Consider the following 55,466-nt stretch of genomic DNA (forward strand, 5'->3'; position numbering starts at 1 on the left):
GTTCTCGGCTGCACCTGTGGTACCTGCCGCCTGCATTTTTCTCGCAGGCGGGCCGCAGGCGTCAGCCGACGCCTGGCCTTCCCTGCGCCCTCTGCATCTTCGAGGGACATGCCGATGCATCACTCGGGCGTTATCAGCCGCGAGGCTGCGTCCGCTTGTCCGGGCTGTTTGAGATGTGAAGCGGGACTGCTGCGATTAAAAATCGGTGTCGTCCCGGGCAAGCCATGGGCGCGCGACAGCGCGATCGTGGCGCCGACCCGGGACCCATACGCCGCAGCCGTCGTGACGGGCGAAAAGCCAATTGCCAGCGTGCCTCGAACCACTCCCTGGGGGGTCCCCGCTTTCGCGGGGACGACCGCGGAGAGTATCGATGCGACGCATCCACGCACAAGAATAGCGCTCAGCCGCGCGCGCCGGTGAACGGGAAGCTGCCCATGAAGCCGATGCCCATCTCGCCGGAGATGGTGTCGCCGGCGACCTTGCCCTTGAAGTCGAGCGTCAGCGGCATCGGGCTGGTGATGGAGACCTTCCAGGCGACGTCATCGCCGTTGACGGTGCCATCGAAGATCTCGGCGGAATCGCCCTCGGCGGCCTGGGTGCCGGTCAGCGTCGCGCCCGAGCTCTTCACGCTCAGGGTCGCGCTGCGCTCGCCCATCGGCGTGTTCAAGGTCAGATTCCAGTTGCCGTCCACAGCCATCGATCGTTCTCCTGGCGTTGCGCTTTGCGGACCTCGAGGCGGCGGCCTCGAGGATGCGTTCGGCCGCCCCTATAGCGCATCTTTGCGCGTAAGCCCATTGCGGCGATCGGATGCAGCGGTCAGGCCCGGGCCGCCCTGAGGCGGTTGGCGACCACGAAGCGGAAGGCGATGAACTGCAGCGCGAAGGCCGCGACCTTGGCGCCGCCCGCAACCACGGTGATGTAGAGCACCCACAGCTTGATGTCGCCGGTCATGGCGACCGCGATGGTGCCGAGGCCGAGCGCGAACATCAGCGCCGCCCAGGCATAGCCGGCGATGGTGACGTATTCCGGGATGGTCTCCGACACGATCGGCGGCACGTAGCGCAGCATCCAGCCGCGCTTCAGCATGATCAGCCCGATGGCGAAATGCCCGATCGCGGGCTTGGCGAACATGAAGCGGGGATCGTTGGTCAGGAGCGTCACGCCGCCGAGCACGATCACGAGGCCGACGCTGGCATAGGCCATGAAGCTGAGGTGCACGCCCTTGATGCGCGCCCAGACCACCTGCACCACGGCGACGGCCACCGCGACGGCGGTCGCCAGCACCACGTCGTCGGTCGCGATGTAAAGGAGGAAGAACACTGCGGCCGACAGGAAGTCGGCAATCAGCTTGGCAAACACGACTTTCACGCACGTCTCCTGCAGCAGACCCCGGTCACGAATCTTGGCCGGACATTGCGGCGGCAGTCTGCGCTGCCACGTCCTTTGTTCGGCGGTAGTCAGGATACCAGCGCGTGAAATAAAGTGCACTGTTGCGGGCGGCAAAGGCGATGGCGAGGCCGGTCCAATAGGGCAGGCCGGGCACGTAGAGCGTCATCAGATTGCCGACGATCATCAGCAGCGCGGAAACAGTCCAGGCGCCGGTGATGACGTAATTGGCGCGCAGGAAGCCCGGAATCGCCGCGGTTTCCGGAGGGACGGCCTCGAGCGCATATTGCAGCGTGAACGGCATGCGCAGCAGCATCGAGCCCAGCGACAGCGCGAAAATGCCGCAGTCGACCGCAAGACGCACCATAGAGGCGCTCGGCGTGGGATCGATGAGCTGGAGGTAGGCGGCTACGGCGGCGAACACGACGGCCGAGCCGAGGCCGAGGATCTTGATCGACCGGCCCTTGATCACATCCAGCGCCACCACCGCAAGGCACAGCGCGGCGCCGACGGCCAGGCTGAGCGTGGCCGAGACCACCATCATCAGCGCAGCATAGACGCCGTAGGGCGCAAGGATGAGGAAGATCGTCATAAGTTCGCCCGGCCAATCTTTACACTGCCAAGATACTTAGAGTCCGTACGGCGTCGGGTCAAGCAAATCTTGACAGTGTCAAAATCTTGTGACTTCGCAATTTACCCAAGGCTTTTCAATGCCTTGGATCGTCAGCCCCGACCCAATTGCCGTGGAAGCCGTCGGGCACGCGATGGCCGAGATGCACCAGTGCCACCGGCCCATTGCCGATGTCGGTGGCGTTGAACACCGCGAGGTCGGACGTGTTGCTCTCGGCGCGCCAGACCACCGTGAGCAGCCAGCCGTCGCCTTCGGCGGCATCGCGGCTGCGCGGCACGAACACCGGCTCGGACAGGGTGTCGCCAGCGGGCAGCAGGTGCGTCGCCCGGCGCGTGCCGGCGCCGTCGACATGGGCGAGCCCGGACAGCGCGCCGAACTGCGGCCCGTCGGGATTGGCGCAGGCGTACCAGCCATGTTGGCTGGCGAGACCGGCGCGGCGGTCGTCGATGCGGGGGAATTCGCCGGTGAGGTCGTCGAGATAGCTCTGCGAGAAGCGGTCGGTGTTGCCGGCGAGGTCGAAGCTCCAGCGGCACAGCCGCGCGACCGACTTGGCCGGATCGGTCGGGCGCCCGTCGGGATGCGGAAACAGCGGCGCTTCCTCGAACTGCATCACGTCGGCGACGATGCGGTTGCCGTCCTCCCAGGCGTTCATGATGTGGAAGACGTAGCAGGCGTCACCGCGAAACCAGACGATGTCCTTGATGTCGCCGCTGCGCTTCATCACACCGACATAGGCGCCCTTGTCGGGCTCCCAGGCATAAGGCGGCCTGCCGGACATTGCGCGCTCGATGCTGCCGGTGAGCGGCAGGATTGGAAACAGCACGTGGTTGGCCGTGACGATGAAGTCGTGCACCATGCTGGCATAGGGCGCCTCGAAACGATCGAGGCGCATCAGCCTGCCGGCCGCATCGACCGTGCCGTAGGACAGCGCCGGCGTCAGCGGTCCGGCGGCGTTGTAGCCGAAGAACAGCAATTCGCCGGTGACCGGATCGGTCTTCGGATGCGCGGTGAAGGCGCCGCGGAGGCGGCCGCCGAAATCATGATAGCCGCGCGTGGCGAGCGTGCCCGGCTCGATCTCGGTCGGCAGATGCGCCTCCTCGAGCGCGAGCAGGCGGCCGGCATGGGCGATGACGTTGGTGTTGGCGACGCCGCCATCGGTGACGTCGGCCGGCGCATCCGGCAGCCTGCGGCCGAAGCCGCCGAACAGGGCGCGGCCGGCCTTGCGCTCGGCCTCGAATTTCGGGGTGCGGATCCAGCGGTTGCGATAAGACGCGCGGCCGTTCTCCAGATGGAACGCGTGCAGCATGCCGTCGCCGACGAACCAGTGCGAGCCTGGCGAAGAGAATTGCGGGTTGGGGCCGTTGCGATAGAGCGTGCCGTTCAGCTCGCGCGGCAGCTCGCCGGTGATGGCGAGGAACGGCGCGTCGGCCTCGAACGGGATCGGCGCGATGTTGTCGCGCGGAGTGCGGCGCTGGACTGTTTCTTTCGACGGTCCATTCATGGCGTGTCCTTCCCCTCGATGCCAGCTTTATCTTTACGATGTAAAGATAAAGCTACCGGCCGAGAAGCCCGAGGTCAAGGCTAATCTTTACGCTGTCAAAATTGCTTGTATAAGGAGAAGCATGACGAAGATCGAACAGGCAAGACTGAGCAGGCACCGGACGACGACGGCGGCGGCCCGGACGCGATCGCGGCGCGCGGTGAGCGCGGGCGAGCCGGCCGCCCCCTATCATCACGGCGCGCTGCGCGATGCGCTGCTCGAAGCGGCCGAGCGCGTGCTGGAGCGCGACGGGCTGGCCGGACTGACCTTGCGCGCGGTGGCGCGCGAGGCCGGCGTGTCGCATGCGGCGCCGACGCATCATTTCGGCGATCTCACCGGGCTGGTCAGCGAGCTCGCGGCAATCGGATTCACGCGGTTCAATGCAGCGATGAAAGCGGCCGGCGAGCAGCCGGGCACGCCGATCGAGCGGGCGATGGCGCGGGCCCGCGCCTATGTCGCCTATGCGCAGGCCAATCCCGGCATGTATGGACTGATGTTCCGGACGGAGCGTCTGGATTATTCCCGCCCCGCGCTGCACGAGGCCGCGGAAGCCTCGTTTGCCGGACTCGCGGGCTCGGTCGCCGCGCGCAGCGAAGGTCCGGTCGGCGACGAGGAATTGTCGCTCGATCAGTCGGCAGCGATCGCCCGCGCCTGGTCGCTGGTGCACGGCTACACGATGCTGCTGCTCGACGGCCGCCTTGCCGACATCCTGCGCCGCTCGCCGCCGGGCACCACGGCCGAAAAGCTGCTGGAGGCGATGCTCAGGGCCACGGTGCCGAAGCTGCCGCCGGGCGCGTAGGTCGACGCACCGGAAACCGGGTGGGGGATCATGCGTTGGCAATGCATGGCACGAACCCCACGCGCTCCCTGGAGCAAGGCCAATCCGCGCAAGCGCGCCGGCAAGGCCTCCACCCATCTCACTCCGGCCGAGAAGGCGACGGCCAAGGCCCGCGCCCGGCGCGCCGGACGGCGCTATCCCAATCTGGTCGACAACATGCGCGTCTTGGCCAAGAAGGCGGCAAATACCAAGACCAGCGGCCGCAAGCGGGCGGCGAAATCGAAGACCGGGAAGAGCGCATCGAAGCCAGCGAGCAGGCGCACATCCGCCGTGCGCAAGACCGCGAAGTGACGTTCGCTGCGGCCGCCCGGCCGACGGACGCAGCCTAGAGCATCAGCGCGGCGCCGATTCGCGCCACGTCGCGATGTCGAAGGATTTCGAGCGGCAGGGCCCCTGATGAGCGGAACTGGTGCGGCGCAGGACGCTGCAAGTTGGGGACGGCGCGAAACGGCGGCGGGAAACACCTGACAGCGTCGCGAATTTATCCTAGAACGGCGGCCTCGCGAGGTCCAAGTCTTCTCATCACTCATGCCTGTCATCCCGCAATCCAAACCCTATCGCATCGGCCGCTCCAAGACGGGGCTCGGCCTGTTTGCCACCCAGCCGATCAAGAAGGGCACCAAGATCATCCGCTATTTCGGACCGCTCCTGGATTCGAAGAAGGCGGAGGAGGATGCGATCGAGAACAAATATCTGTTCGAGCTCGACAAGCGCTGGACCATCGACGGCTCGATCCGCGAGAACGTCGCCCGCTACATCAATCATTCCTGCAAGCCGAATGCCGAGTCCGACGTCAAGCCGCGCAAGAAGAAGATCTTCATCCGGGCCATCAAGAACATCGAGCCCGGCGAGGAGATCAACTACGACTACGGCACGGACTACTTCAAAGCCTATCTGAAGCCGATCGGCTGCAAATGCGATGCCTGCGAGAAGAAGCGGGCGAAGAAGAAGGCCGAGGCGCGCGCCGAGCGGGCGCGGGTGAAGGCGAAGGACGAGCGCAAGGCCGAGAAGAAGGCGAACAAAAAGGCCGAGAAGCTGGTCAAGGACAAGGCCAAGCAGCGGTCCAAGGCAAAAGCCCAATCGGGCGCGGCGGCTCGCGGCAAAGCCAAGTCCCGGCGGGCGGCTGCCGGCAGTCGCGGCAAGACCAAATCCACCCCCGCAAAGACGCTGACCAGCCGCGCCAAGGCGGCCTGATCTGGCGGGCCCGTTTCCGGGATCTCTCAGGACGGCTTGCCGAAGGCCAGCGTCGTCCAGGTGATTCCGGCCGCCCGGTTCTCGGCGCCGAGCGACTCGCCGAGGCGGTTGAGCCGGAGCGTCAGCCCGAGCTGGCGCGCCGGCTCGATGATCGTTTCGGCCGCGACCTCGAACATCCGCCGGCCCGGCGGCACCGGCCCATGCCGCAGCGTCATGATCAGCAGTCCGCCGGGGGCGACCCGTGCCGCGATGTTGGGCAGCGCGCGTCGCCGCTGCGCCTCGTCGAGATGCATCAGAACGGCGGTCAGCATCACCAGGTCGAACTGCTCGTCACGAGCGGCCAGTGCGGCCAGATCGGGAAGGCTGTCGTCGATCCAGGTGATGGCGGGGGAGGGATGCAGTTGCATGGCGCCGACGCGTAGTGCCTCGGTCGGCTCGACGGCCACCACCTGATGTCCAAGGCTCGCAAACCAGGCGGCGTCGCGGCCCGTGCCCGCACCGATGTCGAGCACGCGCGCTGGCGCGGCGGGCAGCAGGTGAAGCACGGCGGAATGGACCTGTTCCGACGGAATGCTCTCGTAGCGCACGAAGAGACTGTCGGCCTCGGTGGCGTAGCCTTCCGTTCCGATCACCTGCGGCTGCATCGCTGCGATCCCCTGTCGATCTCAGATTATGCAGAAGATGCATTCGCCGCGCATGTCAATCTCGGTTCGGTCGCGAGCGCCGGGCCGCTCGATCATGAAGCCCGGCGCTCACCACCGGTCAGGCCGTGACCGCGACGGTGCTCCGGCGCAAGCCCATATACTGCAATTCGGCGAAGACGCCGGTGCCCACCGCCTGCACCGCGACGAATATCTCGCCGAGCACGTTCGGTGTGACGACGCCCGCGAACAGCAACGCGATGCTGCCGACCGTCCACGCCGCATTGCCGGCGATGACCAGAAGGATCAGCGGCCTTGGAGCCATCTGCCGCCAGCCCAGCCAGCCGACGAAGCCCGCGTAGACGACCAGGAACAAGCCGGTCTCGCGCAGCAGCGCGTCAGGCAGTTGCAGCAGCGCCGCCAGCGGCGAGGCGCCGAAGGTGAGCGCGAGTCCGGCAACGCCGCTGAAGGCGGCATCGGCGAGCAGGGCGCGGCGGAGCAGGGCGGACGAGGTGATCATGTCGGGTCTCCTTGGGTTGGGGGGCGGTTCAACGGAACCAGGCCAGGAGCTGACGCCGCAGCCGCGCCGGGCGCAGCGAGCGCGCTGCTCTCGTCTCGATCGCGTAGACCTGCGCGAAGACGAGGCTGCCCGTGACGTGCAGCAGCGGTTCCGGCAGGTTGAGCGAGCGCGCCAGCAGCGATGTCGCGAGGCCCGCCAGCCAATGGCTGGCGGCGGTGAAAGGAAGGGTCTCGGGATCGCGCTGCCTGCTCATCGTCATCTCCTGTGGTGAGGACGATGACCTGCGCCGGGAGGCATTTCGATTACCTGGCAGATCATGGAGGCGCTGACGTCAGCGTGATAGGTCTCGGATCATGAATGCACAGCTTGCTTCGGCGCGCGCCGACCGCGCCAGACCCGCTCATGTCGGCGAGCACTTGCGGCAATGGCGGCAGCGCCGGCATCTGTCCCAGCTCGATCTCGCACTCGATGCCGAGATCTCGGCACGACATCTGAGCTTCGTGGAAACCGGCCGCTCCGCGCCGTCGCGCGACATGGTCCTCAAACTGGCGGAGCGACTGGACGTGCCATTGCGCGAACGCAACGTTTTGCTGGTGGCGGCCGGCTACGCGCCCGCCTTCCAGCAGCGCCCGCTCGATGATCCGGCGCTCAAGCCCGCGCGCGAGGCGATGAACCTCGTGCTCAAGGCGCACGAGCCCAACCCTGCGCTGGCGATCGACCGGCACTGGAACCTGGTCGCGGCGAACCGCATGATCGCGCCGCTGCTGACAGGGGTCTCCGAGCGGCTGCTTGCGCCGCCGCTCAACGTGCTGCGGGTGGCGCTGCATCCGGAGGGGCTCGCGGCGCGGACGGTGAACCTCGCCGAATGGACCGGCCATCTGCTGGAGCGATTGCACCGGCAATGCGAGGCCACCGCGGATGCGGATCTGCTGAAGCTCTATGAGGAGCTGAAGTCCTATCCATTCCCCGCGCGATCGGCGCCGCTCGCGGCCGACAGCGTCGCGATCCCATTGCGGCTTCGGGTCGGCGATGACGTGCTGAGCTTCTTCTCGACGACGATGGTGTTCGGCACGCCGGTCGACATCACGCTGTCGGAGCTGGCGTTGGAGACCTTCTTTCCCGCCGATGAGCTCACTGCGCTCAGGCTGAAGGAGATGGTTACCTCGCCGTGACCCCGCTTGTGTTGGCCGCGCGTGGGCTTATGTTGGGCGCAGCCATGGGAACTTGGAGGCACGCGCATGAGCACCTTGAAGCCGCTGATCATCGATGTCGTCTCCGATGTCGTCTGTCCCTGGTGCTACATCGGCAAGAAGCGCATCGAGGAGGCGCTGAAGCTCGTGCCTGACGTGCCGGTCGAGGTGAACTTCCGGCCGTTCTTCCTCAATCCCTGGGTGCCGCGCGAGGGCATCAGCCGCGAGCAGTACCTCACGACCAAGTTCGGATCGGTCGAAGCCTACAAGGGAATCGCAGGCCGCGTGGTCGCGGCCGCGGAGCAGGAGGGGCTGAGCTATCATCCCGATCGTGTCGCCCGTCAGCCCAACACGATCGATTGTCATCGCCTGATCCGCTGGGCCGGCGAGATCGGCAAGGCGCCGGAGATGAAGCAGCGGCTGATGGAGTTGTACTTCCGCGACGGCGGCGATCTGACCGACGTCGAGGTGCTGGTACAGGCCGCAGCGGATTGCGGGCTCGATGCCGAGGTGGTCCGCAAGATGCTGGCGACGGACGAGGATGCGGCGCTGGTCTCGGCCCAGGCGCAGGAGGCCGCAGAGAAGGGCATCTCCGGAGTGCCGACCTACGTCTTCGCGCAGAAATACGCCGTCTCCGGCGCGCAGGATCCGCAGATGCTGGCGCGCGCCATCCGGCAGGTGTCGGCGGAGGTCAACGCCGAGGCGGCTGAGTAGTCGGCCGGCGCTTTCGGAGGGCGCGGATCCCGTGCGCCGCTCGGCGCGCGATGGCCAGGCCTTCGCGTCGCGCAGTCAACGCGCCGTGAATAAGCTCGACGACCGGATCGCGCGCATAAAGCGGGATCATCACGTCGCCGATGGCGAGGCGTTCGCGCCAGATCGGGTTGATCATGGGATGGTCGGGACCGGCGGTGGAGTCGGCGGCGTTGATCTTCGGATCCGCGCAAAGGTGCCGCGTCAGGTCAAGTGTCAGCTGGACACCGGGCGAGTATTTCGCGAAGCGCTCGTCGACGCCGAGCTTGAAGAAGAAGGCGCGATCCTGATGCCGCAAGACGACGCCCGCCGCAACGGTGGTGTCGCCCGCCATGAGGCTGATGATCTCGCAGGCCTCGTGCCGCGCCAGCGCCGGTGCAGCGCGTCGGATGAACGTCGCGTCGCCGTCGTGCTGGATCAGCGCAGTGCCGCGATGTCCCTTCCAGCCGCTCGCCTCCAGCACCAGAAACGTCTCCAGCGCAGTGGAGACGTCGCCGGGAGAGCGCGCGACCTCGAAGCGAACCTCGCCATGCTCGGCCAGCCGATGACGCAGGCGGCGCAGCTCCTTCAGCTTCTTGGCGCCAAGCGCGTCATGCAGCATCTGGTCGCCCACGCCGGTCGCATCGAGAAAGGCTCTTTCATAGGATTGCAGCACACGCGGGCGCAGATCCCCGCGACGAAGCGCCGCCTCGAACGCTTGCATCACGGAGCCTGCCAGCGACATGTCGCGCAGCAGCAGGGCCCGAGCGCCCGTTCGTCGCGCAGCATCGAGCAGTTGCGCCGCAGCCCGCTCCGCGCGCCCGGCGTCGAGCAGCGGCGTGCACAGCGTGCCGTAGGGATGGCCGCTGGCGAGCGCAGGCAGGGGAAGCCTGCAGGCATGCCATAAAGAGGTCGTGGGCATCAGGCCGATGAGACGCGAGGGCTGATCGTCATCCCATGCGCACAGCGCCGATGTTCCGGTGCGGCCGCGCGCCGTTGCATTCACCGCGCGTTCCCAGCCGGGCAGGTAATAGCCGTTCGGCTCGCGCGCACGCTCCGCCAGATCCTGCCATGCCTGCGGTGAAACGGTCTCCAACGGCACCAGGTCGGCGGCGCGCTCGCGCGCGAGCGGACCGGCCTGCTGGTTCCCTGCCGTCGATGAAGCAGTCGCCATCGCGCGATCGATGATCTCGGCCACGTCCCGATAATCCCCTCGCGAGGCGGACAACCCGCACCGCGTGGGCGACACTAGCGCAAAGCTGACAAGAGACGCTTGCCGCCGGCCAACAATTCGAATCGATGCGTTAACGGCCGGTTCAGCATGTCGCTGGATGCGGTCAGCGGATCAGCGCGACCTCGCGGAAGGCGCCGATCAGCGGCTTCTCGAGCTTGCCCTCCATCCCCTGGAGGATCTCATAGGCCTTCTCGCGCGTCATCACCGGCTTGTAGCTGCGATATTCGATCAGCGCCGAGAAGATGTCGGAGATGGTGAGGATGCGCGTCAGGTCCGGGATGTTGTCGGCCATCAGCCCGTCGGGATAGCCGCTGCCGTCGAGAAATTCGTGATGGTTGCGTACCGCCTTCAGCACTTCGTCGGTGATCGCTGCGTTGTCCTTCAGTGCATCGTAGCCAGCCACGGGATGGGTTTCCACCAGCGTGCGTTCCTTGACGTCGAGCCGGCCCGGCTTGTCGAGAATGGTGAGCGGGATCTTGGCCTTGCCGATGTCGTGGAACATCGCGGCCATGTAGAGACGCTCCAGATCGGAGCTGTGGACGCCGAGGCTCAAGCCGAAATCCACGGTGATGCCGGTCACCAGCAGGCAGTGCTGATAGGTGCCTTCGTGATGGCGGCGAACGGTGGCGAGCCAGTCGGACAGACCGTTTTCCGCTATACAGTCGGCGATCCGCTTGCCCGCCCGCCGGGTCTCCTCGACGTCGATCGCAGTACCGCCCAGCACGGCTGCGAACATCGAGGCGATGCAGGACGCGCCCGCAAATGCAGCCTGGCGGTCGTCGGTCGCGATGCTCTTGGCTGCAGAACCGGGGCGCGCATCGAGCAGCTTTCCGAGCAACTGATTGCGGCTCGGCGTGCTCGACAGCACGCTCGTCGCACCGAGCGCATAGGCCTGGACCGTCGACAGACGGGATTTGTTGTTGGTCAGGAAGATCCGCCGCGGAATACGCGAGAGCCGGTCGGAGATTTCCTTCAATGCGGTGATGTTGTCGACGTGGCGCAGATCGGCGGCCACGACAATCGCGTCGATGTCGCCGCCTTTGAAGTCGGCATCACCGATCAGTTCAGATGTGAGCGAGCAGCGTTCGGCCAGCATGCCGCGAAGCATAGCGAGCTTGGCCGTGTCATCGCCGACGAGGTGAACGTTCATGGAAAACCAGGTCCAGGGTCATTCCGCGTTTGTGGGCCCCGATGTTCCGCAGGAATCGTTAAATTTGAGCCATTCGTTCGCTGTGCGGTTGCGGATTTGCGTTAGCTAAGAACTAACAATCTGCGAGCGGTGCGGTAGTCCGTTCCTGCACGCCCGCCGACAGGGCGAGTTCCAGTCGAGTTGGCGGATCCAGCTCGTCTTCGGAGGGAATTACTTCGTCGGCAGGACGGCTTTGTAATCTTCAGAAACACAGTCGTTGCTGGCCGCCGCGCGCCGCCGGTCGATGATCTCGTTGTGCCTGATCATGAGCCGATAGGTCTGGCGCCGAAGCGCGGTTCCACTGGCGGATGTGATCTGAGCCCGCACGCAGGCGGTCCATGTATCGCCGCCATCGGAATGTCGGGCGGATGTGGCCTCGAGATCGCGCGGCAGCGTCGTTGCGACGAAGATCATGTCGAGATTCTTGCGCACGAGAAGCGCGACGTCCGGCGCGGCTTCGGGCGGTGGCGGCTCGGGCGCCTTGGCCCGCATGAAGGCCGGCAGGCGCGCATTGCTGTCGGCGGCGCAGCCGGTCAGAAGCAGGGCCGAGAGCAGCCCCACGTGTGACGCAATCCGCCGCATGTCGCCTCGCCCCCCGTTTCGGCGCGGACGCTAGCGGGTGATCGCGGCATTGCTGCGGGGATCCCGTGAAGCAACGATGTCCGGTCGCGGCCGGAGGCCGTCATGCGCGCGAACGGCGCCTGCCGTGCGGCATCGTGCCCACCGGATTGTGCCCGTCGGCATGAACCGGGCCGTGAACCGGCTCGACCAACAGGGCACGCCATGAGCAGATTGGAGATCCCATGTTTCGGCACGCTCTCAGGGCTGCATTGCTCGCCGGCGGCCTGTTTGCCGGCCTTGCTCCCGCATTGGCCGAAGGCAGCAGGCTGGCGCTGGTGATCGGGCAGTCGGCCTATCGTTCGGTGACGCCGCTGCCGAACCCCGCCAACGACGCCAAGGCAATGGCGAAGATGCTGGGTGAAGCGGGGTTCGACGTGACGACCGCCGCCGATCTGTCGCAGCGGGACCTCAACAAGGAGGTGGGCGACTTTGCTGCCAAGATCGCGGCCAAGGGACCCGACACGGTGGCGCTGGTGTTCTATGCCGGCCACGGCTTGCAGATCGATGGCGAGAACTATCTCGTACCCGTCGACGTCGATCCGCGGCGTGAAGCCGACATTCCGCTGCAGGCCGTGCGTCTCAACGATCTCCTGAACACGCTCAATTCGGTACCGAGCCGGATGCGCATCCTGCTGCTCGACGCCTGCCGCAACAATCCGTTTCCCGCCATCAGCCAGAACGCGGGCCGCGGCCTTGCGCTGGTCGACACCAAGACCGGAGCGCCGGGCACCTTCCTGTCCTACTCGACCTCGCCCGGCGCGGAAGCCGAGGATGGCACCGGCGCCAACAGCCCCTACACCACGGCACTGCTGCAGGCGGCGCGGGAGCCGGGCCTCCCGATCGAGCAGGCATTCAAGCGCGTGCGCGTCGCGGTGAACAAGGTCACTGAGGGCCGGCAGACGCCGTGGGATTCGTCGTCCCTGACGGAGGATTTTCGCTTCGTCGGGTCGGCAGATGCGGGCGCTGCCAATGCCGGCCCGCGGCCGGTCGTCGCCAAGCGCAGCGTCGACGAATGGAAGCGCAGCCTGGAAGGCAAGCCGATCGAGGCCGCCAACGAACTTATCGTCGGCGACGGCAGCGTCGAGGCCTATGAGGCGTTCGTGGCGCTCTACACCGCGCCGCCCTATGGCCCGCAGGCGCGGGAATGGCTCGACCTCCACAACAGGATGGCCGCCTGGAACGAGGCGGTGCTGATCAATACGGTGGCGTCCTATCAGGGCTTTCTCGACCGCTATCCGACTAGCGACCTGACCCCGACCGCGCGCAAGCTGATCGAGCGCCTGCGCAACCGGCCCGTGGTGACGCCGGTCGTGGCGGCCGCCAATGCAGCGATCCCGGCCGCTTCGGCAGCCCCGCCGGTCGTGCCGGCCGTGGCTGCGGCAGGCCCGACCTGCCCATGCTCGCAGACGCCTCCGCCGGCCCGGAAGTCGGAGAAGCGGGTCGAGGAGAAGCCGGCGAGGAAGCGCGACGAGGACCCGCCCAAGCGCGCCGGCCGCACGCCCCGGCGCGACCCTGGCGACGATGTCGTCGTCTATGCGCCGCCGCCTCCGCCGCGCGTGTATTATGGACCGCCGGTGCGCGTGGCGCCGCCGGTGAGCATCGGGATCGGCGGCGGCTATGGCGGCGGCTATGGACGGGTGCCTCAGAACTATCCGGTACGGCGTGGTTACGGCTACTGAAGCTTGCTGACATCCGTGCATCGATGTGGCCGCCCGCAGGGGCGGCCATTGACGTTGGCGGGGGATGTTCGTTCGGGTCATCCTCTCGGTTCTGCCATTCGTCATCGCTCCTCACCACTCGTCCCGTGGATGCCGCCGTCCGTCCCATCCCGCTCGATCCGTCCGCGAAGGCTGCTTTCATCGTCCCGGTGCTCCGCTTCGGATGCAGTCTGAGGGAGGGAAGGGTCATGTCGTTGCGGCGAGCGGGTGTTTGTGCGGGCCTCGTCTGGAGCCAGCTGATGGTCGTGCCGGCCTTTGGCTGGCAGCACTGGGGCGGCGATGCCGGTGGAACGCGGTTCTCGCCGCTGGCGCAGATCACGCCTTCCAATGTCGATCGGCTGGTGCCCGCCTGGGACTATCACACCGGGGATCTGCAGAGCCGGCCGCCCGCAGCGGCCCTGCGCACCAAGTTCGAGGCGACGCCGATCCTGGTCGAGGACAGCGTGGTGTTCTGCACACCGTTCAATGAGGTGGTCGCACTCGATCCCGGCACCGGCGCGCAGCGCTGGCGTTTCGACCCCAAGGTCGGTGACGGGCGGCGCCCGGCCAATCGCTATGCCTGCCGCGGCGTTGCCTATTGGGTGGACCAGCGGGCGCCCGCCGGCACGGCATGCCGCAGCAGGCTGTTCATGGGTACGGTCGATGCGCGGCTGATCGCCCTCGACGCGCAAACGGGGCAGCCCTGCGCCGGCTTTGGAGCGGACGGCGAAGTGCGGATCGACATCGGCAAGGACCTGCTGTGGCCGGGCGAGTTCCAGATCACCTCGGCGCCAGTGGCGGGCAGGGACGTCGTCGTGGTCGGCTCATCGATCGGCGACAATGTGCGGGTCGATGCGCCCAGAGGCACGGTCCGCGGCTTCGATGCCCGCACCGGCGAGCTGCGCTGGAGCTTCGATCCGCTGATCCATGACGGCATCGCGGCGGGACATGCGAACGTCTGGGCGCCGATGTCGGTCGACGAGGCGCGCGGCCTCGTGTTCCTTCCGACGTCCTCGCCCAGTCCGGATTTCTTCGGTGGTGCGCGTCCGGGTGACAACCGGCACGCCGATTCCGTGGTCGCTTTGCGGATCGAAAGCGGTGCGCTGGCCTGGTCGTTTCAGACCACCCATCATGACGTCTGGGACTACGATCTGCCGGCGCAGCCGATGCTGGCGCGGATCGAGACCGGGCAGGGGGCGCGTGACGTCGTGATGCAGCCGACCAAGCAAGGCTTCGTGTTCGTGCTCGACCGCGACACCGGCGCGCCGGTCTGGCCGGTGGAGGAGCGCGCAGTGCCGCAAGGCGCGGTCGACGGTGACGTTCTGTCGCCGACGCAGCCGTTCCCGACCCATGTGCCGCCGCTGCTCGATCAGCGCTTCGGGGCGGGTGATATTTTCAGGGCCGTGCCGCGCGTCCTGGATTCCTCCTGCGACGATCAGCTCGCGCCGTTGCGCAATGAGGGTCTCTACACGCCACCGACGACTCAGGGCACGCTGCTGTTTCCGATGACCGGCGGCGGCGTGAACTGGGGCGGCGCGGCGTTCGATCCCGTCCACCAGATCCTCTACGCCAATGTCAGCCGCGCCATCCACATCGTCAGGCTGATCCCGCGCGCGGAAGCCGACCGGATGAAGGCGCCGCGCGGTGTTGATTTTGGACTGCAGCGCGGAGCGCCGTTCGCGGTGACACGGGCGGTCGCGATGTCCAGGCTCGGCCTGTTGTGCAACCGGCCGCCATGGGGCGAAATGGTTGCGGTCGACCTCAAGGCCGGAAAGATCCTGTGGCGCTCGACCGTCGGCACCACCGAGGATCGCGCTCCGCTCGGGCTGGCGTTCAAGTGGGGCACGCCGCTCGTCAACGGCGTCGTGGTCACAGCCGGCGGCCTCGTCTTCACCGGCGCGATGGACGCCTATCTGCGCGCCTTCGACGCTGTCTCAGGTCAGGAGCTCTGGCAGGGCCGGTTGCCCGCGCCGGGCGTCGCCAATCCGATGACCTATCAATGGAAGGGCGAGCAATTCGTGGTGATCGCAGCGGGGGGCCATTCGGAGGCGGGAACGTCGCTCGGGGACAGCGTCGTGGCGTTTCGGCTGGCGCGGGATGGCGAAGGGCCCTCGCTATGGTCACGGACGATTGATCGCCCCGGCGGACGGTTTGCCGCCGGTGTGCTGCTCGCGGCCATTGTGCTGATTGGTCTGTTGGGGGCGTGGTGGCGATGGCGCCTGCGGCGGGCCTAGCGCTCCCGTGCCGCGATCAGTCGAATGCGACGCCGATCCGCTTGTCGTGGCTCCAGACTGCGTGGCAGCGCCGCGTGAACTTGTCGGCAGGGATCACCAGCGTGAAGGCCTCGGGCAGACCGACCGGGCTGACCACCTCGACCCTGGCGCCGGTGTCCGACAAGTTGCGGACCATGCAATCGACGGCGCCGCCGCCGTCGAAGGCCAGCCTGCCCTGCTTCAGCACCCGATGTCTCGGTGCAATGCGCTTGTCACTCGTCTCGCTCATGGCCTGTAACCCGGTGCCGAATGGCGTCACCTTTCGCGTCAAAAGCACCTAAAATAAATCAGGCTCGCGTTTCGATCAGATGAATCCGGCCCGCGAAGCCGGGACCGTCGCCTTCACGTTTCGTTAACCCCGGCCAAGCCGCGGATCAGAGCATCGCGAAGGCGCTCGACACCATGGCCACCGGTTTGCCATCGCCGGCGCTGGTCAGTGTGACCCGGCCGAAGCTCATGGTACGGCCCATCCGCACCACGCGCGCATCCGCCAGCACGTCGGCGGAAGCAATGGCGCGCATGAAATGCGTGGTCTGGTCGACAGTGGTCATCGGCCGGTAGCCGCCGCTGGCGGTGACCATCCCGATCACCATCGCGGTATCGGCAAAAGCCATCAGCGCCTGGCCGCAGACAACGCCATTGTCGCGGCAGAGCCGCGGCGAGAACGGCATGCGCAGGATGGCGCCGGCTTCGCCCTGCGGGGACGGCGCGATGTCCTCGACGATCAAGCCAAGATCCTTGATCCAGGGAGCGAACACGTCATCGAGGATTCGCCTCGCTTCCTCGATGGTGAAATTCGGGGTCTCATTCGGCACGCGCGGAGGTCCTCCCATGGTCTCGTCTATTTGTCTCGTCGACTCTTGTCGCCGCGATCGGCGGAGCCGCCGGAATGTTGCCGCAGAGCGGCGGCTTGAAAAGGCCGGAGTTGGAAAACTATGATGATGGCACACCGTGGAACACACGGCAGGTGCGCGCAGACGGTGCGGCCGCGAACATTCCGACCTGCGGTCCACTGTTCCGGCCCAGTGCCGCGGCCTTGGCGCATGGCGAGGCGATGGTATAAGGCGCCTCTACCGGGGAGTAACCAATGAAGAAGCTGATCGTGACGATGGCGGTCGCCGTGCTGGCAGGCTGGGCGGTTCCCGCGATGGCGCAAATGCCCAATATCAACCTTCTCGCCGACGGTCCCTCGAAGACGCCCGAGGAAAAGGAAGCCGAAGCGGCGCGGGAGCAGGCCTACAAGGACACCATGCGCAAGATTCCGGACGCCAAGACGAGCGCCGATCCCTGGGGCAACGTCCGCGCGGCGGAGCAGCCCAAGGCGGCGCCTGCCATGAAGACCACCGCGGCCAAGAAGCCGAAGGCTGTCGGCAGCACCAATTGAGATTTATCGCGTTCGGGTCGGGCGGGCTCTGACCCTCCGGGCCAATTGCGGACTCGGATTCCTCGCGGCCCCGTCTATATTGACGGTGTGGCAGCGCGTTGGAGTTCGTCGATGGGGATGCGGCCCCGGGACATTGCCAGCCGGATGGCGGCCCGGCGCCAGAAGGGCGCCGCACAGGCTCGCGACGGCTACGTTCGCGACACGTTCACGCTGCCGCGCGAGCAAGCGCGCGCCAAGGCCCGCGACTATCTGACCCGCTATCCCAAGGCTGGCTACATGAGCGCCGTCGAAAGCTGGCGCGAGCTTCCCGACGGGGCGATCGAGTTCACGATGCGGCGGCTTCCCAGCGCCGATTGAACGATTCCGGCAAGCGCCTCATTCCTTTTCGCCAAGAAGCTTGCGTGTGTCGCGATTGATGAAATGAAGCCGCGTGCAGGCCTTGCAGACCACGGTTTCATAGGAGCACGTGGGATCGCCTGGCTTCGGCTCTTCCAGCCAATGCTGCACGTTCATCCCCGTTCGCGGACATTTGAAGATCAGATTACCCATACAAATTTAAATGTCTGCCAGGATGCAGACAGGCATTTTGATCTCGATCAAGCTCGGCTGCCGAAATGACGCGCAGTCGACCTCGCCGGCCACAGGCTGAGGTTGTTGTTCTCGTCGGTGACAATCCACAAGAGGTCTGGCGAGCCGTCAGGCCTGATCCAGCGACTCGGCGACGATCCGGATGCGGAAGACCGGCTGCCGTGCCTCGTCGAGCAGCTCCATCTGCCATTCGGAGTTTTCGGCGAGCTTGCGCGAGATGCTGCTGGCCATGTCGGCACAGACGGTGGTCATCTCTTTCCAGGCTGCGTTGCGGTCGGCGCACTCGGTCCCATACTCGGACGCGCCTGAGAAGTGGCCGTTGCGGATACGAAAGAAATAGAGCGGCATTGCCAAAACCGGTGAGCCCTGACCGCCCCAGGCCGCTGGGTTTGATGTACGCACCACAAATGGAAGCGCAAAACCCACTCGGATCAATTCCGGTAAAATACGGTCGGTCGCGCTGTTCGCTTCCGTTAGGCCGATTGCCGTTGGTGATGTGCGGCGCAACCGGACGGATCGCGAGCCGACGAATGAGCCTCGGACCGCCGCGGTCCGAGGCTCGGCGTCAACGTCGTAGCTTCCCAGCAAGGGCAGTTCGGCAATGACAAGATTAAATTAGTACGAACCTGTCGGCGTGCCTTGCGTCAGATCAAGGTTGCAATCTCGATCAACCGCCGTGGGACGAACTTGGCTGCGGTCGAAGATCCGTTCCGGCACGACTGTCAGCCGGTAGGCAATCTGCGTCGCGCCGTCGACCATCTCCACGAGTTCATCGCAGGCCGGACAACGTCTCTCTCCCGCAGCGCCTTGCCGCGAGTGAAGCTCGATCCTTTGAAGGCCGGCCCTGCAGGACGGGCACGTCACGTCATTTCTTGTCATCGCCGATATGAAGCGCAACGCCCGCGATCCGTTCCCCGACATCACGACAATGACGGCGGGAGATGTATCCCGAGCGGAGCTATCAACGTCGAAAGCCCCGGACGTCGTCCGGGGCTTTCTTTCGGCGCGGATGGTTTCAGGGCCGTGCGCCTACGGGTGACGGAGCCTGCAAATGTTGGAGCCGGCAGGCTGCAAGGGATCGGTCGACGCCGCATCACTGACAATACATCACGGACAATACGGGTCAGCCATCATCGCAACGAACAAACAAATCCGGGGCTGATCAAAAATTTGCTCAGACGTACGACAACCACGATTATATAACGCAACCCAAAGTTTATGACAATGGTTTGTGGCTTGAAGATGTCGTGGGCGCGGGGGCGCCGCGTGATGCGGGTCACGCGGGTCTCGTCCAGGCCGTTCCTCAGGCCGGCATCAGGAGCTTGCGCGAATGGCACGCTAACCCATCCCTCGGGCGTGGTCCGACACGAAGTTGTCCGAGGTTCGTCGTTTCATCTGTCGCTCGTCATATGGCGGCCGCCGAGCTGGTCGGATCCGCGTGCTGCGGAACTTCGCGGCCGGACGCCGCGTGCAGGGCGGCTGCACGTCTGCATCGAAATCGTGCGTCTGCACGCACGGTGAGCCGAACAAAAGCAGAAGAGGCGAGGGAACTTCGTTCTTCTCAGGAGAACCACGGACCGTGCGATCTACGCACGCGTGTAGGAGTTTGGTAGTTTCAAGGAAAAGTCTTGACGAGCTCGATCGGCCCGACGATCGCGGCATTGAAGTCGGCGAGGTCTTCGCTGGGAATCCAGTACTCGAGATGCTCTCGGCCGCCGGCCTCATGCACTTCGTACGCGTCGATGAAGCGTCGCAGGATCGCGAAGCGCAGCACATGGCCGCAGCCGCTCGCCGGTACGTTCCAGTCCCTCGCGATCTTCACGGCATAGGCCTCGGTCAGCACCGGGTAGAAGATCGGCTGCTCCGGAAGGCGCGGCGGAAACGCCCGCATGCCCGAGGCTGCGATCAAGGCGAACTCCTTTGGGCCGACCGGGCGCCACAGCGTGAGGGTCTGTTCCTTGTTGGATCCGGTCATGCTGGTCCCGAAAATTGGAAGCGGTAGGGGGCTCACAGAGAAGGACCAGCAGGATGATAGGGCACGGTCGAGACCACAATAACAACTTATAATTGAAGTGGCGTCTGTCACTGGCGCGAGAGGCGAGGTTGGAGCGCTCGGACAGGCCGGTCGTAATTCGCATGATCGCCGGTCGGCGGCTGCGCCGCTCGCGCGCATGGCCTCCGCCTTCAGCCGAGCCAGGATCCTCTCGCGGTCGCCGTCATCGGCGTCCGACTTCGCTTCCGGGCGCGCTCGTCGGGCAGCGCTTCCTCGGCGGTGCTCGGTGCACTGGGCGCCGGCCCCTCGAGCGGCAGGCGTATCCCCGCGGTTGTCAGGGGTTTGCGAAGAGAAGAGGCGTGATTGTCGAGAAGAACATATTGCGAACAAAGAACGGATGGAGTACATTCACCTCAAGATTGCTGGCCGACCTCGTTAACCGTTTGTCCATCTCGCGAATCCCCGCCATAAGGAGCGCCAATGTCCGCCACCGCCCTGCGTATCGTCGAAGGTTCCTCAATGGATAAGAGTAAGGCGCTCTCTGCTGCGCTGTCCCAGATCGAACGTCAGTTCGGCAAGGGCTCGGTGATGAAGCTGGGCAAGAACGACCGCTCGATGGATGTCGAGACGGTGTCGACCGGCTCGCTCGGGCTCGACATCGCGTTGGGGATCGGTGGGCTGCCGAAAGGGCGCATCGTCGAGATCTACGGTCCGGAATCCTCGGGCAAGACCACGCTGGCGCTGCACACGGTGGCGGAAGCGCAGAAGAAGGGCGGCATCTGTGCCTTCATCGATGCCGAGCATGCGCTCGATCCGGTCTATGCGCGCAAGCTGGGCGTCAACATCGATGAGCTCCTGATCTCACAGCCGGATACGGGTGAGCAGGCGCTGGAGATCTGCGACACCCTGGTGCGTTCCGGTGCGGTCGACGTGCTGGTGGTCGACTCGGTGGCGGCGCTGGTGCCGAAGGCCGAGCTCGAAGGCGAGATGGGCGAGTCGCTGCCGGGCCTGCAGGCCCGCCTGATGAGCCAGGCTCTGCGCAAGCTGACGGCCTCGATCAACAAGTCCAACACGATGGTGATCTTCATCAACCAGATCCGCATGAAGATCGGTGTGATGTACGGCTCGCCGGAGACCACCACCGGCGGCAATGCGCTGAAATTCTATGCCTCGGTCCGCCTCGACATCCGCCGCATCGGCGCGATCAAGGAGCGCGACGAGGTGATCGGCAATTCCACCCGTGTGAAGGTGGTGAAGAACAAGCTGGCGCCGCCGTTCAAGCAGGTCGAGTTCGACATCATGTATGGCGAGGGCGTCTCCAAGATGGGCGAGATCCTCGATCTCGGCGTCAAGGCCGGCATCGTTGAGAAGTCCGGCGCCTGGTTCTCTTACGATAGCCAGCGTCTCGGGCAGGGACGTGAGAATTCGAAATCGTTCCTCAAGACCAATCCGGACATGACCGCCAAGATCGAAGCCGCGATCCGCCAGAACTCCGGCCTGATCGCCGAGCAGATCCTGGCCGGCAATGCCGAGCGCGACGCCGACGGCGAGGAGCCGGCGGAGGAGTAGAGCTACGACGGCGGCGGGTGCCATGGACGTCGTGTTGCCGACGTTCCGGCGCCCGTTTGCAGATGTGTAGTGTTCTGCCGAAATCTGCGTTGCTGCATGACCAATGCAGTGAGCCCGGGTTTCTGAGCGCCGGATACGATCTTCAGCGCGAATAATCGAAAGCGTGCGAGGCGCACCGGATCCGCGCGGCGGCACCGACGTTTCCGGCGCCGGTCCTGGGCGCCGGGAGCCGATTGCGAACGTGTTGATAGCGCCTTGAGCCAATCAGGTCGTGCCGGAGCCAACAGCATGACACGTTTGATTTTAGCGGCCGATGATCCCAGCGCCGGAGCGCTTCGGAGGGGCGGCTTTGCCGACCTGGTGGTGCCAATTCTCCATCGTTTCGTGTGGGGACCGCTGCCATCCGATGTCGAATTATCGGCTTATCTCGTCCAGCGCACCGTGCGACGGAGGCGGGGGCATTGGTTGGATTTCGCCTCGCGCGTCGACTTCATGGCGGTCGGCGGGCGGAGTCAGAGTTTTCTCGAACTTGTCGACCGTTGCGATAGCGTCGAACTGTGGATGGGGACCCGTCCGAACGATCAGTTGGTGCTGATCTGGCTCTTGGATTATCTGCGCGATTACGCCGAGATCGCGACGAAGATCGTGTTGCGACACCTCGATGCGCCAGTCTTCGACGCCTTGGCCAGACAACCCGCCGGCCGGACCATTGCCGGCGTGGCGCTCGCGCGTGAGCATCTCGACCTGGGCCATCTGGCATGGCAGGCGTTTCGGACGCCGACGCCGCAAGCCTGGTTCGATCTGTTGAAGCAGGATCTCAGTGCACTGCCGCAGCTTCGCCGCTGCGTGCAGGAGATGCTCGATGAGCTTCCCGGTGTTGCCACGGGCCTGGGAGCATCGGAACTGCGAATCCTCGAATTGCTGTCAGCCGGCTATCAGCACCCCTTCGACCTGTTGCCGCATCATCGGGATCGCTTTCAACGCCGCGTCTATGACTATTGGGAAGGAGGCACGTTGCTTGACGGTCTGGCACTCGCGCCGGTGCCGGCAATTTCGGGCCTCGACGAATGGCCGTTCTCGGTCGAGATGCACGACAGCCGTGAACGCCTCGAGCGCTACAGGGCCAGCACGCTGTCGCTGACGCCGCTCGGCAAGGCAATCCTCGCCGGCGAGGAGGATTTCAGCAGCCATAATCCGATCCGGCGCTGGTGGGGCGGCACCGAATTGATCAACGCCAATCTCTGGCGTTGGCATGCGGTGCTCATCGCTCCGGATCCGGGCACGTCTGACGTCATTGTTTGCCGCGAGCCGTGGCGCCCGATCGCTCGGAACATGCGTGAGGAAGCTTACTCCGCCGCCTGGGCGTAGTCCGCCACCGGCGGGCAGGAGCACACCAGATTGCGGTCGCCGTAGACGTTGTCGACGCGGCCGACCGGGCACCAGTACTTGTCGGTGCGCGAGGTGCCCGCGGGGAAGCAGCCCTCGCTGCGGCGGTAGGCCCTGTTCCAATCGTCGTCGGCGATGTCGTGCACCGTGTGCGGCGCGTGGCGCAGCGGCGAGGCCTCGATTCCGAAGCGGCCCTGTTCGACCTCGGCGATCTCCTTGCGGATCGCGATCATGGCGTCGCAGAAGCGGTCGAGCTCAGCCTTGGACTCCGATTCCGTCGGCTCGATCATCAGGGTGCCCGCCACCGGGAAGCTCATGGTCGGCGCGTGGAAGCCGTAGTCGATTAGCCGCTTGGCGATGTCGTCGACGGTGACGCCGCTGCTCTGCTTGAGCGGCCGCGGGTCGATGATGCATTCATGCGCGACGCGGCCGCGCTCATTGCGGTAGAGCACCGGGAAATGCGCATCGAGCCGCGCCGCGACGTAGTTGGCGTTGAGGATCGCAACCTCGGTGGCGCGGGTCAGGCCGTCGCCGCCCATCAGCAGCATGTAGATGTAGGAGATGGTCAGGATCGAGGCCGAGCCGTAGGGGGCGGCCGAGACCGGCCCGATCGGATGCGCGCTCGCGCCGTCGGTCGCTGGGTGACCGGGCAGGAAGGGCGCCAGATGCGCCTTGACCCCGATCGGACCCATGCCGGGGCCGCCGCCGCCATGCGGAATGCAGAACGTCTTGTGCAGGTTGAAATGGCTGACATCGGCGCCGTAATCGCCGGGCCTGGAGAGGCCGACCTGCGCATTGAGGTTGGCGCCGTCGAGATAGACCTGTCCGCCGTGGGCATGGACGATGTCGCAGATGTCGCGGATGTGCTCCTCGAACACGCCATGCGTCGAGGGATAGGTGATCATGATGGCGGCGAGCTTGGCGCCATGCGCTTCCGCCTTGGCCTTGAGATCGGCGAGATCGACATTGCCGCCTGCATCGCAGCCGACCACGACCACCTCCATGCCGGCCATATGCGCGGAGGCGGGGTTGGTGCCGTGAGCGGACGAGGGAATCAGGCAGATCGTGCGGTGGCCCTCGCCACGCGCGGCATGGTAGCCCCGAATGGCCAGAAGCCCGGCATATTCGCCCTGCGCGCCCGAGTTCGGCTGCAGCGACACGGCGTCATAGCCGGAAATGCGGCACAGCCAGTCGGTCAGATCGGCGAACATCGTGTGATAGCCGGCCGCCTGCGCGCGCGGCACGAACGGGTGCAGGCTGGAAAATTCCGGCCAGGTCAGCGGGATCATCTCGGTGGTCGCGTTCAGCTTCATCGTGCAGGAGCCGAGCGGAATCATCGCGCGGTCGAGCGCGAGGTCGCGGTCCGCGAGCTTGCGCAGATAGCGCAGCATCTCGGTCTCGGAGCGATGCGCGTGGAACACCGGATGCGCGAGGTACGGCCGCTGCCGCTTGAGCTCGGCCGGCAGCGCCTCGCGGGCTTCCGCCTCGATCGTCGTGTAGGAGAGGTCGCCGCCGAATGCGCGCCAGACGGCTTCGACGATATCGGCCGTCGTGGTCTCATCGAGTGCGATCCGCAGCCTGCTGCCGTCGCGGCCGAGATTGATCCGCTCGCCTTCGGCGCGGGCGATGATCGACTCGGACTTGGCGCCGGCCTCGACGGTGACCGTGTCGAAGAAGGTCTCGCTTTCCGGCGCAAAGCCGAGCTTGCGCAGCCCCGCAGCCAGCACCGCGGTCCGCCGATGCGCGGTACGGGCGATCGCCTTCAGCCCGTCCGGGCCATGATAGACCGCATACATCGCGGCGATCACCGCCAGCAGCACCTGCGCGGTGCAGATGTTCGACGTTGCCTTCTCGCGCCTGATGTGCTGCTCGCGGGTCTGCAGCGCCAGCCGATAGGCGGGGGCACCGCGCGAATCGACGGACAGGCCGACGATGCGGCCGGGCAGCGACCGCTTCAGCGCATCGCGCACCGCCATGTAGGCCGCATGCGGTCCGCCATAGCCCATCGGCACGCCGAAGCGCTGCGCCGAGCCGATCGCGATGTCGGCGCCGAGTTCGCCCGGCGAGGCAATCACGGTCACGGCCAGCAGGTCGGCGGCCAGAATCGCCAGTGCGCCCTTGTCGTGCAGCTTGGCGATCGCGGCGCGCGGATCGCGCAGCGCGCCCGTCGTATCCGGATATTGCAGCAGGCCGCCGAACACCTCGGCGCCGTCCAGATCCTTGGCGGGATCGCCGACGATCAGCTGCCAGCCGAGCGGCTCCGCGCGGGTGCGCAGCACCGCCAGCGTCTGCGGATGCACGTTCCGATCGACGAAGAATGCCTTGGTCTTCGCCCGTGCCGACCGCTCGGCCAGCGCCATCGCTTCCGCGGCCGCCGTGGCTTCGTCCAGCAGCGAGGCGTTGGCGACGTCGAGCCCGGTGAGATCGCAGATCATGGTCTGGAAGTTGAAAAGCGCCTCCAGCCGCCCCTGGCTGATCTCCGGCTGATAGGGGGTGTAGGCCGTGTACCAGGCCGGGTTCTCCAGGATGTTGCGCTGGATCACCGCCGGCATCAGCGTGCCGGAATAGCCCTGGCCGATCAGCGAGGTGAAAACCTGATTCCGCGTCGCCAGTGCGCGCATGTGCGACAAGGCTTCAGTTTCGCTCAGCGCCGGCTCGAGGGTGAGCGGCGCCGCCTGCCGGATCGTGCCGGGCAGCGTCTGCGCCATCAGCTCCGCCACGCTCTTGGCGCCGACGGTCTCCAGCATCGCCGCGACGTCGCGCGGCGAGGGACCGATATGGCGGCGGGCGAAGCTGGCGGCGGCATCATCGAGCGGCTTGAGCGGCGTGGTCATGAGCAAATCCTCTATGCCTCGTCATGCCCCGCGACGGCGGGGCATCCAGTAAACAGCGACGGCGAGATCGGCAGAGCGCAGCCCGGGCGAACGCAGCGACCCGGGACCGCCGGTCCCGCATCGCTCCGCTCATGCGGGCTGCGCTTCGCCCGTCTCACGCCGTGTGCGACTTGTAGGCGGCCTCATCCATCAGCCCGCCGAGCTCGCTCTTGTCGGCGATCTTGAGCTTGAAGAACCAGGCCTTGCCGCCGGCGTCGGTGTTGACGAGCGCAGGCTCGTCGACGATCGCCTGGTTGACCTCGACCACCTCGCCGGTGATCGGCGCATAGACGTCGGAGGCGGCCTTGACCGATTCGACCACGGCGGCGGCTTCCGACTTCTTCAGCGCGCGGCCGACCTGCGGCAGCTCCACGAACACGACGTCGCCGAGCTGGGCCTGCGCATAGTCGGTGATGCCGATGGTGGCTGTGTCGCCATCGATGCTGAGCCATTCATGGTCGGAGGTGTAGAGCGTAGTCATGGACGTCCTTCAGCGCTTGTAGGTGTTGGGAACGAAGGGCATGGCGGCGACCCGCAGCGGCAGGCGTTGGCCGCGCACATCGGCGAACAACGGGGTGTCGAGCGCAGAGAGAGTGGTCGGCACGTAACCCATCGCGACCGGCGCATTCAGCGTCGGGCCGAAGCCACCAGAGGTGACCTTGCCGACCGGCTCGCCTGAATCGGCCGAAGCGAACAGCGCTGCTCCCTCGCGCACCGGCGCGCGGCCCTCGGGCCGCAAACCGACGCGGCGGCGTGTCGCACCGCCATCGAACTGCGCGAGGATCTTGCCAGCGCCGGGGAAGCCGCCGGCGCGCGCGCCGCCGGTGCGGCGGACCTTCTGCACCGACCATTCCAGCGCAGCTTCCACGGGCGTTGTCGCCGTGTCGATGTCGTGGCCGTAGAGGCAGAGCCCGGCCTCGAGCCGCAGGCTGTCGCGGGCGCCCAGTCCGATCGGCAGCACGTCCTTGTCGGACAGCATCGCCTCGGCGAGCCGCTCGGCCTGATCGGCAGGCACCGAGATCTCGTAGCCGTCCTCGCCGGTGTAGCCCGAGCGCGAAACGTAGCAGGCGAGCCCATCGACGCTGCGCGGCCCCGCGTCCATGAACCGCATCGCCTCGGCCTCTGCACAGAATTTCGTCAGCACGGACGCCGCCTTCGGCCCCTGCAGCGCCAGCAGCGCGCGGTCGGTCAGCGGTTGGACCTCGCAGACGTCGGACAGCCCGTCGCGCAGCAGCGCGATGTCCGCCTCCTTGCAGGCGGCGTTGACCACCAGCACCAGGTGCTCGCCGAAATTCGCCACCATCAGGTCGTCGAGGATGCCGCCCTCGGCGTTGGTGAACTGGGCATAGCGCTGCCGGCCGGGCGGGATGCCGATGACGTCCTGCGGCACCAGCCGCTCCAGCGCCGCCGCGGCGTCGGCGACGTTGCCGGATTTCGGCAGCAGCGCGACCTGGCCCATGTGGGAGACGTCGAACAGCCCGGCCGCGCTGCGGGTATGGAGGTGTTCCTTGAGTACGCCGGGCGCGTATTGCACCGGCATCTCATAGCCCGCAAAGGGCACCATCTTGCCGCCGAGGCTGACATGCAGCGCATGCAGCGGCGTTCGCTTCAAAGAATGGGGGGCAGCCGGTTCAGCCATCGATCAGGGGTCCTCGCGCGGTTCCTCGGGACCAGTCCCGAAAAACGCCACCGAAGCCCCATCTGTCGCTGTGCCTGAGAGTATTATCCCGTCGGCGGACGCGTCCCGGGATCAGGCCCGGCCAGCGTCTCTTTCCAGATGCAGTTGCAGTCGCGAGGGTCCTTTTGCCTGAGAGTTTCCGGGGCGGTTGCTCCTTCGGCGCCGACCCTTGACGTTCAACCAGAACCTCAGAAGGCCAGTCTCTCCCGACGCGACTGTCGTCTATGTCCGGGACCAAACACCAGCCCGCGCAAGCTGTCAACGCGTCACGGCGGCTTTCAACCAGCTTTAGGAGCCGTGCAGCAAGCCCATGATGTTTCTGCACAGTTTCTGGACACGCGAAGTCGCCTTGTCTAAAAGCATTGCCGCCGAATTCCCGGACTTCTTCGATTGGATTGCTATGAGCGGCGTCAACGAGATCAGGTCGACCTTCCTCAATTTCTTCGCTGCGAACGGCCACGAGATCGTGCCGTCCTCGCCGCTGGTGCCGCGCAACGACCCGACTTTGATGTTCACGAACGCCGGCATGGTGCAGTTCAAGAACGTCTTCACCGGCGTCGAGAAGCGGCCCTACAACCGCGCCACGACGTCGCAGAAGTGCGTCCGCGCCGGCGGCAAGCATAACGACCTCGACAATGTCGGCTACACCGCCCGGCACCACACCTTCTTCGAGATGCTCGGCAACTTCTCCTTCGGAGATTACTTCAAGGAGAACGCCATCGAGCTTGCCTGGAAGCTGGTCACCAAGGAGTTCGGCCTCCCGAAGGACAAGCTGACCGCGACCGTCTACATCGACGACGACGAGGCGTTCGGGCTCTGGAAGAAGATCGCCGGCCTGCCGGAATCGCGCATCATCCGCATCGCCGGTTCGGACAATTTCTGGCAGATGGGCGACACCGGCCCGTGCGGCCCGTGCTCGGAGATCTTCTACGACCACGGCGACAAGATCTGGGGCGGCCCGCCGGGCTCGCCGGAGGCGGACGGCGACCGCTTCATCGAGATCTGGAACCTCGTGTTCATGCAGTACGAGCAGCTCGAGGGCGGGGTCCGCAATCCCCTTCCGAAGCCGTCGATCGACACCGGCGCGGGCCTCGAGCGCGTCGCCGCGGTGCTGCAGGGCAAGCACGACAATTACGACATCGACCTGTTCGTCGCGCTGATCCGCGCCATCGCCGACCTCACCAATGCCGACCCGCAGGGGCCGCAGAAGGCGTCGCTTCGCGTGATCGCCGACCATTTGCGCGCCTCGTCGTTCCTGATCTCGGACGGCGTGCTGCCGTCCAACGAGGGCCGCGGCTATGTGCTGCGCCGGATCATGCGCCGCGCGATGCGCCACGCCCAGCTGCTCGGCGCCCGTGAGCCGCTGATGCACAAGCTCGTCGGCACGCTCTCGCGCGAGATGGGCCAGGCCTATCCCGAGCTGATCCGCGCCGAGGCGCTGATCAAGGAGACGCTGCGGCTCGAGGAGACCCGCTTCCGCAAGACCCTGGAGCGCGGGCTGGCCATCCTCGACGAGAAGTCGGCCTCGCTCACCAAGGGCGACATGTTCGACGGCGACGTCGCCTTCACCCTGTACGACACCTACGGCTTCCCGTTGGACCTCACCCAGGACGCGCTGAAGTCGCGCGGCATCAGCGTCGACCAGGCCTCGTTCACCGATGCCATGGACCGCCAGCGCGCCAAGGCCCGCGCGGCCTGGGCCGGAAGCGGCGAGGCGGCGACCGAGACCGTCTGGTTCCCGCTGCGCGAGAAGCTCGGCGCCACCGAGTTCCTCGGCTATGAGACCGAGACCGCGGAGGGTGCGGTGACCGCGCTGGTCAAGGACGGCGCCGAGGTCGACAGCCTCAAGGCCGGCGAGAGCGGCGTCATCGTGCTCAACCAGACGCCGTTCTATGGCGAGTCCGGCGGCCAGGTCGGCGACACCGGCGTGATGACCGGCGACGGCGTCCGCGTCCGTATCACCGACACCCAGAAGAAGGCCGGCGACCTGTTCGCGCATATCGGCACGGTGGAGCAGGGCACGCTCAAGCTCGGCACGGCGCTGCAGCTCGACGTCGATCACGGCCGGCGCTCGGCGATCCGTGCCAATCACTCCGCCACCCACATCCTGCACGAGGCGCTGCGCCAGGTGCTCGGCGACCACATCGCCCAGCGCGGCTCGCTGGTCTCGCCCGACCGGCTGCGCTTCGACTTCGTCCATCCGAAGCCGATCACGCCGGAAGAGCTCGCCCGCGTCGAGGACATCGCCAACGACGTCGTGCTCGAGAATGCCGAGGTCACGACCCGGCTGATGGGGCTCGACGATGCGCGGGAGGCCGGCGCCCGCGCGCTGTTCGGCGAGAAATATGGCGACGAGGTCCGCGTCGTCTCGATGGGCAACGCCGCGCGCGACCATGGCGCCAATGCCATGGGCTGGTCGGTCGAGCTGTGCGGCGGCACCCACGTCAAGCGCACCGGCGACATCGGCCTGATCGCGGTCACCTCGGAGAGCGCGGTGGCCTCCGGCGTCCGCCGCATCGAGGCGCTGACGGCGCGCGGCGCGCGGGCGCATGCCAACCACAATCTCTCGCTCGCCAAGGCCGCCGCGGCCGAGCTGCGCACCACGGTCGACGAGGTGCCGGCGCGCATCACCGCGCTGATGGAGGAGCGCAAGAAGCTCGAGCGCGAGCTGTCGGACGCGCGCAAGAAGCTCGCGATGGGCAGCGGCACCTCGATCGGCAACGGCTCGCCGGCGGCCGGCGTCCGCGAGGTCGGCGGCGTGAAGCTGATGGCCCGCGCCGTCTCCGGAATCGAGATGAAGGACCTCAAGTCGCTCGCCGACGAGGCCAAGAAGCAGCTCGGCTCCGGCGTGGTCGCGCTTGTCGCGACCTCCGAGGACGGCAAGGCCGGGGTCGTGGTCGGCGTCACCGCCGATCTCACCGCGCGCTTCAATGCGGTCGACCTTGTGCGCGCCGCGTCCGAGGCGCTCGGCGGCAAGGGCGGCGGCGGCCGTCCCGACATGGCCCAGGCCGGCGGCCCCGACGGCTCCAAGGCGGAGGCTGCGCTGGCCGCGATCGAGAGTGCGATCGGCAAGGCAGGCTGATCGTGCCGACGCTCGGGCCGGGCGAGAGCGTTCGCGATCCCGATCTGCGCGACCGGCTGTACGAGCTGCTCGAGCACGACCATCTGCCGAGCACGCACGGCTCGCGCGTCGTTCAGTTCATCGTGCTCGTCATCACGCTCGACGTGCTGGCGGTGGTGCTGGCCTCGGACCCGGACATCGCGGCCGCCATTGGCGGACTGCTGCGCGCGATCAAGGTCTGTTCGCTGCTCGTGTTTGCCGCGGAGTATGTCGCTCGGCTCTGGAGCGTGGCGGGGCACATGCCGCGGCGCCAGTCGCCGCACCGCGAGCGGCTCGCCTACGCGTTGTCCGCGCTCGGCCTGATCGATCTCCTGTCCTTCGTGCCGGCGTCCATCGCGCTCGTGCTCGGCGATCGCACGCTGGAAGCGCTGTGCATCGTGCTGCCGTTCCTGAAGCTGGTGCGCTATTCGCCGGCGCTGCGCTCGCTGCTGTCGGCGGTGCAGGCCGAGCGGCGCATCTTGATCGGCTGCCTCGTCATCCTGGCCGGCGCGGTGCTGCTGTTCGCCTCACTGCTCTACGCGGTCGAGCGCGACGTCCAGCCCGACAAGTTCGGCACCATCCCGCATGCGATGTGGTGGGCGATCGTGACGCTCGGCACCGTCGGCTATGGCGACGTCGTGCCGGTGACGCCGCTCGGCCGCATCATCACGGTGTTCGCGATCATCTGGGGCTTTGCCATGATCGCGCTGCCGGTCGCGATCATCTCCACCGCGTTCGCCGAGGAGATCAAGCGGCGCGATTTCGTCGTCACCTGGGGCATGCTGGCGCGGGTGCCGCTGTTCTCGCATCTTTCGGCGTCCGAAATCGCCGACATTATGCGGCTGTTGCGTGCGCGTACGATCGAAGCCGGCGAGGTGCTGGTGCGGCGTGGCGATCCGGCGTCCTCGATGTATTTCATCACCACGGGCGAGGTCGAGATCGAGCTGCCGACGCAATGCGTCAAGCTCGCCGACGGCACGTTCTTCGGCGAGATCGCGCTGCTGCACCGGACCAAACGCTCGGGCACCGTGACGGCGACGCGCAAGACCCGGCTGCTGGTGCTCGACGCGCAGGATTTCCATGCGCTGATCGCGCGCATGCCGGCGCTCGCCGCGCATGTCCGGACCATCGCCAAGGCGCGTATGGCCGATTCCGGCGATCTTGCCCTCGCCGAGCTGTCGCAGGCCGAACGCGACGACCAGCCGGACGCGTAGGACGCTGCTCCCGGATCGCTCGCAGTCCCCCGTCCCATCTTCCAACCAGTCAAACAGCCGGGCGTGCACACACGGTCCCGCGGCGCGGTCGCGCCCGGGGGATGCGGAAAGCACTCGCCCTCGAAAGACGATGAGGGCGCAGGGAATGCCGGGTGAGGGCCTCACCCATGGCCCGCCTGCTGAAAAAATGCAGGCGGCAGGTACCACAGGCAAAGCCGGATCATCCGGCATTCCCTGCGCGGCGGTTTTAACGCTTATACGCGATCTCCTCGGTGCACCGGGCTTGTTGGCCACCGTTCGCGACAATGCGCTTCAAGCGCATCGCGCGGGACATCAGCATCGGGATGCCAGGACCACGCGACTTCACGTCCGCGAGCGCATCATTCGTCCGCACCCGAAAGCGCGCTGATGCCCTCACGTCCACCGCATTGCCGGTCCAACGTTTCGTGACGACGCGTACGCCCCTCATCCGGACCGGAACGAGGAGAGAATAGACATGATTTGCTGATTTTCGGAAGTGATTTATTTTTGCGCGAGGCTCTTGAAACAGCCGATGATGCTGAAGCCGCTGACGAAATCCGCCCTTCCGTCGAAGGCCGATCGGGGGAGGCGGAGACCAATTGCGTTGCACGAAGGGCAGGGACGCAGCTCGTCGGGCAAATCAACGAACGGGAAGTCACGACTGAATTTGATTTGATCGCTCTGACCTGACTTGCGAGAGCAAGTCGGCGGCTGTCTGCGGTGCAACGGCCATGGCGCTCAGGCGTTCGAGAGGGCAGGCTGTGACCCGAAGCAGACTACTTCGGTAGCGGCACCGTCCGGACTTCGATTTCCCCTTTCGGGGCATTGTTGAGTTGTTTCGCCAGATCGATCACTTCTTGATCCGTCCAGTCGCGATTAATGATCCGCCAGGTCCCGACTCCCACCGGTTCTCGGATAACCGGGGTCAGCAGCGTCCGTCCCGCAACACGAAACTCGAGCGGTTGACCAAGATTTTTGTTGCCAAGGATACGCAACGGTTCCTTGGATGTTTCCGCAAAGATCAAGTGCAGGATCGGCCTTCCTGTTCGCTCATCGTGATCTGCCGTCGCGTTGCTGAGCACAACCACGAGTTCATGCGCCATGCATCCCGAAATCAACACGAGGCTGGTGATCGCAACCAGTAGTGATCGGCATCTCAGCGACCTCATTGCTGTGCTCCACGCTCAATCGAATTTGGCCTCTGCTTTACTATAGTCGAGAGCGCCGGCTTCGCCTACAGGCCCATCTCGGACCCTCCCTGGGGGCCCCGATGATGGCCGCTCTCGGGGTGCGACCGGAAGTCTGCAGTTGGAGGACCGATAGGCCGCTCGACCCGAAGCATTGTCCTTCAGTCTTGGGAGTGCACACGGATTGCGGCATATGTGCTATCGGTCCAACCGAACTCGCGCACACTAACTATGTCGCAACCCTCCACCTTGGCGATCTCCGTTGCTTCGAGCGTAAAGTCCTCGCCTGCAAGTAGGGTCGGGCCGCGTGGCACTGGAATTTTCGCTAATGCGTGAGAAACCGCCCGACCGGTAACAACGCCATCGGGAAATTTAAGGACAAGCACATATCTCGGCACTCGCGGGTTCGCCGAGAACTGCTTGGCCAGCTTAGGACCGATGGCTCTTCTCATGGACGGTGCATCAGCCACAACGTCACGGATGATAGCGGGCTTCAATGGCATTTTGCCTCGGGCTTCAGGCGCTGAGGATTATAACGTAATTGTACCATAGCGGCCGGCAGAATGTCCTCTGACCTGGAGCTGGCTCTGTCATTCGTCTATGGTCGCGCTATGGCCGGATGGGTCGGGCTTGCAGCGCCGCGATTTACGCAAAGCGAAAATGTGTGTCAGGCTGTGGCCGCCAACAAGCTGTCATGGCTTGGCACGGTCCTATCGATGTCCAGTCGTGGCGCGTCTCGCCTAGATCGGGCCTTTCGGTCCGATGCGGAAATGGGTGATTTCGATGGGATCGATGCTTTGAGAACCGCAATCGCATCGCTGCTTGTTACGGCTGCGCTGTTAGTGTCCGCACGAGCTGAAAACGACAACTTGCGTCAGGTGGTCTCTAACCTCAAAGCCTGCGTCCGCACATATGCGCCAACGGTCAAAGCCGCTGGGGTCAGTACAGCAGACGACGCCGTTAACTTGTTCATCGAGAGATGTGGTCCACGGGCCAGTTTTCTTGCGCCGGAAAATGTGGGTGCGATTCCTCCCGGTCTGCTTCGGGGCGCCGTTCGCGATGAGTGGAGTGCCTTCATCGGAGATGCGCAGCCTCGCTAGGACTTTGCCTCGCCCGAGACCTCGCAATTTCAATACAGACCGAGTTTGCTGGCTCCGGACGTAGGGACTTATGCAGTATGCCGCCGTTCCAACGCCGCGCTCGCAATGACGCGCGGCATCATCCTGCTTCCAAGTGAGTCACCCGCCACCGATCGTCTCACGCGAATTGCGCGAGGCCGTGGCCGACCGACCAGTTCTCCTTGGCGGCGTCGAGGATGGTCACGAACACGTCCTCCGGCCGGAGGCCGGGGTTCTCCCGGAGCCGTTCGGCAATACGCCGGAACAGCGCCTTCTTCTGCTCTCGCGTTCGCGTGTTGAAGACGGTGATCTGGATGTAGACGAGATCGTCGCTGCGGTTGACGCCGAAGGCGTTGCCATGGCGGAAGTTCGAAGGATCGTGCTCGGTGATGGTCATGAACTGATCATCCAAGGGCACGTCGAGCGCCTCGCGCATCGCCTGGTAGAGGCTGTCGAAGATCGCCTGCCGATAGGCCTCCGGCTTGCCCGCGCGGAGCGAGATGTGAAGCAGCGGCATCCTGGGTCCCTTTGTCCGTGAGATCAGGCGCGAGGTTAGATGCAGCGGTGCGGTTCGGATATGCTGGGGATCGAGATATCAGTCATAATGGCCGGAAATGATCGAACATCTGCTCGACCTGGACGAGGTCCAGGCCTTCGTCCGCATCGCCGAGCTCGGCAGCTTCACCCGCGCCGCCGAGGCGATGCAGACGACCCAGGCCGCGATCAGCCTGAAACTGCGGCGGCTCGAGAACAGGCTGGGGTGCCGGCTGATCGAGCGCACGCCACGCCATGTGCAGCTCTCAGAGCGGGGCAGAGTCTTTCTCGATCCTGCCCGTGAGCTGCTGGCGGCGCACGACCGCGCGCTCGCGGTGTTTGCCGGCGTGCGGCAGCGCCTGATGATCGGCATCAGCGACCATGTCGCCGGGCCGGAGCTGCCGGCGCTGATCGCGCACATGAACGACCATGATCCCGATCTCGTGGTCGAGATCCGCATTGGATCGTCGGGCGACTTGCTGCAGAGCTACGACCGGCGCGAGCTCGAGGCGGTGATCGTCCGCCTGCATGCCGGGCGTAGCGATGGTGACCTCGTTGCCGAGGAGAAGTTCGGCTGGTTCGCTGGCCCGGACTGGCAACCGCGCGCGGGCGAGCCGTTGCCGGTCGCGACCATGGCTGAGCCCTGCGGGGTGCGCGCGATGGCCGCTCAGCATCTTGACGCGGCCGGCGTGTCCTGGACCGAAATCTTCGTCGGCGGCGGCGTTGCAGCGGTCGTGGCCGCCGTCACGGCCGGGCTCGGCGTTGCCGCGCTCGCGCCGCGCATGCTGCCATCAGGCACGGTCGATGTCGGCGCAAGGTTCGGACTGCCGGAGCTGCCCCGGTTGCCGGTCGTGCTGCACACACGGGTGAGCGACGGCCGGGCGCGCGCCGCGCTCGATGCTCTTGTGGCGGCATTCCGAAACGCGGTGCGGGCGTGATGCATGCGGCGCGCGCCGCGGACAGATGATGGATCCCGGAGCTGAGATGAACTCCGAACGCCATTTCGACGGACGGATTGACGTTCTGCTCGCGGATGGGGCGCGCGTGCCCGCGCACGTCGCGGCCGATGAGATCATTGCCGGCGGCAAGGAGACCTATGTCCAGGTAGTCGGCTTCACGTAGGCGACTTGCTCCATCCGCGTCATTGCGGGCGAAGTGTTCAGCGCGGGGACATGGCCGACAGGTGTTCGGGGACATGGCTGACACCTCAAGATCGGCTCGATTCGTCAAGCAAAGGGGCAAGCCCGCGGCTCGTGACGCGCATGAGCGCAGCGACATGTGGCCGGTGCTCACGTGGCGAGACCTGAATGAAAGTATTCCGCAATGCGGCATGTGACACTCATGTCACACTTACGGTTATACCGACTCCCCAATATAATATGACTATTCAAAGGCACCTCGGCGCTTGCTAGGATCGCCTTCCAATCTCAGGTTGACGAATGCGCTCCTCGAATGGGCGGCGGCCGGGATTGAGCCGTGGGGAAGCGCGCGCCGGGACGGAGGCTCTGGGCCGGACGCGACAGAACAACAGCCAGAGCCTGGGGACGCTGCGAGGAGCAGGAAAAATGAGTGGGTTTGCGACGACCGCACGCATGTGCGGCGTAGGGGTTGCTTTGTCTTGTTTGTTGGGCGGCGGTGCGCTCGCTGCCGATTTGCCGATGAAGGCGCCGCCGGTTCCCTATGCCGGTGTCGATGATTTCTGGACGCGGCCGTATCTGTTCGGCGATCTCGGCCGGACCAGGCTGAAGGAGCAGGGCATCTCGCTCGCGCTCACGCTCGGCGACGAAGCCGTCACCAATCTGTCAGGTGGCTCGCGCAACACCGCGGCCAATGCCGGGCAATTGTGGTTCGAGGCCAAGTTCGACATGGCCAAGCTCGCCGGCATCCAGGGCGGCCTGATCGGCGTGACGCTGGTCGACCGCTTCGGCAAGAATCTCAACAGCGAAGCCGGCATTCCGGCGCTGCAGCTGACCAACGAGGTGTTCGGCCGCGGCAACATCCTGCGCCTCACCGAGTTCTACTATCAGCAGAAGCTGTTCGACGACCGCCTCGTGCTCAAGGGCGGCCGGCTGCCGGTCGGCTCCGACTTCTTCTTCGGCCAGTGCGAGTTCATCAACCTGACCTTCTGCGGCGGCCAGCCCGGCAACATCCAGGGCGGCTACATCTACAACTGGCCGGTCAGCCAGTGGGCCGGCGTCGTGCACTACAACTTCACCAAGGAGTGGAAGCTGTCGGTCGGCGTCTACGATGCCAATCCGAACTACCTGACGACGTCGGACGCCGGCGTCTACCTGGCGCCGGGCATCGCGCGCTCCAATCCGGCCTCGGGCGTCCTGGTGCCGGTCGAGGTGGTGTGGGAGCCGAGCGGTCCGCTCAACGGCACCTGGCGCTTCGGCGGCTGGTATGACAGCGCTTCGACCATCGACGGCGGTCTGCCCGGCATCACCGGGGTCTACGCCGGCGGTCCCGGCGTGGGCGATCAGAACCTCAGCAGCCAGCGCGGCCGCTACGGCTTCTACGAATCGATCCTGCAGCGGCTGACCGTCGAGGGTCCGAAGGCGCAGGGCTGGTACACCTTCCTCAACACCAGCGTGGCCGATCACCGCACGTCCTATCAGGATTACCAGATCTCCTGGGGCGTCAAGCACACCGGCACCTTCTCGTTCCGTCCCGACGACGAGGTCGGCTTCGCGGTCGGCACCACGCATGTCAACTCGGCGGCGCTGACGCCGAATGCAGGCGGCAACGAAGTGCCGATCGAAGCCTGGTATGGCTGGCAGGCGACCGGCTGGATGAACCTGAAGTTCGACGCCCAGTATGTCATCAATCCGGGCGGACGCGGCTTCAACGCCGCCGGCCTGAAGACCGGCAATGCGGTGGTGCTCGGCCTGCGGACGGTGGTGCATTTCTGAGAAGCCTGTCAGGCGAGGGGCGGATGTGCAGCATCCGTCCCTCGCTGGGCTGAGACGATGAGCCGTCCTTTGCCGACGCCGAACCTGGTGGGCCTGCCGATCGGGGTAGGGGCGCGATGCGTTGGTATCGGTTGACTCTTTTGCGCTGCGACACGACATCTCCCTGGCATTGCCGCGCCGGCCCAGGAGACCGCCATGACCGCAACCGACGTCCGTCTCGCCGCCGGCCAGCGCCTGGGCGACGAGGTCGTGGACTGGCTCACCAGCGGCACCCGCGACGAACGCTTCATCGACAACATCTTCGCGCAGATGTGCATCCGCCTGCAGCGCGCCGGAATCCCGGTGAAGCGCGCGTCGCTGCACGTGCAGATCAACCATCCGCAATGGCTCGGCGCGCGCATCCTGTGGAGCGACGGGATGGAGAGCTCCGAGATCAATCGCGTCGACTATGACGTCGGCTCGCGTTCCGAGTTCATCGGCAGCCCGGTGAGCGAGGTCTACAACGGCGCCGACGAGATCCGTGAAAACCTGGCGCGTGATCCCGCGCTCGGCCGGCAGCATGGCATCTATGACGACATGCGCGCGCAGGGGCTGACCGACTATGTCGCCTGGCCGATCTTTCACACGCTCGGCAAGCGCCACTGCGTGACCTTCGCGACCGACCAGCGCGGCGGCTTCGATCATGCCGAGATCGGCGCCCTGAAGCGGCTGCTGCCGGTGCTGGCGCTGGTCAGCGAGATCCGCATCAAGAACCGGCTGGCGCGCACCCTGCTCGAGACCTATGTCGGGCCGCATGCCGGCGAGATGGTGCTGGCCGGCGCGACCCGACGCGGCAGCGGCGAGACCGTGAGCGCCGCGATCATGATCTGCGATCTCCGCGACTTCACCAAGATCTCCGACAATTGGCCGCGCGACGACGTGATCGATCTCCTCAACGGCTATTTCGACGCGATGGTCGAGCCGATCACAGAGCATGGAGGCGAGATCCTGAAGTTCATCGGCGACGGCCTGCTCGCCATCTTTCCGCTTAGCCAGCCCGGCGCCTGCGAGAACCTGCTGCACGCGGTCACCGGCGCCAGGCAGGCGATGGCGGAGCTCAACGCGCGGCATGCGGAAGGCGGCCGTGCGCCGCTGCGCTACGGCATCGGCATCCACGTCGGCGACGTCATGTACGGCAACATCGGCTCGCGCACGCGGCTGGATTTCACCGTGATCGGACCCGCGGTCAACATGGCTTCGCGCATGGAGGCGCTGACCAAGCAGGTCGGTCGTCCCGTGCTGATGTCGCGGGCCTTCGCCGAACTCGTCGAAGGCCCGTTCGCGCTCGAACGCGTCGGCGAATACCCGGTGCGCGGCTTCAACGACCCGATCGAGCTGTTTGCGTTCGAGGGGTAGGGCGTCGTACGAGCTGTGCCGTGCTCACGGCATGGCTCAGCGGCCGAACTCGTCCTGAAGCCGCAGGAATGTCTCGGTCGGGCGATCATAGCTGACGAGCCTGACGTCGAGGTCGAAGCTGGACGCCAGCAGCAGCGCGCGGCGCAGCGCGTCCTCGATCCAGCTCTCCTCATTGCGGAACGCGCCGCCGCCGACGCTGGTGAGCAGGGCAATGTTCGAGCCGCGTGTCGCGTTGAGGACCGCCGCCCAGATCGTTGCCTCGTAGCTGGCCTCCAGGATCAGGCGGGCGAATGTCTGCCAATATCGAGGGGCAGGGGAACAGTAGGCCACGGGGAGCGCGGAGCAGAAGGCCTGCGACACTGTCGGTCGGGGCTCGCCCGCGTCAGTCAGCTCGACGTCGGAATGCAGGCCGATCCGAAGGTGTCCGCGCAATGCGTCGATCTCATCGCCATCGCTTGCGTCGAGGATGGCCGTGATGGTCTCGAGTCCGGTCCGCGTGCACAGGGCGTACCCGTTCGTCATCGCCCAAAGCTCGCCGCCGCGGGATAGACGGGACTTCAGAGCCGCCCCGACATCTGCGAGCGCGTCGAGCTGACGGTCGCGGGTCTGGCCCGATTCACCGCCGACCGGGGCAAAGTAGTTGCGGTAGATCGTTGCGGCGCCGGCGGCGATCGCGCAGGCCGGCCCCTGCGTCGGATCATGCTGGTAGATCGTCACGCCGTCTTCCGGGGTCGCGTGGGGGCCGATCATCTCCAGCAGATTGAACTGCGAGGCGACCTGGAACAGAGCGCCGGCGAACTCCGGGACCAGATGAAGGGTGCGGACATCGCCGCTGACGAGACTCACGCGGAGCCGCCCGGTTCGACAGGCCGAGTCTTGGACCCTGGTCCGGAGCTCCGACAATTTCGGAAGCTCCAGCCGCCCGGTCTGGTAGCTCTTGCCATTGACCAGAGACGTCAGCCGTCCATCTTCGCAGACCAGTCTGGCGCGCGTCGAGGCATAGTCGGTCTCCTTGAAGCCGGTCAGGCGTTCGAACCAGTCCACGACATCAGCCTTTCGTTTTTGCTAGCCGACAAGATGCGGCGAAATCGCCTCGGCGTCTGACGTTCGCGCGAGACGCAGTGTAGGCCATCGCAGCTCGCCGCAGCAATGAACGACTCTGTCGCCGTGCCTAGAAGATTCGCAGCGGCCGCCACCAGACGAGGCTCGGCGCGAACAAGGCCACAGCGAGCGCAAATGCGCCCCCGGCAATACAGATCGTGACGATGGCGCGCGGCGACAGGCCGCGGGCCTGCGGCAGGAATGTGAGCGCCCGGACGATCGCTCCGGTGATGAAGCCCGCTCTAGCGATCGGCAGCATCGGGATGTCGAGCAGATCTTCGAGCGTACACGCGCGGCTGCAGCTGCCTTGCTCCAGCGTCCACCATTCTCGCAGGCCGCCGATCATTGTCGCCAGCGCGAGCGGCAGCGTTGCCGCCAGCAGCGCCCGCCACGATGGCATTAGCACCGCGATCGCATAGGAGATCAGGCAGACGGCGAGCATCTGCGTCAGGACGTCGAGCATCGTCGCGCGACTCAACTCTCATCCAGGAACGGCGCCACCACCTCGCGCGTCTCCGCGCTGGTGACCACCGGGACGATCTCGAACGTCATGCCGGTGTCGCGGGCGTTGGACAGGATCCATTGCTGCAGCAGGCGGGCGTCGTTGCATTCCATCAGTTGGAAGCAGCGGTCGAAATTCGGCTCGATCCAGCTGCCGAGATATTTCAAGCCGTCGGGAAAGGTGATGCCGGGGTCGCGAACGCGACGGTAGACGGGAATCGGATCGCGGTCCTTGAAACGCTCGATCACCATGAACAGCATGCGCGCCTCCGCCTGGGTCCGGCGCAGAGTGTGGACGGAATCGAGCAGGTGTTCCAGGTCTCGCGCGTGGCCTCGCGGTCCGAAAGACCGGCTGCGGCACCGGCGGTGAGGGAGCTCTACTGTCCCGACGGCGTGCGCAGGCCGTGCCAGGCGTCGCGCACCTGATGGTAGTGAACCTCGGGCAGATAGTCCGGCGTATTCAGATTGAGGTTCTTGACGTCGAGCCGGCCGACCGCGCTGAGCAGCGTGTAGGAGGCGATGACGCGGTCGCGCTGCGCGCCGATCAGCCGCGCCTTGGCCTGGATCAGATCGGCCTGCGAGTTGAGCACGTCGACGGTGGTGCGCTGGCCGCCCTGGGCCTCGCGCGAGACGCCCTGCAGCGCGACGGTGGCGGCCTTCACCTCGGCCTCTGAGGCGCTGACGGCGACCTTGGCGCCTTCATTGGCGACCCAGGCGCTGACCGCCGCGGTGCGGGCCTGGTTGCGGACCTGGTCGAGCACGAGGCGGCTCTGCGCCGCGAGCTCCTTGCTCTGGCGGGTCTGCGACGCGGCGGTGCCGCCGTCATAGATCGGCGCGGTGACGCTGCCGACGATCGAGGCCTGGTCGGTGCCGAAGGTGCCGAGCGTCTGATCCGAATCGCGGCTGCGGCTGACATTGCCTTGCAGGGTCACGGTCGGCAGCAGCGCGCCCTCGGCGACCTTGATCGAGGTCGAGGCCACGTCGACGTCGAAGCTCGCCGCAGCCACCGCCGGATTTTCCTTGTTGCCAAGCGCAATCGCGTCCTCGCGGCTGCGCGGCAGCAGGCGATCGATCGGGTCGGCCGTGCGCAGCTGGCCCGGCGCCATGCCGATGACCTGGGCATAGGTCGCCTGGCTGATGGCGAGGTTGACCTCGGCGGCGTTGAGGTCGGACTGGCCGCGCGCCAGCCGCGCCTCGGCCTGCGAGGCGTCGGTCGGCGTGACGTCGCCGGCATTGAGGCGGCGCTGCGTGACGGAGAGCGTCTCGCGCAGGAAGGCGACGTTGGAGCGCTGCGCCTCGACCAGCGACTGGTTGGCGAGCACGTTGGTGTAGGCCGTGACGGCGTCGAGCAGCACGCCCTGACCGACATTGCGCAGCGCCTCGCGGCCCGACTGCACCTGCAACTCGGCCATGCGCACGCTGTTGGCGGTGCGGAAGCCGTTGAACAGCGTCTGCGTCACGGTCACGCCGATGGTCCAGGGCTTCAATGTCGCGGTCTGGATCGTGTTGCCGGGCAGCAGATTGCGCACGGCCTGCAGGCCGGCACCGAGGCTCGCGATCAGTTGCGGGCGATAGCCGGCGAGCGCCTGCGGCACGTTCTCGTCGGTGGCGCGCTGGCGCGCGCGCTCGGCGTTCAGCGCCGGGTTGGTCTGATAGGCTTTGACGAGCGCGGCCGCGAGATCCTCGGCGCGCGCGGGCGAGCAGGCGACGACAAAGCCGGCGGCCACGGTCAGGCCGAGGCCGAACCGCCGCGCATGCACCTTGCCGACGCCAAATTGTTTGGCTCGACCCACCATCCGACTCCGCCGCGTCTCACTGTCTTAACCAGTTGTTTACCTGTTTAGGGCGGATGGCGGCCACACACAAACCGCGGATGTGGAATCCGGCGGGCTTTTCCATGATTTGTTGTGGCGTGCTCGCCACAGACCGTTTGTCGCAGTGCTGCGACATGGCCGCGCAAATACGCGCTTGGTAAGCGGGTGAGGTGCACCCGCCGACGCGAGAGGCCGAGCGATTCGTTCAGCTGCGAGTGACCCGCAGCCATCTCACCGGTTCTTATTCACCGGCTTGCGCTTCTCGATGAACGCGGCCATGCCCTCGGCGCGGTCTTCCAGCGCGAAGGTGGCGTGGAACAGGTTGCGCTCGACATTCATGCCTTCGGACAGCGGGGTCTCGAAGGCGCGGTTGACGGCCTCCTTGGCCATCGCCGCTGCCGGGCGCGACATCGATGCGATCTTCTCCGCCGCGGCCATCACCTCGTCCATCAATTTGTCGGCCGGCACGATGCGGCTGACGAGGCCGGAGCGTTCGGCCTCGGCCGCATCCATCATGCGGCCGGTGAGGCAGAGGTCCATCGCCTTGGCCTTGCCGATCGCGCGCGTCAGGCGCTGGGTGCCGCCAATGCCCGGGATGGTGCCGAGCGTGATCTCGGGCTGGCCGAATTTGGCGGTGTCGGCGGCGATGATGAAGTCGCACATCATCGCGAGCTCGCAGCCGCCGCCGAGCGCATAGCCCGAAACCGCAGCGATCGTCGGCTTGCGGCAGCGCGCGACGCGGTCGCCGCCGATCGCGGTGAAGTCGCTCGAGAACATGTCGATGAAGCTCTTGGGCTGCATCTCCTTGATGTCGGCGCCGGCGGCGAACGCCTTCTCGCTGCCGGTGATCACGATGCAGCCGATGGCGTCGTCGGCCTCGAGATCGTCGACGGCTGCGGCGATCTCGCGGAAGACGCCGAACGACAGCGCGTTGAGCATCTTCGGCCGGTTCAGGGTGATGATTCCGACCGCGCCCTTGCCCTCGACGATGATGTGCTCGTAAACGCTCATGATCCCACCCCGCAAATCAAAACAGCGGGCAATGTGCCCGCTGGATCGCTACGCATCAAGTAGGTGCGGCAAGTAGGTGCGGCGCCGCGTGGCGCCTCAGATCATGAACATCCGCGCCGCCGAGCCCAGGGTGAGCAGGGTGCCGCAGGCGATGAAGATCTTGCCGATGATCGAGGCCTTGTCCCAGCCCGAGCTGTCGTCATTGCTGACCGTGACCATGTTCACGGTGACGTCCGAGGCGGCCGGCGCATCGCTCGGCGCGGCGTCGGCCGATTCCGCCGCAGGCGCGGCCTGAGCCTGGGCCTCGGCCGGCATCGGCGCCGGGAATCCGTCCTGCTTCGCCGCCGGGGCGCTCTCGGCCCCCACCGGCAGGAACGGACTGTAGCTCTGCTGTTCGGCCGCGCGCGCCAATCCAGTGCCAACGAGGCCCAGAACGAACGCGGCGGCAATGATCAATGCTGAACGTCCACTGGCTTGGATCGTCATCGTCGGCTTCTCCCCATCCCGCCAGCCCAAGCCGGAGTGAGACCCCGACAGATGTCGAGAACGGGGCAGAAAATGGGTATCTTCCTGCCGCTCACGGCAAAAGCTGGGCGGCGCCGCAGTTTGCGACGTGGCCCATCAAACCTGATCATGCACTCCACGATTCGGTGCTATGGAGCGCTCCAAGGAACTGTTCCAAGGAGCGGTTCCAAGGAGCGGTTCCAAGACTTGCCCGGTGGCGTGCTCTCGGTGTGGCGTAACTCGGATGCTTCCGAGGCCAATGTCCGCATCACGAATTAGTGATCGGGATGCCGCGAGAGTAACAAACCGACGAATCGGGCGAATTGCTGGGGGTGGAGCGGAGTTGCGCGAGCGTGACGACGAGTGGACGGGCTGGATGCGCCAGGCCGTCGCCGGTGACGACGGGGCCTATCATCGCCTGCTGAGGGCGGTCACGCCGGTGTTGCGCGCAGCATCACGGCGCGGGCTGGCGCGCGCCGGCCAGCCCCCCGACCAAGCCGAGGACATCGTGCAGGAAATTCTGTTGGCGGTTCATCTCAAGCGGCACACCTGGGACGTCGATGCGCCGTTCGCGCCCTGGCTGTTCGCGATCGCGCGCAACAAGCTGATCGACATGCTGCGCCGGCGCGGCCGCCGGGTGTTCGTCGACATCGACGATTTCTCGGAGACGCTGGCCGACGAGCCGCCGGCGCCCACCGTCTCGGCCGGCGAGGTCGAGGCGCAGCTGAAGACGTTGCCGCAGCGTCAGCGCGACGTGCTGCAGTCGATCGCGGTCGAGGCTGCCTCGATCAAGCAGACCGCGGAAAAGTTTTCGATGAGCGAGGGCGCGGTGCGGGTGGCGCTGCACCGGGCACTCGCAAGCCTCACGGCCAAGCTACGGGATACCTGACCATGGACACCGATCAGCTCATCCGGACCCTCGCGGCCGACAATGCGCAACGCGCGCAGCCGGTCGGCATCGTGCTGGCGCTGGCCCTGATGGCGGCGACGCCGGTCTCGACCGCGATGCTGCTCATCGGCCTCGGCGTGCGGCCGGACATCTGGCTCGCGGTGCGCAATCCGTTCTTCGACCTGAAGTTCGTCGTCACCACGGCGCTGGCGATCCCGGCGCTGATCATCAGCCTGCATCTGTCGCGCCCCGAGGCCTCGCTGCAGGGCTGGAGCTGGCTCCTGATCGCGCCGATCGTGGTCCTCGTCGGCGGCATGGCGGCGGAGATGATGCTGCCGCAGCGCACGCCGATGATGGCGCGGCTGGTCGGCCACAATTCGATGGTGTGCATGAGCGCCATCCCCGTGCTGTCGCTGCCGCTGCTGGGCGCGGCGCTGTTCGGCCTGCGCCATGGCGCGCCGTCGCGTCCGGCGATGACCGGCGCGATCGCCGGGCTGGTCTCGGCGGGCATGGCGGCGACGCTCTATGCCGCGCATTGCACCGACGATTCGCCGCTGTTCGTGGCCACCTGGTACACGGTGGCGGCGCTGATCGTGGCCGGGCTCGGCGCGCTCATCGGCGCGAGGGTGCTGCGCTATTGAGCGCGCTACGCCTGCACCGGCGTCGCGGCGTCCTGCACGCGATGGAAGCGCAGCACCTGCTGCGCGGTGGACCGCCGGAGCCGTTCATAGGTGGCCTTGCAGGCGTCGAGATCGGCGATCGCGGTGGTGGCGAGCTCATCGCGCATCAGGATGATCGACTTCACCGTCGGCCATGACAGGCCTGCGACCTTGGCGAGGATCATGACGCCCTCGGCGCGGCTTTCGATCATGATGCTCTCGGCGACCGCCACCGGCACGTTGGCCATGGCCGCAAGCGCCGCATTGGCCTCGTCGAACTTGCGCTGCTCGGTGAACTGCACGACGAGACGGTCGTCGAGCCGGCCCTCGGCATGCAGCGAGCGCACCAGCGCGTGCGCGATCTCGGTCTGGCTGGTCAGCGCCACCGCGCTCGATCGCGCCCGCCGGCCCGCCATGCGCACTGCCGAGGGGACCTCCTGCGCGAGCTTCGGATTTGCCGCCTCGAGCCGCGTGCGGACCGTGGCCGACGCCTTGGCGACCAGCTTCAGATAGAGGTGGCGCGGCAGATTGGGCCGCATGGCGAGGCAGGCGGCGAGGTTTTCGTCCAGCGCGGCGCGATCGACCAGCGTGTCGAGGCTGGCCTCCGAGACGTCGGCGCCGGGATTGCTGACGGTGCTGTGAACGACCTCGTCGTTGCCCCGCCTGAGCAGGATGTCGGTGACGGCGCGGCTGAGCACGCGCCGGAGCGAGATCGCGAGCAGATGCGCCTGGCTCTTGGTCTCGGCTGTGCGGATCAGCGCGGCCTCGTCGAGCCGGTCGGACTTCGACAGCACGGGACCTGCGACATCGATGGCGTCGTCATCGGCCAGCCGGTGCAGCGTCCGCGGCGGCGCCGACGCCAGCGGCGCCAGCCGCCGCGCGAGCAGGGCGCGGGCCGAGATATCGATGTGCTCGACCAGGCATTCGAACACGTCGTCGAACAGCGCGACCTGATCATCGGCGAAGTCCCTCGCGCCGTCGACGAACAGGTCCGTTACCTTGCGCAGGGTCTCGACCCGCCGGGCGACGGTGCCGTGCGCGAGCGTGTCCTCGAGCTCGTCGAGCAGGCTTTCGTTCGGGGCGGGTTTCGGGGTCATGCCGGGATGGCGCAGGCGCTGGTGACGCGATTGCGGCCCTGCGCCTTCGAGTCGTAGAGCGCACGATCGGCCCGGGCGAGCAGCGAATCGGCGGTCTCGTCGCCGCGCGGGGTGGCCACGCCGGCCGAGAACGTGACCTGCAGGCCGGTCGAAAACGCGCTCCAGTCGAGGCCGGCGATGATCTGGCGCAATCGTTCGGCGAGCCGCGCCGCGGCGTCGGCCGGCGCGCCCGGCAGCACCAGCAGGAATTCCTCGCCGCCGTAGCGGCCGAAGCGGTCGCTGCCGCGAATGTTGGCGAAGATGGTGATGGCGAAGGTGCGCAGCACATCGTCGCCGGTCGGATGGCCATGCGTGTCGTTGATGCGTTTGAACCAGTCGAGATCGATCAGCACCACCGAGCAAGGCTGGCCGCCCTGCTGCGCCTGCGCCATCTCCTCGTCCAGCACATGCATGATCGAGTGCCGGTTCAGCGCGCCGGTGAGCTCGTCGAGCTCGGCCAGCTCCTCGATGCGGCGATAGGCTTCCTTGAGCTTCTGTCCGCGCTGGTACAGCGTCTCGCGCAGCGCGCTGGAGAAGATGCCGAGGAACATGCAGCAGGCGATGGTGAGCAGGAAGACCAGCAGCGTCGCGAGCCGCTCGAGGCCGCTGCCGTGCGGCATGCCGAGCGGCTTGTCGGTGAGCAGGAACAATCCCGCCAGGCCGATCGCGAGGAACGTCCAGCAGATCGCGCTCTGGCGCGGCGTCGCCCGCAGCGAGGCAAAGGCGACGACGATGTACAGCGTGCATAGGAACAGGATGCTGACTTCGGGCGCGATGTAGCAGAACGCGACCGTGAGCATCATGCTGGCGAGCGATTGCGGCACCACGAGGTAGTGGTCGCGGAAACGGTCGTTGAAACCGCTCTCCGACAGGACGGTCCACAGCGCGACGGTGAGAATGCCGATCGCTGCGTAGGCTGGCGCGATCGTGACCGGGACGGTTCCCGCCTGGGCGTAGATCAGCAGGATGACGGCATCGATCAGGTAGCATCCGGCGACCAGCGCCAGCATCTGCCGGCGCCGTCCGGCTCGACGCGCGCGCAGGTCGCTGGACGGAGACGGCTGCGCGTCCCCGGCCTCAGCGATATCAGGACTGGGAAAAGGCGGTGCCGTCGTGCCCATGTGCTCGCGATTCTTCGTCGTTGGCTTAATATCTACGTGGGAAAGCATTTAACTTTGGTATCTATGGGCATGGACGAAGAGGCCGCCGCCGTGGTGCTGCGACCGGGAATCTACGGCTTTCAGGGCGGGTAGTTGGCGGGAACGGGCGGAACATGGTAGGCGGGAACCCGCTGGTCGCGATCGACCTGGGCGCTGCAGCGAAATCTGCAAGTCTGTGCGCCAACTCACATTTCGGGACGTATCTTTCCGGTATTTTGAAGATTTTTGCGGTTGTGTTCGAACCGCGACGTCAATCCTCCAGACCAATCTTGCGAGACGGCCATTGAGCGTGACAGCAGCGGCGTCAGATGAAACCCTGATTGCCCGGATCGCTCAAGGCGACCGGCTCGCCATGCAGGTGCTGTACGGACGGCACCATGTCAGGGTGTACCGTTTCGGGCTCCGGCTCGTGCGGGACGAGCAGGTCGCGGAAGACCTCATCAGCGAGGTCTTTCTCGACGTGTGGCGTCAGGCCGGCAAGTTCGAAGGCCGTTCTGCCGTCTCCACCTGGCTCCTGGCGATCACGCGGTTCAAGGCCCTGTCGGCACTTCGGCGCCGGAAGGACGTTGAGCTGGAAGACGAGGCCGCGAACGCGATCGAGGATACGTCCGACGATCCGGAGGTCGCGGTCCAGAAGAAGAATACCGGCGAAGCCTTGCGCAAGTGCCTGACGGCGCTTTCGCCTGATCACCGGGAGATCGTCGATCTCGTCTACTACCACGAGAAGTCCGTGGAGGAGGTGGCCGAGATCGTCGGAATTCCGGAGAACACCGTCAAGACGCGCCTGTTCTATGCGCGCAAGAAATTGGCCGAACTCCTGAAAGCGGCCGGCATTGAGAGAGGCTGGCCATGATGGCTTTGAGCAAGATGCTGGAGCAAGAGCCCGGAGAGATCGAACTCCTGCTGCCGTGGTATGCCGCCGGCACGCTGAATGCGCGCGACATGCGCCGGGTCGAGGAGGCTCTCGCCAACGATGCCGATCTCGCCAGGCAGTATGCGGAAATCCAGAAGGAATATGCCGAGACCATCGCGCTGAACGAAAGCCTCGGCGCGCCGTCGATGCGTGCGATGCAGAAGCTGTTCGCGGCGATCGAGGCGGATCCGGTGCAGAAGCCTGCCGCGCCGCGCGGCTTCAGCGCGCGGCTGATGGATTTCTTCGACAGCCTGTCGCCGCGGACCTTGGCGTGGACCGTCAGCCTCGGCGCGCTGCTGGTGCTGGCGCAGGCCGGCGTGATCGGCGCCGTGCTGATGCGCTCGCAGACCGCGACCTATCAGACCGCCTCGGTCCAGGACAAGACCGCCGCGCCCGAGCCCGCGAGCAAGCCGATGGCCGCGCCGCCGCCGAGCGCCGCTGCGCCGGCCCCGGCGGAGCGGGCGCCCGAGAGCATGACGCGGTCGCGGATGGCCGAAGCACCCGCGCCGGCCGCGCCGCTGATCCGCGGCCTTGGACCGCAGGTCGCCGGATCGACCGCGCCCGCCTATGCGCTGGTGCGGTTCACGCCGGAGGCGCGCATGGCGGACATCTCGGCGCTGCTCGACAGCTACCAGGCCTCGATCGTCGAGGGCGCCAAGGGCGGCCTGTTCAAGCTGCAACTCGGCGACCGGCCGTTGTCGAAGGCCGAGGCCGACAGCCTGATCGGCCGTCTGGCGCGGGAGAAGATCGTCAGCCTCGCGGTGGCCGCGCAATAGGCCCGCGCCGTCCGAAATTCATTCGGAGGCTTCATGTCGTCGAGTTCGCCGCTACGCTTCGCCAGATCGGTTGCGATGCTGATCGTCGTCACAATGCCTGCTTTCGCAGGTGGCGACCTCAGTGCCCATGCCCAGGCGATGATGCGTTCGCCCACCATCAACATCCCGAGCCGGGTGCCGAGCATCAACCCGGGCACCGCGCTGCGCGCGCCGCCGCCGACCGGGATGGCGCCGCGCCCGGCCTTGCCCAATGCGCGATTTGCACCGAACCTGCAGGCGTCCTGCAACCCGGCGGATCGCAGCGTCTCGGGCGAATGTCTCGACCACCCGTCGGTGACGGGGGATGGGCAGGGTCGGCGAGCCCAGGGAAAATTGGACAAGGGCAGCTCCGCCAGGGTGACGCAGCGGCGCGAGCCGAAGGTTGCGGCCGCGGTCGATCTACGGACCATCGCCAACGAGATCGTCGCCGAAATCGATGACTCTCTCTCGACCGACCAGGCCGATGCGCTGGCGCGTCGCCATGGCCTGCAGCGCATCAGCTCGCAGCGCTTTCCGCTGATCGGCGCCACCATCGGTCTGTTCAGGATCACCGATCGCCGCTCGGTGCAGGCGGTCAGCCGTGCGCTCGCGGCAGATGCCAGGGTGCGTTCGGTGCAGCCGAACTATCGCTATACGCTGCAGCAGCAGAGCGCAGCACCCGTCGAGGGCGATCCGGCGCAATACGCGCTGGCGAAGCTGCGGCTGCCGGAAGCGCACAGGCTGGCCCAGGGCTCCAATGTCACCATCGCAGTGATCGATTCTGGGGTCGATCTCAGGCACCCGGAATTCGCCGACGCGTCGTTCGACGTGTTCGACGCGCTCGGCGGCGACGAGGGGCCGGATGTGCATGGCACCGGCATCGCCGGCGTGATCGTATCGCACAAGCGGTTGATGGGCAGCGCGCCCTATGCGCGGATCATCGCCATCCGTGCGTTCGGCGTCGGCAAGAAGGGCGGCGGGCCGGAAAGCAGCTCCTATGTAATCCTGAAGGCGCTGGACTACGCGGCCCTGCACGGCGCCCAGATCGTCAACATGAGCTTCGCCGGCCCGAAGGATGCGGTGATCGAGCGCGCGATCGCGGCCGTCGCTGCCAAGGGCGTCGTGATGGTCGCGGCCGCCGGCAATGCCGGCGCCAAGTCGCCGCCGCTCTATCCCGCGGGCAATCCAAACGTCATCGCCGTCAGCGCCACCGACGACAGGGACCAGCTGCTGCCGGCGTCGAACCGCGGCAACTACATCGCGCTGGCCGCGCCCGGCGCCGGGATATTCCTGCCGGCGCCCGACGGAAAATATCAGATCATCTCCGGCACCTCGTTTTCCGCGGCCTATGTCAGCGGGCTTGCGGCTCTGGTGCTGGAGCGCAATCCGGCGCTGAAGCCCGAGACGGTGCGGACCGTGCTGACGCGCACAGCGCGCGATCTCGGCACGCCCGGACGTGACGATCTGTTCGGAGCAGGGGAGGCGGATGCCCTCGCGGCGGTCCAGGCCGTGGTCCCGCCGCAGGATGCGCCTGCTGCTGCTGTGCCGTCCGCGGGGCTGCAAGCGGAGCCGGCACCGGCCCGCGAGTTGCGCCCGGCCGCAGTGACGGAGGCATCTCCAGCCGGCGCCGCGCTCCGGCCCGCGCAGCAATGACGCCAACGTTTTCGTGAACGTTCCGAAATTCTCCCGCTCGCTTTGAACGTGCAGCGGGGCGGTCACGACAGAAAGCATGTGGGAGCGGTGATCCCCTCCCCAAGGCTATATACGGCGCGAGCGCCCATCCACCCCAAGCGCCCATATGGCTCGACCCGTCCGGTTGTCCCCCCGGACGGGTCTTTCATTTTGGGCGAAGTCGAAGCCCGGCAACGTCGATATCCGGCAGTGTCTCGCGCCCCTGAGGGGAACATCTTTGGGTTGTTTAGGGATGCCGTTGGTCGCGTTCGTGTTGCCGCGCCTGGCCGATGCCCGAAAAAACACGGACAAAATTTCCGCACGACTACGGTTTGGCCGCCAAACAACATGGCATTAGCTAGACTTTGTTAACCTTTTCCACAAAATATTCACGTCACGTTGCGTTGATTCGTGCCGAGTGCGTCCGTCCCATTTTCTGCGGGCTCCCCTATGACACATCGACCGGACGTGGCTTGCAGCCGCGAACTGGCTGCGCGCTGGTGCGCGCTTGCCGAACGGCGCCTCGACCATCTCACCGAGCTGTTCGATAGCGGCCGCTGGCGCCGCTACTACACCGAGCAGTCGTTTCTCGACGATCTCCGGCACGCCAAGGCTGCGGTGCAGACCTGGCAGGCCCTGTCCCGCGCCGAACCCGAGAGGGTGAGCATCGTGCCGAGTCAGAGGCCGGCCCCGGTGTTGGCCGCGCCACCGGCTCCCGTGCGCCTCGCCGAGCCGGAGCCGATCGCGCGCCACGTCCATCCGCACGAGCACCGGCCGATCGCTCTGCCGCGCTCGCTCGAAACCATCCTCGCGGCGTCCGAGATCATCGTCGAGTCCGAGGTCGAACTCGGCACAGAGGATCTGGAGCCCCATGAGGTTGTCGAACCGGACCATGTCGCCGCAGACGACCTCGCCGCGGAACTGACCCTCGCGGCGCCGCGCATCGACATGTCGGCGCTGGAGCAGGCCTTGAGCATCGGCATCGAATCCGATGCGGAGTATGACGAGCCCGTTGTCGATCTCGACGCCATCGAGCGCCGCTATCCGGCGCTGGCGGTCGCGTACTAGTTTCTCATCGTGTGACGGCGTTGCCGTTGACGGTCAGCTGCGCAAAGCGCTGCGCGCCGTCCTGCGTCAGGTCCGAGGTGACCGGCTTGATGTGATCGAGCCCGATGACGGCGCCGCGCGGCGTGCCGGAGATCATGTTGTTGCTGACCATGGCCGTGCCCGCGCCTGGGACGACCGACACGCCGACGCCCGCCAGCGCATTGCGAATGACGTTGCCCGAGATCACGACGTCACGGAGATAGCGGCCCCAGCCGGCGACGATGCCGTAGGACGGGGCGTTCTCGACCACGTTGCCGGTCACCGCGGAGTCCGCCTCGACATAGATGCCGATGCCGGCATCGTCGTCAGGTGCTGTGCCGATCGGCCGCTTCGAGATGAGGTTGCGGATGATGTTGCCCTGGACCACGGCGATGCGGCCGCCTTCGTTGAAGTTGCAGACGGAGACGCCGAAGGCGGCGCCGTCCACCGTATTACCCGAAATCACGGCACCTTCGAACGCGAACTCCGAGTAGAGCGCGACCTCGCGCACGTCGCTGACGCTGTTGCCGACGATCTGGATGTTCGAGGCCGAGTTGCCGCGCACCGCCGAGTAGTCGCAATTCCTGATGCGGTTGCCACTGATGATGACGTTGCCGGCGCGAAAGGCGTTGATGGCATTGCCGTACTGGCCCGAGCCGCCGGGGCCGGCCTTGATGTCCGCGATGAAGTTGTCGAGCACCATGGTGCCGTCGTCGCCGATCGCGGTGCGCAGGATCTCGATGCCGTTGTCGCGCGTGCCCTTGATGGTGTTGCGCGACACGATCAGGCCGAGGGCATCGAACGACACGATCGCGGTGACGGCGACATCGGTCAGGACGTTGCCGCTGACATCGCCGGAGACCTGCTCGAGCCAGATGCCGCTGCCGCCGGAGCGCGTGACCTCGCAGTCCTGGACCCTGACATCGTTGCCGGCTGCAACGTGAAGCAGGCCGCGCCGCTGGGGCAGGGCGATGCCGCCGCCGTCGAGCGCGATGCCGCTGATGCCGAGGCCATCGGCGCCTTCTGCCGAGAGCAGCGACGGGCCGCCGCCGGTGAACACGAGCTTCGTGGCGCCGCGGACGCCGACCAACTGGCTGCCTTTGGCGAGCCTGAGCATCGAGGTCCGGTAGGTGCCCGGCGGCAGCGCCAGCGGCGCCTGCGCCCGCGCCGCCTCGTCGATCGCGCGCTGCAGGGCACGGGTCTGGTCATCCGGGCTGTTGGGCTTGACGCCAAACTGCGTGGCGTCGCGGCCGAGCGTGGAGATCAAGGGGACAGCCTGCGCGGGCTCGCTCGGCAGCGCCAGCGCGCCGGCGGCGCCGGCCGCGGAAGCTCCGAGCAGGTTGCGGCGGTTGACGTGCATGATGTCAGGCTCGCGTTGGTCAGCTCTCGTTGCCGAGATAACGCAAAAGCGCTCACGGCCGGCTTTGGCGGACGGTCGCAGGAGCTGTTTGTTGCGGGTAGGGTTAAATCTTTACGCTTGGCCTGGATGCCGCGCCAGCTTCACCAATTCCATCAGCATCGCCTCGCCGGCATCGACCAGCGCCTCCAGCGTGATGCGCGAGCTGCCTCGTGGCAACGCCGCGCCGGCGCGCGGCAGCGGGGGAATGTGGATGAAGGCGGCGAGCCGTGGGCCACTTTCGGCCCGCGTCGCTTCGATCGCGCGCCAGCTCAGGTAGTTGCAGAGATAGCTGCCGGCATCGCGCGAAGCCCGCGCATCGATGCCGGTAGCGCGTGCCGCGCGCAGCAGTCGCGCCATGTGCGGGCCGAAGGAGATCGGATGCGCGCCCGGCACGATCAGGCCCTTGCGCGCGACGTGGCGGTCGGCATCGGGAAAGGTGGTGGTGACCGCGTTGCGGGCACGGGTCTCGATCCGCAGATAGGATGTTCGTCCCGCGAGGCCGAACATCAACAGCGCATGCGGCCGCCGCTCGGCGACCAGCGCGGGCAGCTCGCGATCGACGGTGTCGTAGGTCACGTGAAAGACGTGGCTGGTGATGTCGACGTCAGCCAGCGCCGGGCGCCGCAGCGCCGCGAGCCGTTTCACCAGCGGCATGGTCGGGTTGGACGGCGCGCCGGGAAACGGGCCGAATCCGGTGATCAGGAGGCGCAGCCGCTCGGTCAATTCAGCATCTCCGCAAGCTGCTCGGCGGCCAGCGCCGGCGCGACGCGGCCCTCGGCAACGTCGGTCTCCAGCTTCTTCACTTTCGTACGAATGGAGGGGTCGGTGCGCAGCCGGGCCATCAGGCGCTGCTCCAGCATGGTCCACATCCATTTCACCTGCTGGTCGCGGCGGCGCGCGGCGAACTCGCCGGACGCGACCATCGCCTTGCGATGACCGATCACCTTCTGCCACAGCTCGGCGATGCCCGTGCCTGATATCGCGGAGTAGGTGACGACCGGCGGATGCCAGTGCTCGGAGCGCGGGCTGAGCAGATGCAGCGCGCCGCGATAGTCGGCGGCGGTGATGTTGGCGCGCTTGATGTTGTCGCCATCGGCCTTGTTGATCGCGATCATGTCGGCGAGTTCGACCAGGCCCTTCTTGATGCCCTGCAGCTCGTCGCCGCCGCCGGGCAGCATCAGCGCAAGGAAAAAGTCGGTCATGTCGCAGACCGCGGTCTCGGACTGGCCGATGCCGACGGTCTCGACCAGGATCACGTCGAAGCCCGCAGCCTCGCACAGCAGCATCGCCTCGCGCGTCTTGGCGGCGACGCCGCCGAGCGTGCCCGACGAGGGCGAGGGGCGGATGAAGGCGTGCTCGTGATGGGACAATCGCGCCATCCGCGTCTTGTCGCCGAGGATCGAACCGCCGGTGCGCGCCGAGGACGGGTCGACCGCGAGCACCGCGACCTTGTGGCCCTGTCCGATCAGGTACATGCCGAGCGCATCGATCGTGGTCGACTTGCCGACGCCGGGCGAGCCGGTGATGCCGACGCGGATCGCGTGCCCCGTCTGCGGCAGCAGCGCCTGCACCAGCTCGCGCGCGGCGGCCTGGTGGTCGGCACGGCGGCTCTCGACCAGCGTGATCGCGCGCGCCAGCGCGGCGCGGCTGCCGGCGCGGATGGCATCGGCCAATGAGGTGGTGTCGGTGCCCCGCGAGATCATTCTACTTCAAGTCGGTGAGCTTGCCGCTGACGAACGTTGTCAAAGCCGGCAGTTCACTGGCTATGACATCCCAGACGACGGCGACGTCGGTGGTATGATAGGCATGCCGCAGCAGGTTTCCGAAGTCGATCATTTTCCGCCAGTGGATGGTCGGACTCTCGCTCTTGATGCTGTCTGGAATGCTGCGGGAGGCCTCGCAAATGATCTCGAGCAGGCGCTCGGTTGCCAGGCGCAACAGGCGGTCAGAGCTGAAGGCCGCGAGATCGGTGCCGGCGACAAGCTGTTCGATTTCCGCAATGGCTTCGGCAATGTCCCGTAGCCGGTCTTCGACGGTCGGAGGCACCTCAAAACACCTCGATCAGGTCATCAGCAATTCGATCGGCGATCCGCCGCTTCAACAGCGCCCGTTGCGTGATCTGGACGCGCAGTCCGATGTCGTCCTCGATGAGGTGCTGCGCCTTGAAGTGATCGAACGCGGGAGGGAGTCCGG

General features: G+C 66.3%; 58 protein-coding genes and 1 riboswitch (1 of these 59 running past the window's edge). Of the genes, 25 read left to right on the plus strand and 33 right to left on the minus strand.

The window, feature by feature from the left end; genetic code table 11:
- Positions 1–400 precede the first annotated feature (400 nt).
- From QX010_RS24855 to QX010_RS24870, 4 genes are all read right to left on the minus strand, one after another.
- On the minus strand, positions 401–697 hold the full coding sequence (locus tag QX010_RS24855) for a hypothetical protein (protein WP_315804278.1): 297 nt from the start codon (positions 695–697) through the stop codon (positions 401–403).
- Between the two features lie 119 nt (positions 698–816).
- Positions 817–1,368, minus strand: coding sequence for a septation protein IspZ (locus tag QX010_RS24860; protein ID WP_315804277.1), 552 nt, complete (start codon positions 1,366–1,368; stop codon positions 817–819).
- 25 nt (positions 1,369–1,393) lie between these two features.
- On the minus strand, positions 1,394–1,978 hold the full coding sequence (locus tag QX010_RS24865; protein WP_316182479.1) for a hypothetical protein: 585 nt from the start codon (positions 1,976–1,978) through the stop codon (positions 1,394–1,396).
- Positions 1,979–2,093: 115 nt separating this feature from the next.
- Positions 2,094–3,518, minus strand: a complete 1,425-nt coding sequence (locus tag QX010_RS24870; RefSeq protein WP_316182481.1) for a carotenoid oxygenase family protein — start codon at positions 3,516–3,518, stop codon at positions 2,094–2,096.
- 121 nt (positions 3,519–3,639) lie between these two features.
- Between QX010_RS24870 and QX010_RS24875 the strand changes: the two genes are divergently transcribed.
- The 3 genes from QX010_RS24875 (at position 3,640) to QX010_RS24885 (ending at position 5,589) form a co-directional block, all read left to right on the plus strand.
- Positions 3,640–4,356, plus strand: a complete 717-nt coding sequence (locus QX010_RS24875; protein ID WP_315804274.1) for a TetR/AcrR family transcriptional regulator — start codon at positions 3,640–3,642, stop codon at positions 4,354–4,356.
- 45 nt (positions 4,357–4,401) lie between these two features.
- Positions 4,402–4,686: a hypothetical protein gene (locus QX010_RS24880; protein WP_316182483.1), complete on the plus strand. Its 285-nt coding sequence runs from the start codon at positions 4,402–4,404 to the stop codon at positions 4,684–4,686.
- Positions 4,687–4,923: 237 nt separating this feature from the next.
- Positions 4,924–5,589: an SET domain-containing protein gene (locus tag QX010_RS24885; RefSeq protein ID WP_316182485.1), complete on the plus strand. Its 666-nt coding sequence runs from the start codon at positions 4,924–4,926 to the stop codon at positions 5,587–5,589.
- Positions 5,590–5,615: 26 nt separating this feature from the next.
- Here QX010_RS24885 and QX010_RS24890 read toward each other — a convergent pair whose 3' ends face one another.
- From QX010_RS24890 to QX010_RS24900, 3 genes are all read right to left on the minus strand, one after another.
- Entirely contained in the window at positions 5,616–6,233 is a 618-nt protein-coding gene (locus QX010_RS24890; RefSeq protein WP_316182487.1) for a class I SAM-dependent methyltransferase, read from the minus strand.
- A gap of 118 nt (positions 6,234–6,351) precedes the next feature.
- Positions 6,352–6,750 (minus strand): hypothetical protein, encoded by a 399-nt coding sequence (locus QX010_RS24895; RefSeq protein ID WP_316182489.1) that lies wholly within the window; start codon positions 6,748–6,750, stop codon positions 6,352–6,354.
- A 28-nt stretch (positions 6,751–6,778) separates the two neighbouring features.
- The gene (locus QX010_RS24900; protein WP_316182491.1) at positions 6,779–7,003 is read right to left on the minus strand and encodes a hypothetical protein; all 225 of its coding nucleotides are present in this window, start codon (positions 7,001–7,003) and stop codon (positions 6,779–6,781) included.
- A 100-nt stretch (positions 7,004–7,103) separates the two neighbouring features.
- Between QX010_RS24900 and QX010_RS24905 the strand changes: the two genes are divergently transcribed.
- A complete protein-coding gene (locus tag QX010_RS24905; protein WP_316182493.1) occupies positions 7,104–7,922 on the plus strand; it encodes a helix-turn-helix transcriptional regulator in 819 nt (272 codons plus the stop codon).
- Positions 7,923–7,988: 66 nt separating this feature from the next.
- Entirely contained in the window at positions 7,989–8,654 is a 666-nt protein-coding gene (locus QX010_RS24910; RefSeq protein ID WP_316182495.1) for a DsbA family oxidoreductase, read from the plus strand.
- Here the strand turns inward: QX010_RS24910 and QX010_RS24915 are convergent.
- The 3 genes from QX010_RS24915 to QX010_RS24925 all read right to left on the minus strand — a co-directional run bounded on the left by QX010_RS24915 (position 8,632) and on the right by QX010_RS24925 (position 11,653).
- Positions 8,632–9,867, minus strand: coding sequence for a GNAT family N-acetyltransferase (locus QX010_RS24915; protein WP_316182496.1), 1,236 nt, complete (start codon positions 9,865–9,867; stop codon positions 8,632–8,634). The two genes, QX010_RS24910 and QX010_RS24915, sit on opposite strands and share 23 nt — an antisense overlap.
- A gap of 139 nt (positions 9,868–10,006) precedes the next feature.
- A complete protein-coding gene (locus tag QX010_RS24920; RefSeq protein ID WP_316182497.1) occupies positions 10,007–11,053 on the minus strand; it encodes an HD-GYP domain-containing protein in 1,047 nt (348 codons plus the stop codon).
- Between the two features lie 210 nt (positions 11,054–11,263).
- Positions 11,264–11,653 (minus strand): hypothetical protein, encoded by a 390-nt coding sequence (locus tag QX010_RS24925; RefSeq protein WP_316182498.1) that lies wholly within the window; start codon positions 11,651–11,653, stop codon positions 11,264–11,266.
- Between the two features lie 242 nt (positions 11,654–11,895).
- Here QX010_RS24925 and QX010_RS24930 point away from each other — a divergent pair, with 242 nt between their 5' ends.
- Both QX010_RS24930 and QX010_RS24935 read left to right on the plus strand, forming a co-directional pair.
- Positions 11,896–13,392 (plus strand): caspase family protein, encoded by a 1,497-nt coding sequence (locus QX010_RS24930; protein ID WP_316182499.1) that lies wholly within the window; start codon positions 11,896–11,898, stop codon positions 13,390–13,392.
- Positions 13,393–13,670: 278 nt separating this feature from the next.
- Positions 13,671–15,644, plus strand: coding sequence for a pyrroloquinoline quinone-dependent dehydrogenase (locus QX010_RS24935; protein ID WP_316182614.1), 1,974 nt, complete (start codon positions 13,671–13,673; stop codon positions 15,642–15,644).
- 16 nt (positions 15,645–15,660) lie between these two features.
- Here the strand turns inward: QX010_RS24935 and QX010_RS24940 are convergent, their stop codons facing one another.
- The gene (locus QX010_RS24940; RefSeq protein ID WP_316182500.1) at positions 15,661–15,912 is read right to left on the minus strand and encodes a PilZ domain-containing protein; all 252 of its coding nucleotides are present in this window, start codon (positions 15,910–15,912) and stop codon (positions 15,661–15,663) included.
- Between the two features lie 145 nt (positions 15,913–16,057).
- Complete coding sequence (locus QX010_RS24945; RefSeq protein ID WP_410051982.1) at positions 16,058–16,516, minus strand: PaaI family thioesterase; 459 nt, start codon at positions 16,514–16,516, stop codon at positions 16,058–16,060.
- A 254-nt stretch (positions 16,517–16,770) separates the two neighbouring features.
- Between QX010_RS24945 and QX010_RS24950 the strand changes: the two genes are divergently transcribed.
- Together QX010_RS24950 and QX010_RS24955 are read left to right on the plus strand one after the other, a co-directional pair.
- On the plus strand, positions 16,771–17,067 hold the full coding sequence (locus QX010_RS24950; protein WP_316182504.1) for a hypothetical protein: 297 nt from the start codon (positions 16,771–16,773) through the stop codon (positions 17,065–17,067).
- A 111-nt stretch (positions 17,068–17,178) separates the two neighbouring features.
- Positions 17,179–17,424 (plus strand): hypothetical protein, encoded by a 246-nt coding sequence (locus tag QX010_RS24955; RefSeq protein WP_315804260.1) that lies wholly within the window; start codon positions 17,179–17,181, stop codon positions 17,422–17,424.
- A 339-nt stretch (positions 17,425–17,763) separates the two neighbouring features.
- Here the strand turns inward: QX010_RS24955 and QX010_RS24960 are convergent, their stop codons facing one another.
- The 3 genes from QX010_RS24960 to QX010_RS24970 all read right to left on the minus strand — a co-directional run bounded on the left by QX010_RS24960 (position 17,764) and on the right by QX010_RS24970 (position 19,564).
- A complete protein-coding gene (locus QX010_RS24960; protein ID WP_012045383.1) occupies positions 17,764–18,003 on the minus strand; it encodes a DUF6894 family protein in 240 nt (79 codons plus the stop codon).
- A 267-nt stretch (positions 18,004–18,270) separates the two neighbouring features.
- On the minus strand, positions 18,271–18,420 hold the full coding sequence (locus QX010_RS24965; RefSeq protein ID WP_316182506.1) for a hypothetical protein: 150 nt from the start codon (positions 18,418–18,420) through the stop codon (positions 18,271–18,273).
- Positions 18,421–19,270: 850 nt separating this feature from the next.
- Positions 19,271–19,564 carry a hypothetical protein gene (locus QX010_RS24970; protein ID WP_315804347.1) on the minus strand — a complete coding sequence of 98 codons (294 nt, stop codon included), beginning with the start codon at positions 19,562–19,564 and terminating at the stop codon, positions 19,271–19,273.
- Between the two features lie 564 nt (positions 19,565–20,128).
- Here QX010_RS24970 and recA point away from each other — a divergent pair.
- Both recA and QX010_RS24980 read left to right on the plus strand, forming a co-directional pair.
- Positions 20,129–21,217 carry a recombinase RecA gene (gene recA / locus QX010_RS24975; protein WP_315804259.1) on the plus strand — a complete coding sequence of 363 codons (1,089 nt, stop codon included), beginning with the start codon at positions 20,129–20,131 and terminating at the stop codon, positions 21,215–21,217.
- Between the two features lie 288 nt (positions 21,218–21,505).
- Positions 21,506–22,585, plus strand: a complete 1,080-nt coding sequence (locus QX010_RS24980) for a DUF1835 domain-containing protein (protein ID WP_316182507.1) — start codon at positions 21,506–21,508, stop codon at positions 22,583–22,585.
- On the opposite strand, the gene gcvP is transcribed toward QX010_RS24980, so the two are convergent.
- From gcvP to gcvT, 3 genes are all read right to left on the minus strand, one after another.
- The gene (gene gcvP, locus QX010_RS24985) at positions 22,564–25,437 is read right to left on the minus strand and encodes an aminomethyl-transferring glycine dehydrogenase (protein WP_316182509.1); all 2,874 of its coding nucleotides are present in this window, start codon (positions 25,435–25,437) and stop codon (positions 22,564–22,566) included. The two genes, QX010_RS24980 and gcvP, sit on opposite strands and share 22 nt — an antisense overlap.
- Positions 25,438–25,591: 154 nt before the next feature.
- Positions 25,592–25,957, minus strand: coding sequence for a glycine cleavage system protein GcvH (gene gcvH, locus QX010_RS24990; protein ID WP_316182511.1), 366 nt, complete (start codon positions 25,955–25,957; stop codon positions 25,592–25,594).
- Between the two features lie 9 nt (positions 25,958–25,966).
- Positions 25,967–27,115, minus strand: coding sequence for a glycine cleavage system aminomethyltransferase GcvT (gcvT, locus tag QX010_RS24995; RefSeq protein WP_316182512.1), 1,149 nt, complete (start codon positions 27,113–27,115; stop codon positions 25,967–25,969).
- Between the two features lie 146 nt (positions 27,116–27,261).
- A riboswitch (glycine riboswitch) is annotated at positions 27,262–27,373 on the minus strand.
- A gap of 181 nt (positions 27,374–27,554) precedes the next feature.
- Here gcvT and alaS point away from each other — a divergent pair.
- The 3 genes from alaS to QX010_RS25010 all read left to right on the plus strand — a co-directional run bounded on the left by alaS (position 27,555) and on the right by QX010_RS25010 (position 32,179).
- On the plus strand, positions 27,555–30,236 hold the full coding sequence (gene alaS, locus QX010_RS25000) for an alanine--tRNA ligase (RefSeq protein ID WP_316182616.1): 2,682 nt from the start codon (positions 27,555–27,557) through the stop codon (positions 30,234–30,236).
- Between the two features lie 2 nt (positions 30,237–30,238).
- Positions 30,239–31,468 carry a cyclic nucleotide-gated ion channel gene (locus QX010_RS25005; protein WP_316182513.1) on the plus strand — a complete coding sequence of 410 codons (1,230 nt, stop codon included), beginning with the start codon at positions 30,239–30,241 and terminating at the stop codon, positions 31,466–31,468.
- Between the two features lie 501 nt (positions 31,469–31,969).
- Positions 31,970–32,179, plus strand: a complete 210-nt coding sequence (locus QX010_RS25010) for a hypothetical protein (RefSeq protein WP_316182514.1) — start codon at positions 31,970–31,972, stop codon at positions 32,177–32,179.
- 86 nt (positions 32,180–32,265) lie between these two features.
- On the opposite strand, the gene QX010_RS25015 is transcribed toward QX010_RS25010, so the two are convergent.
- Entirely contained in the window at positions 32,266–32,592 is a 327-nt protein-coding gene (locus QX010_RS25015) for a hypothetical protein (protein WP_316182517.1), read from the minus strand.
- Between the two features lie 854 nt (positions 32,593–33,446).
- Between QX010_RS25015 and QX010_RS25020 the strand changes: the two genes are divergently transcribed.
- Entirely contained in the window at positions 33,447–33,776 is a 330-nt protein-coding gene (locus QX010_RS25020; protein ID WP_316182519.1) for a hypothetical protein, read from the plus strand.
- Between the two features lie 157 nt (positions 33,777–33,933).
- On the opposite strand, the gene QX010_RS25025 is transcribed toward QX010_RS25020, so the two are convergent.
- Complete coding sequence (locus QX010_RS25025; protein WP_316182520.1) at positions 33,934–34,311, minus strand: tautomerase family protein; 378 nt, start codon at positions 34,309–34,311, stop codon at positions 33,934–33,936.
- Between the two features lie 97 nt (positions 34,312–34,408).
- On the opposite strand from QX010_RS25025, the gene QX010_RS25030 reads away from it, so the two are divergent.
- The 4 genes from QX010_RS25030 to QX010_RS25045 all read left to right on the plus strand — a co-directional run bounded on the left by QX010_RS25030 (position 34,409) and on the right by QX010_RS25045 (position 38,635).
- Positions 34,409–35,266 (plus strand): LysR family transcriptional regulator, encoded by an 858-nt coding sequence (locus QX010_RS25030; RefSeq protein WP_316182522.1) that lies wholly within the window; start codon positions 34,409–34,411, stop codon positions 35,264–35,266.
- Positions 35,267–35,312: 46 nt separating this feature from the next.
- Entirely contained in the window at positions 35,313–35,450 is a 138-nt protein-coding gene (locus tag QX010_RS25035; RefSeq protein ID WP_316182523.1) for a hypothetical protein, read from the plus strand.
- A 443-nt stretch (positions 35,451–35,893) separates the two neighbouring features.
- Positions 35,894–37,240 carry a carbohydrate porin gene (locus tag QX010_RS25040; RefSeq protein WP_316182525.1) on the plus strand — a complete coding sequence of 449 codons (1,347 nt, stop codon included), beginning with the start codon at positions 35,894–35,896 and terminating at the stop codon, positions 37,238–37,240.
- A gap of 195 nt (positions 37,241–37,435) precedes the next feature.
- Complete coding sequence (locus QX010_RS25045) at positions 37,436–38,635, plus strand: adenylate/guanylate cyclase domain-containing protein (RefSeq protein ID WP_316182526.1); 1,200 nt, start codon at positions 37,436–37,438, stop codon at positions 38,633–38,635.
- A 36-nt stretch (positions 38,636–38,671) separates the two neighbouring features.
- On the opposite strand, the gene QX010_RS25050 is transcribed toward QX010_RS25045, so the two are convergent.
- The 6 genes from QX010_RS25050 to QX010_RS25075 all read right to left on the minus strand — a co-directional run bounded on the left by QX010_RS25050 (position 38,672) and on the right by QX010_RS25075 (position 43,548).
- Positions 38,672–39,679 (minus strand): hypothetical protein, encoded by a 1,008-nt coding sequence (locus tag QX010_RS25050; RefSeq protein ID WP_316182528.1) that lies wholly within the window; start codon positions 39,677–39,679, stop codon positions 38,672–38,674.
- Between the two features lie 127 nt (positions 39,680–39,806).
- On the minus strand, positions 39,807–40,214 hold the full coding sequence (locus tag QX010_RS25055; RefSeq protein WP_316182530.1) for a hypothetical protein: 408 nt from the start codon (positions 40,212–40,214) through the stop codon (positions 39,807–39,809).
- Complete coding sequence (locus tag QX010_RS25060; RefSeq protein WP_316182532.1) at positions 40,211–40,498, minus strand: DUF3303 domain-containing protein; 288 nt, start codon at positions 40,496–40,498, stop codon at positions 40,211–40,213. The genes QX010_RS25055 and QX010_RS25060 overlap by 4 nt, the downstream gene beginning before the upstream one ends.
- A 116-nt stretch (positions 40,499–40,614) precedes the next feature.
- Complete coding sequence (locus tag QX010_RS25065) at positions 40,615–42,033, minus strand: TolC family outer membrane protein (protein WP_316182533.1); 1,419 nt, start codon at positions 42,031–42,033, stop codon at positions 40,615–40,617.
- A gap of 249 nt (positions 42,034–42,282) precedes the next feature.
- Positions 42,283–43,062 (minus strand): enoyl-CoA hydratase, encoded by a 780-nt coding sequence (locus tag QX010_RS25070; RefSeq protein WP_315804244.1) that lies wholly within the window; start codon positions 43,060–43,062, stop codon positions 42,283–42,285.
- Positions 43,063–43,158: 96 nt separating this feature from the next.
- Positions 43,159–43,548 carry a hypothetical protein gene (locus QX010_RS25075; RefSeq protein WP_315804243.1) on the minus strand — a complete coding sequence of 130 codons (390 nt, stop codon included), beginning with the start codon at positions 43,546–43,548 and terminating at the stop codon, positions 43,159–43,161.
- Between the two features lie 361 nt (positions 43,549–43,909).
- Here QX010_RS25075 and QX010_RS25080 point away from each other — a divergent pair, with 361 nt between their 5' ends.
- Together QX010_RS25080 and QX010_RS25085 are read left to right on the plus strand one after the other, a co-directional pair.
- Positions 43,910–44,455: a sigma-70 family RNA polymerase sigma factor gene (locus QX010_RS25080; RefSeq protein ID WP_316182535.1), complete on the plus strand. Its 546-nt coding sequence runs from the start codon at positions 43,910–43,912 to the stop codon at positions 44,453–44,455.
- A 2-nt stretch (positions 44,456–44,457) separates the two neighbouring features.
- A complete protein-coding gene (locus QX010_RS25085; RefSeq protein WP_315804241.1) occupies positions 44,458–45,096 on the plus strand; it encodes a DUF1109 domain-containing protein in 639 nt (212 codons plus the stop codon).
- A gap of 5 nt (positions 45,097–45,101) precedes the next feature.
- Here the strand turns inward: QX010_RS25085 and QX010_RS25090 are convergent, their stop codons facing one another.
- Complete coding sequence (locus QX010_RS25090; protein WP_316182537.1) at positions 45,102–46,211, minus strand: DUF2336 domain-containing protein; 1,110 nt, start codon at positions 46,209–46,211, stop codon at positions 45,102–45,104.
- The gene (locus QX010_RS25095; protein WP_315804239.1) at positions 46,208–47,371 is read right to left on the minus strand and encodes a GGDEF domain-containing protein; all 1,164 of its coding nucleotides are present in this window, start codon (positions 47,369–47,371) and stop codon (positions 46,208–46,210) included. Before QX010_RS25095 ends, QX010_RS25090 begins: the two co-directional genes overlap by 4 nt.
- Positions 47,372–47,693: 322 nt before the next feature.
- Between QX010_RS25095 and QX010_RS25100 the strand changes: the two genes are divergently transcribed.
- From QX010_RS25100 to QX010_RS25115, 4 genes are all read left to right on the plus strand, one after another.
- Positions 47,694–48,263: a sigma-70 family RNA polymerase sigma factor gene (locus QX010_RS25100; protein WP_008961196.1), complete on the plus strand. Its 570-nt coding sequence runs from the start codon at positions 47,694–47,696 to the stop codon at positions 48,261–48,263.
- Entirely contained in the window at positions 48,260–49,099 is an 840-nt protein-coding gene (locus QX010_RS25105; protein WP_316182539.1) for a hypothetical protein, read from the plus strand. The genes QX010_RS25100 and QX010_RS25105 overlap by 4 nt, the downstream gene beginning before the upstream one ends.
- A 33-nt stretch (positions 49,100–49,132) precedes the next feature.
- Positions 49,133–50,770 carry a S8 family serine peptidase gene (locus tag QX010_RS25110; protein ID WP_316182540.1) on the plus strand — a complete coding sequence of 546 codons (1,638 nt, stop codon included), beginning with the start codon at positions 49,133–49,135 and terminating at the stop codon, positions 50,768–50,770.
- A 486-nt stretch (positions 50,771–51,256) separates the two neighbouring features.
- A complete protein-coding gene (locus tag QX010_RS25115; protein WP_316182542.1) occupies positions 51,257–51,856 on the plus strand; it encodes a TIGR03809 family protein in 600 nt (199 codons plus the stop codon).
- A 4-nt stretch (positions 51,857–51,860) separates the two neighbouring features.
- Here the strand turns inward: QX010_RS25115 and QX010_RS25120 are convergent, their stop codons facing one another.
- The 5 genes from QX010_RS25120 to QX010_RS25140 form a co-directional block, all read right to left on the minus strand.
- Complete coding sequence (locus QX010_RS25120; protein ID WP_316182544.1) at positions 51,861–53,234, minus strand: TIGR03808 family TAT-translocated repetitive protein; 1,374 nt, start codon at positions 53,232–53,234, stop codon at positions 51,861–51,863.
- A gap of 111 nt (positions 53,235–53,345) precedes the next feature.
- The gene (locus QX010_RS25125) at positions 53,346–53,996 is read right to left on the minus strand and encodes a pyroglutamyl-peptidase I (RefSeq protein WP_316182545.1); all 651 of its coding nucleotides are present in this window, start codon (positions 53,994–53,996) and stop codon (positions 53,346–53,348) included.
- A complete protein-coding gene (gene meaB, locus QX010_RS25130; RefSeq protein ID WP_316182547.1) occupies positions 53,993–54,976 on the minus strand; it encodes a methylmalonyl Co-A mutase-associated GTPase MeaB in 984 nt (327 codons plus the stop codon). Before meaB ends, QX010_RS25125 begins: the two co-directional genes overlap by 4 nt.
- A gap of 1 nt (position 54,977) precedes the next feature.
- On the minus strand, positions 54,978–55,319 hold the full coding sequence (locus QX010_RS25135) for a DUF86 domain-containing protein (RefSeq protein ID WP_316182548.1): 342 nt from the start codon (positions 55,317–55,319) through the stop codon (positions 54,978–54,980).
- A gap of 1 nt (position 55,320) precedes the next feature.
- Positions 55,321–55,466, minus strand: partial view of a nucleotidyltransferase family protein gene (locus QX010_RS25140; RefSeq protein ID WP_315804232.1) — the 3' portion only. 169 nt of this gene lie beyond the right edge of the window; 146 of the gene's 315 nt are visible here — the last part of the coding sequence; its start codon lies off the right edge, out of view — the gene reads right to left on this strand; it ends in the stop codon at positions 55,321–55,323.

The sequence above is a fragment of the Bradyrhizobium sp. SZCCHNRI1009 genome (assembly GCF_032487575.1).
GTDB lineage: Bacteria > Pseudomonadota > Alphaproteobacteria > Rhizobiales > Xanthobacteraceae > Bradyrhizobium.

Excerpts from the sequence above, each read along its gene's own strand:
- QX010_RS24855 (WP_315804278.1), bottom strand. The coding sequence starts at position 697 with ATGGCTGTGGACGGCAACTGGAATCTGACCTTGAACACGCCGATGGGC.
- QX010_RS24865 (WP_316182479.1), bottom strand. The coding sequence starts at position 1,978 with ATGACGATCTTCCTCATCCTTGCGCCCTACGGCGTCTATGCTGCGCTG.
- QX010_RS24870 (WP_316182481.1), bottom strand. The coding sequence starts at position 3,518 with ATGAATGGACCGTCGAAAGAAACAGTCCAGCGCCGCACTCCGCGCGAC.
- QX010_RS24875 (WP_315804274.1), top strand. The coding sequence starts at position 3,640 with ATGACGAAGATCGAACAGGCAAGACTGAGCAGGCACCGGACGACGACG.
- QX010_RS24880 (WP_316182483.1), top strand. The coding sequence starts at position 4,402 with ATGGCACGAACCCCACGCGCTCCCTGGAGCAAGGCCAATCCGCGCAAG.
- QX010_RS24885 (WP_316182485.1), top strand. The coding sequence starts at position 4,924 with ATGCCTGTCATCCCGCAATCCAAACCCTATCGCATCGGCCGCTCCAAG.
- QX010_RS24890 (WP_316182487.1), bottom strand. The coding sequence starts at position 6,233 with ATGCAGCCGCAGGTGATCGGAACGGAAGGCTACGCCACCGAGGCCGAC.
- QX010_RS24895 (WP_316182489.1), bottom strand. The coding sequence starts at position 6,750 with ATGATCACCTCGTCCGCCCTGCTCCGCCGCGCCCTGCTCGCCGATGCC.
- QX010_RS24900 (WP_316182491.1), bottom strand. The coding sequence starts at position 7,003 with ATGAGCAGGCAGCGCGATCCCGAGACCCTTCCTTTCACCGCCGCCAGC.
- QX010_RS24905 (WP_316182493.1), top strand. The coding sequence starts at position 7,104 with ATGAATGCACAGCTTGCTTCGGCGCGCGCCGACCGCGCCAGACCCGCT.
- QX010_RS24910 (WP_316182495.1), top strand. The coding sequence starts at position 7,989 with ATGAGCACCTTGAAGCCGCTGATCATCGATGTCGTCTCCGATGTCGTC.
- QX010_RS24920 (WP_316182497.1), bottom strand. The coding sequence starts at position 11,053 with ATGAACGTTCACCTCGTCGGCGATGACACGGCCAAGCTCGCTATGCTT.
- QX010_RS24930 (WP_316182499.1), top strand. The coding sequence starts at position 11,896 with ATGTTTCGGCACGCTCTCAGGGCTGCATTGCTCGCCGGCGGCCTGTTT.
- QX010_RS24935 (WP_316182614.1), top strand. The coding sequence starts at position 13,671 with ATGGTCGTGCCGGCCTTTGGCTGGCAGCACTGGGGCGGCGATGCCGGT.
- QX010_RS24940 (WP_316182500.1), bottom strand. The coding sequence starts at position 15,912 with ATGAGCGAGACGAGTGACAAGCGCATTGCACCGAGACATCGGGTGCTG.
- QX010_RS24945 (WP_410051982.1), bottom strand. The coding sequence starts at position 16,516 with ATGGGAGGACCTCCGCGCGTGCCGAATGAGACCCCGAATTTCACCATC.
- QX010_RS24950 (WP_316182504.1), top strand. The coding sequence starts at position 16,771 with ATGAAGAAGCTGATCGTGACGATGGCGGTCGCCGTGCTGGCAGGCTGG.
- QX010_RS24955 (WP_315804260.1), top strand. The coding sequence starts at position 17,179 with ATGGGGATGCGGCCCCGGGACATTGCCAGCCGGATGGCGGCCCGGCGC.
- QX010_RS24960 (WP_012045383.1), bottom strand. The coding sequence starts at position 18,003 with ATGCCGCTCTATTTCTTTCGTATCCGCAACGGCCACTTCTCAGGCGCG.
- recA (WP_315804259.1), top strand. The coding sequence starts at position 20,129 with ATGTCCGCCACCGCCCTGCGTATCGTCGAAGGTTCCTCAATGGATAAG.
- QX010_RS24980 (WP_316182507.1), top strand. The coding sequence starts at position 21,506 with ATGACACGTTTGATTTTAGCGGCCGATGATCCCAGCGCCGGAGCGCTT.
- gcvP (WP_316182509.1), bottom strand. The coding sequence starts at position 25,437 with ATGACCACGCCGCTCAAGCCGCTCGATGATGCCGCCGCCAGCTTCGCC.
- gcvH (WP_316182511.1), bottom strand. The coding sequence starts at position 25,957 with ATGACTACGCTCTACACCTCCGACCATGAATGGCTCAGCATCGATGGC.
- gcvT (WP_316182512.1), bottom strand. The coding sequence starts at position 27,115 with ATGGCTGAACCGGCTGCCCCCCATTCTTTGAAGCGAACGCCGCTGCAT.
- alaS (WP_316182616.1), top strand. The coding sequence starts at position 27,555 with ATGAGCGGCGTCAACGAGATCAGGTCGACCTTCCTCAATTTCTTCGCT.
- QX010_RS25015 (WP_316182517.1), bottom strand. The coding sequence starts at position 32,592 with ATGGCGCATGAACTCGTGGTTGTGCTCAGCAACGCGACGGCAGATCAC.
- QX010_RS25020 (WP_316182519.1), top strand. The coding sequence starts at position 33,447 with ATGGGTGATTTCGATGGGATCGATGCTTTGAGAACCGCAATCGCATCG.
- QX010_RS25025 (WP_316182520.1), bottom strand. The coding sequence starts at position 34,311 with ATGCCGCTGCTTCACATCTCGCTCCGCGCGGGCAAGCCGGAGGCCTAT.
- QX010_RS25030 (WP_316182522.1), top strand. The coding sequence starts at position 34,409 with ATGATCGAACATCTGCTCGACCTGGACGAGGTCCAGGCCTTCGTCCGC.
- QX010_RS25035 (WP_316182523.1), top strand. The coding sequence starts at position 35,313 with ATGAACTCCGAACGCCATTTCGACGGACGGATTGACGTTCTGCTCGCG.
- QX010_RS25040 (WP_316182525.1), top strand. The coding sequence starts at position 35,894 with ATGAGTGGGTTTGCGACGACCGCACGCATGTGCGGCGTAGGGGTTGCT.
- QX010_RS25045 (WP_316182526.1), top strand. The coding sequence starts at position 37,436 with ATGACCGCAACCGACGTCCGTCTCGCCGCCGGCCAGCGCCTGGGCGAC.
- QX010_RS25060 (WP_316182532.1), bottom strand. The coding sequence starts at position 40,498 with ATGCTGTTCATGGTGATCGAGCGTTTCAAGGACCGCGATCCGATTCCC.
- QX010_RS25065 (WP_316182533.1), bottom strand. The coding sequence starts at position 42,033 with ATGGTGGGTCGAGCCAAACAATTTGGCGTCGGCAAGGTGCATGCGCGG.
- QX010_RS25070 (WP_315804244.1), bottom strand. The coding sequence starts at position 43,062 with ATGAGCGTTTACGAGCACATCATCGTCGAGGGCAAGGGCGCGGTCGGA.
- QX010_RS25075 (WP_315804243.1), bottom strand. The coding sequence starts at position 43,548 with ATGACGATCCAAGCCAGTGGACGTTCAGCATTGATCATTGCCGCCGCG.
- QX010_RS25085 (WP_315804241.1), top strand. The coding sequence starts at position 44,458 with ATGGACACCGATCAGCTCATCCGGACCCTCGCGGCCGACAATGCGCAA.
- QX010_RS25090 (WP_316182537.1), bottom strand. The coding sequence starts at position 46,211 with ATGACCCCGAAACCCGCCCCGAACGAAAGCCTGCTCGACGAGCTCGAG.
- QX010_RS25095 (WP_315804239.1), bottom strand. The coding sequence starts at position 47,371 with ATGGGCACGACGGCACCGCCTTTTCCCAGTCCTGATATCGCTGAGGCC.
- QX010_RS25105 (WP_316182539.1), top strand. The coding sequence starts at position 48,260 with ATGATGGCTTTGAGCAAGATGCTGGAGCAAGAGCCCGGAGAGATCGAA.
- QX010_RS25110 (WP_316182540.1), top strand. The coding sequence starts at position 49,133 with ATGTCGTCGAGTTCGCCGCTACGCTTCGCCAGATCGGTTGCGATGCTG.
- QX010_RS25120 (WP_316182544.1), bottom strand. The coding sequence starts at position 53,234 with ATGCACGTCAACCGCCGCAACCTGCTCGGAGCTTCCGCGGCCGGCGCC.
- meaB (WP_316182547.1), bottom strand. The coding sequence starts at position 54,976 with ATGATCTCGCGGGGCACCGACACCACCTCATTGGCCGATGCCATCCGC.